The sequence below is a fragment of the Mesorhizobium sp. M0408 genome (genome assembly GCF_040321495.1).
Lineage (GTDB): Bacteria > Pseudomonadota > Alphaproteobacteria > Rhizobiales > Rhizobiaceae > Mesorhizobium.
Genome location: NZ_JAMYRO010000004.1, coordinates 225,186 through 280,523, shown reverse-complemented (window position 1 = coordinate 280,523; position 55,338 = coordinate 225,186). Strand labels below are relative to the sequence as shown.

At 63.3% G+C, this 55,338-nt stretch carries 57 protein-coding genes, 1 tRNA gene, 1 pseudogene and 1 riboswitch (2 of these 60 running past the window's edge); of the genes and pseudogenes, 30 read left to right on the top strand and 29 right to left on the bottom strand.

The window, feature by feature from the left end; translation table 11 throughout:
- From NKI67_RS06940 to NKI67_RS06925, 4 genes are all read left to right on the top strand, one after another.
- A protein-coding gene (locus NKI67_RS06940; protein WP_352644862.1) for a PcfJ domain-containing protein crosses the window boundary here: on the top strand, positions 1-33 show its final stretch. 1,128 nt of this gene lie to the left of the window's left edge; 33 of the gene's 1,161 nt are visible here — the last part of the coding sequence; the start codon falls outside the window, past its left edge; it ends in the stop codon at positions 31-33.
- Between the two features lie 292 nt (positions 34-325).
- Positions 326-2,122, top strand: coding sequence for an acetolactate synthase 3 large subunit (locus NKI67_RS06935; protein ID WP_352644860.1), 1,797 nt, complete (start codon positions 326-328; stop codon positions 2,120-2,122).
- Between the two features lie 66 nt (positions 2,123-2,188).
- Positions 2,189-2,761 carry an acetolactate synthase small subunit gene (ilvN, locus tag NKI67_RS06930; RefSeq protein ID WP_023676680.1) on the top strand — a complete coding sequence of 191 codons (573 nt, stop codon included), beginning with the start codon at positions 2,189-2,191 and terminating at the stop codon, positions 2,759-2,761.
- 5 nt (positions 2,762-2,766) lie between these two features.
- On the top strand, positions 2,767-3,450 hold the full coding sequence (locus NKI67_RS06925) for an SEL1-like repeat protein (protein WP_352589592.1): 684 nt from the start codon (positions 2,767-2,769) through the stop codon (positions 3,448-3,450).
- On the opposite strand, the gene NKI67_RS06920 is transcribed toward NKI67_RS06925, so the two are convergent.
- Entirely contained in the window at positions 3,447-3,851 is a 405-nt protein-coding gene (locus NKI67_RS06920; RefSeq protein ID WP_352589595.1) for a metalloregulator ArsR/SmtB family transcription factor, read from the bottom strand. The two genes, NKI67_RS06925 and NKI67_RS06920, sit on opposite strands and share 4 nt — an antisense overlap.
- Before the next feature lie 186 nt (positions 3,852-4,037).
- On the opposite strand from NKI67_RS06920, the gene NKI67_RS06915 reads away from it, so the two are divergent.
- From NKI67_RS06915 to NKI67_RS06880, 8 genes are all read left to right on the top strand, one after another.
- Positions 4,038-5,018, top strand: a complete 981-nt coding sequence (locus NKI67_RS06915; RefSeq protein WP_352589598.1) for an acyl-CoA desaturase — start codon at positions 4,038-4,040, stop codon at positions 5,016-5,018.
- Positions 5,019-5,124: 106 nt separating this feature from the next.
- The gene (locus NKI67_RS06910) at positions 5,125-5,721 is read left to right on the top strand and encodes a LysE family translocator (protein ID WP_352644859.1); all 597 of its coding nucleotides are present in this window, start codon (positions 5,125-5,127) and stop codon (positions 5,719-5,721) included.
- Positions 5,722-5,890: 169 nt separating this feature from the next.
- Complete coding sequence (locus NKI67_RS06905) at positions 5,891-7,141, top strand: efflux RND transporter periplasmic adaptor subunit (protein WP_023676678.1); 1,251 nt, start codon at positions 5,891-5,893, stop codon at positions 7,139-7,141.
- A complete protein-coding gene (locus NKI67_RS06900) occupies positions 7,138-10,296 on the top strand; it encodes an efflux RND transporter permease subunit (protein WP_352644856.1) in 3,159 nt (1,052 codons plus the stop codon). Before NKI67_RS06905 ends, NKI67_RS06900 begins: the two co-directional genes overlap by 4 nt.
- Positions 10,297-10,352: 56 nt before the next feature.
- On the top strand, positions 10,353-10,958 hold the full coding sequence (gene nthA / locus NKI67_RS06895; RefSeq protein WP_023676676.1) for a nitrile hydratase subunit alpha: 606 nt from the start codon (positions 10,353-10,355) through the stop codon (positions 10,956-10,958).
- Entirely contained in the window at positions 10,955-11,614 is a 660-nt protein-coding gene (gene nthB / locus NKI67_RS06890) for a nitrile hydratase subunit beta (RefSeq protein ID WP_023676675.1), read from the top strand. Before nthA ends, nthB begins: the two co-directional genes overlap by 4 nt.
- Positions 11,615-11,633: 19 nt before the next feature.
- Positions 11,634-11,966 (top strand): nitrile hydratase accessory protein, encoded by a 333-nt coding sequence (locus tag NKI67_RS06885; RefSeq protein WP_156937343.1) that lies wholly within the window; start codon positions 11,634-11,636, stop codon positions 11,964-11,966.
- 146 nt (positions 11,967-12,112) lie between these two features.
- Positions 12,113-13,240 (top strand): ATP-dependent DNA helicase, encoded by a 1,128-nt coding sequence (locus tag NKI67_RS06880; RefSeq protein ID WP_352644854.1) that lies wholly within the window; start codon positions 12,113-12,115, stop codon positions 13,238-13,240.
- A gap of 19 nt (positions 13,241-13,259) precedes the next feature.
- Here the strand turns inward: NKI67_RS06880 and NKI67_RS06875 are convergent, their stop codons facing one another.
- Positions 13,260-13,664 (bottom strand): SpoIIAA family protein, encoded by a 405-nt coding sequence (locus NKI67_RS06875; RefSeq protein WP_352450052.1) that lies wholly within the window; start codon positions 13,662-13,664, stop codon positions 13,260-13,262.
- A gap of 115 nt (positions 13,665-13,779) precedes the next feature.
- On the opposite strand from NKI67_RS06875, the gene NKI67_RS06870 reads away from it, so the two are divergent.
- The 3 genes from NKI67_RS06870 (at position 13,780) to NKI67_RS06860 (ending at position 18,608) form a co-directional block, all read left to right on the top strand.
- The gene (locus tag NKI67_RS06870; RefSeq protein WP_352471639.1) at positions 13,780-14,520 is read left to right on the top strand and encodes a pyridoxine 5'-phosphate synthase; all 741 of its coding nucleotides are present in this window, start codon (positions 13,780-13,782) and stop codon (positions 14,518-14,520) included.
- A gap of 96 nt (positions 14,521-14,616) precedes the next feature.
- Positions 14,617-16,530: a potassium transporter Kup gene (locus NKI67_RS06865; RefSeq protein ID WP_352644852.1), complete on the top strand. Its 1,914-nt coding sequence runs from the start codon at positions 14,617-14,619 to the stop codon at positions 16,528-16,530.
- 158 nt (positions 16,531-16,688) lie between these two features.
- Positions 16,689-18,608, top strand: a complete 1,920-nt coding sequence (locus tag NKI67_RS06860; RefSeq protein ID WP_352450049.1) for a potassium transporter Kup — start codon at positions 16,689-16,691, stop codon at positions 18,606-18,608.
- 41 nt (positions 18,609-18,649) lie between these two features.
- Here the strand turns inward: NKI67_RS06860 and NKI67_RS06855 are convergent, their stop codons facing one another.
- A complete protein-coding gene (locus tag NKI67_RS06855) occupies positions 18,650-19,540 on the bottom strand; it encodes an SDR family oxidoreductase (RefSeq protein WP_352644850.1) in 891 nt (296 codons plus the stop codon).
- Positions 19,541-19,676: 136 nt separating this feature from the next.
- Here NKI67_RS06855 and NKI67_RS06850 point away from each other — a divergent pair, with 136 nt between their 5' ends.
- Together NKI67_RS06850 and NKI67_RS06845 are read left to right on the top strand one after the other, a co-directional pair.
- Complete coding sequence (locus NKI67_RS06850; RefSeq protein ID WP_352456496.1) at positions 19,677-20,087, top strand: winged helix-turn-helix transcriptional regulator; 411 nt, start codon at positions 19,677-19,679, stop codon at positions 20,085-20,087.
- A 74-nt stretch (positions 20,088-20,161) separates the two neighbouring features.
- Positions 20,162-21,401, top strand: a pseudogene (locus NKI67_RS06845) (FAD-dependent oxidoreductase).
- Here NKI67_RS06845 and NKI67_RS06840 read toward each other — a convergent pair.
- A complete protein-coding gene (locus NKI67_RS06840) occupies positions 21,349-22,074 on the bottom strand; it encodes a glutathione S-transferase family protein (RefSeq protein ID WP_352644848.1) in 726 nt (241 codons plus the stop codon). The pseudogene NKI67_RS06845 and the gene NKI67_RS06840 overlap by 53 nt on opposite strands.
- A 1-nt stretch (position 22,075) precedes the next feature.
- On the bottom strand, positions 22,076-22,381 hold the full coding sequence (locus tag NKI67_RS06835) for a Rieske (2Fe-2S) protein (protein ID WP_352644846.1): 306 nt from the start codon (positions 22,379-22,381) through the stop codon (positions 22,076-22,078).
- Between the two features lie 100 nt (positions 22,382-22,481).
- Between NKI67_RS06835 and NKI67_RS06830 the strand changes: the two genes are divergently transcribed.
- Entirely contained in the window at positions 22,482-22,934 is a 453-nt protein-coding gene (locus tag NKI67_RS06830; RefSeq protein ID WP_352470199.1) for a MarR family winged helix-turn-helix transcriptional regulator, read from the top strand.
- A 38-nt stretch (positions 22,935-22,972) separates the two neighbouring features.
- Here the strand turns inward: NKI67_RS06830 and NKI67_RS06825 are convergent, their stop codons facing one another.
- Positions 22,973-23,401, bottom strand: a complete 429-nt coding sequence (locus NKI67_RS06825) for an anthrone oxygenase family protein (protein ID WP_352644844.1) — start codon at positions 23,399-23,401, stop codon at positions 22,973-22,975.
- Between the two features lie 152 nt (positions 23,402-23,553).
- Here NKI67_RS06825 and NKI67_RS06820 point away from each other — a divergent pair, with 152 nt between their 5' ends.
- From NKI67_RS06820 to NKI67_RS06800, 5 genes are all read left to right on the top strand, one after another.
- The gene (locus NKI67_RS06820; RefSeq protein WP_352456491.1) at positions 23,554-24,207 is read left to right on the top strand and encodes a TetR/AcrR family transcriptional regulator; all 654 of its coding nucleotides are present in this window, start codon (positions 23,554-23,556) and stop codon (positions 24,205-24,207) included.
- 135 nt (positions 24,208-24,342) lie between these two features.
- Positions 24,343-25,362 carry a ketol-acid reductoisomerase gene (ilvC, locus tag NKI67_RS06815; protein ID WP_023676662.1) on the top strand — a complete coding sequence of 340 codons (1,020 nt, stop codon included), beginning with the start codon at positions 24,343-24,345 and terminating at the stop codon, positions 25,360-25,362.
- Positions 25,363-25,619: 257 nt separating this feature from the next.
- Positions 25,620-26,597 (top strand): DUF3592 domain-containing protein, encoded by a 978-nt coding sequence (locus tag NKI67_RS06810; protein ID WP_352644842.1) that lies wholly within the window; start codon positions 25,620-25,622, stop codon positions 26,595-26,597.
- A gap of 499 nt (positions 26,598-27,096) precedes the next feature.
- Complete coding sequence (locus tag NKI67_RS06805) at positions 27,097-27,618, top strand: hypothetical protein (RefSeq protein WP_023676659.1); 522 nt, start codon at positions 27,097-27,099, stop codon at positions 27,616-27,618.
- Positions 27,611-28,234 (top strand): hypothetical protein, encoded by a 624-nt coding sequence (locus NKI67_RS06800; protein WP_352644840.1) that lies wholly within the window; start codon positions 27,611-27,613, stop codon positions 28,232-28,234. Before NKI67_RS06805 ends, NKI67_RS06800 begins: the two co-directional genes overlap by 8 nt.
- Positions 28,235-28,244: 10 nt before the next feature.
- Here NKI67_RS06800 and NKI67_RS06795 read toward each other — a convergent pair whose 3' ends face one another.
- From NKI67_RS06795 to NKI67_RS06785, 3 genes are all read right to left on the bottom strand, one after another.
- A complete protein-coding gene (locus tag NKI67_RS06795) occupies positions 28,245-28,529 on the bottom strand; it encodes a PilZ domain-containing protein (protein WP_352570507.1) in 285 nt (94 codons plus the stop codon).
- A gap of 176 nt (positions 28,530-28,705) precedes the next feature.
- Positions 28,706-29,290, bottom strand: a complete 585-nt coding sequence (locus NKI67_RS06790; protein WP_352570412.1) for a BA14K family protein — start codon at positions 29,288-29,290, stop codon at positions 28,706-28,708.
- A gap of 51 nt (positions 29,291-29,341) precedes the next feature.
- Positions 29,342-29,479 carry a hypothetical protein gene (locus tag NKI67_RS06785; protein WP_352570411.1) on the bottom strand — a complete coding sequence of 46 codons (138 nt, stop codon included), beginning with the start codon at positions 29,477-29,479 and terminating at the stop codon, positions 29,342-29,344.
- On the opposite strand from NKI67_RS06785, the gene NKI67_RS06780 reads away from it, so the two are divergent.
- Together NKI67_RS06780 and NKI67_RS06775 are read left to right on the top strand one after the other, a co-directional pair.
- Entirely contained in the window at positions 29,478-30,590 is a 1,113-nt protein-coding gene (locus NKI67_RS06780; RefSeq protein WP_352644838.1) for an endonuclease/exonuclease/phosphatase family protein, read from the top strand. The two genes, NKI67_RS06785 and NKI67_RS06780, sit on opposite strands and share 2 nt — an antisense overlap.
- Before the next feature lie 7 nt (positions 30,591-30,597).
- Entirely contained in the window at positions 30,598-31,326 is a 729-nt protein-coding gene (locus NKI67_RS06775; RefSeq protein ID WP_023676654.1) for a hypothetical protein, read from the top strand.
- Here the strand turns inward: NKI67_RS06775 and NKI67_RS06770 are convergent.
- The 4 genes from NKI67_RS06770 to NKI67_RS06755 all read right to left on the bottom strand — a co-directional run bounded on the left by NKI67_RS06770 (position 31,323) and on the right by NKI67_RS06755 (position 34,901).
- Entirely contained in the window at positions 31,323-31,565 is a 243-nt protein-coding gene (locus NKI67_RS06770) for a hypothetical protein (protein ID WP_023676653.1), read from the bottom strand. The genes NKI67_RS06775 and NKI67_RS06770 overlap by 4 nt on opposite strands.
- 113 nt (positions 31,566-31,678) lie before the next feature.
- Positions 31,679-32,896: an ABC transporter permease gene (locus NKI67_RS06765; RefSeq protein ID WP_023676652.1), complete on the bottom strand. Its 1,218-nt coding sequence runs from the start codon at positions 32,894-32,896 to the stop codon at positions 31,679-31,681.
- Positions 32,897-32,898: 2 nt separating this feature from the next.
- Positions 32,899-33,606: an ABC transporter ATP-binding protein gene (locus tag NKI67_RS06760; protein ID WP_352644836.1), complete on the bottom strand. Its 708-nt coding sequence runs from the start codon at positions 33,604-33,606 to the stop codon at positions 32,899-32,901.
- Between the two features lie 2 nt (positions 33,607-33,608).
- Positions 33,609-34,901 carry an efflux RND transporter periplasmic adaptor subunit gene (locus NKI67_RS06755; protein ID WP_352644834.1) on the bottom strand — a complete coding sequence of 431 codons (1,293 nt, stop codon included), beginning with the start codon at positions 34,899-34,901 and terminating at the stop codon, positions 33,609-33,611.
- Positions 34,902-35,012: 111 nt separating this feature from the next.
- On the opposite strand from NKI67_RS06755, the gene NKI67_RS06750 reads away from it, so the two are divergent.
- Together NKI67_RS06750 and NKI67_RS06745 are read left to right on the top strand one after the other, a co-directional pair.
- Positions 35,013-35,918, top strand: coding sequence for a PhzF family phenazine biosynthesis protein (locus NKI67_RS06750; RefSeq protein WP_352644832.1), 906 nt, complete (start codon positions 35,013-35,015; stop codon positions 35,916-35,918).
- A 105-nt stretch (positions 35,919-36,023) separates the two neighbouring features.
- Positions 36,024-36,099, top strand: a tRNA-Lys gene (locus NKI67_RS06745).
- Between the two features lie 102 nt (positions 36,100-36,201).
- On the opposite strand, the gene NKI67_RS06740 is transcribed toward NKI67_RS06745, so the two are convergent.
- From NKI67_RS06740 to cbiE, 8 genes are read right to left on the bottom strand one after another with little or no spacing between them, the layout of a single operon-like run.
- Positions 36,202-36,942: a hypothetical protein gene (locus NKI67_RS06740; protein WP_352589647.1), complete on the bottom strand. Its 741-nt coding sequence runs from the start codon at positions 36,940-36,942 to the stop codon at positions 36,202-36,204.
- A gap of 16 nt (positions 36,943-36,958) precedes the next feature.
- Positions 36,959-37,969 carry a nicotinate-nucleotide--dimethylbenzimidazole phosphoribosyltransferase gene (cobT, locus tag NKI67_RS06735; RefSeq protein ID WP_352644831.1) on the bottom strand — a complete coding sequence of 337 codons (1,011 nt, stop codon included), beginning with the start codon at positions 37,967-37,969 and terminating at the stop codon, positions 36,959-36,961.
- Between the two features lie 24 nt (positions 37,970-37,993).
- On the bottom strand, positions 37,994-38,767 hold the full coding sequence (cobS, locus tag NKI67_RS06730; RefSeq protein ID WP_352570400.1) for an adenosylcobinamide-GDP ribazoletransferase: 774 nt from the start codon (positions 38,765-38,767) through the stop codon (positions 37,994-37,996).
- Positions 38,768-38,770: 3 nt separating this feature from the next.
- On the bottom strand, positions 38,771-40,120 hold the full coding sequence (locus NKI67_RS06725) for a cobyrinic acid a,c-diamide synthase CobB (protein WP_352570399.1): 1,350 nt from the start codon (positions 40,118-40,120) through the stop codon (positions 38,771-38,773).
- Complete coding sequence (gene cobA / locus NKI67_RS06720; protein ID WP_352570398.1) at positions 40,117-40,923, bottom strand: uroporphyrinogen-III C-methyltransferase; 807 nt, start codon at positions 40,921-40,923, stop codon at positions 40,117-40,119. The genes NKI67_RS06725 and cobA overlap by 4 nt, the downstream gene beginning before the upstream one ends.
- The gene (gene cobM, locus NKI67_RS06715) at positions 40,920-41,684 is read right to left on the bottom strand and encodes a precorrin-4 C(11)-methyltransferase (RefSeq protein WP_352570397.1); all 765 of its coding nucleotides are present in this window, start codon (positions 41,682-41,684) and stop codon (positions 40,920-40,922) included. The genes cobA and cobM overlap by 4 nt, the downstream gene beginning before the upstream one ends.
- Positions 41,681-42,061 (bottom strand): cobalamin biosynthesis protein, encoded by a 381-nt coding sequence (locus tag NKI67_RS06710; RefSeq protein WP_352570396.1) that lies wholly within the window; start codon positions 42,059-42,061, stop codon positions 41,681-41,683. Before NKI67_RS06710 ends, cobM begins: the two co-directional genes overlap by 4 nt.
- Positions 42,058-43,296, bottom strand: a complete 1,239-nt coding sequence (gene cbiE / locus NKI67_RS06705; protein ID WP_352644828.1) for a precorrin-6y C5,15-methyltransferase (decarboxylating) subunit CbiE — start codon at positions 43,294-43,296, stop codon at positions 42,058-42,060. The genes NKI67_RS06710 and cbiE overlap by 4 nt, the downstream gene beginning before the upstream one ends.
- 1 nt (position 43,297) lies before the next feature.
- Here cbiE and NKI67_RS06700 point away from each other — a divergent pair, with 1 nt between their 5' ends.
- Positions 43,298-44,080: a cobalt-precorrin-6A reductase gene (locus NKI67_RS06700; protein ID WP_352589669.1), complete on the top strand. Its 783-nt coding sequence runs from the start codon at positions 43,298-43,300 to the stop codon at positions 44,078-44,080.
- Here NKI67_RS06700 and NKI67_RS06695 read toward each other — a convergent pair.
- From NKI67_RS06695 to NKI67_RS06660, 8 genes are all read right to left on the bottom strand, one after another.
- Positions 44,044-44,808, bottom strand: a complete 765-nt coding sequence (locus tag NKI67_RS06695) for a precorrin-3B C(17)-methyltransferase (protein WP_352589672.1) — start codon at positions 44,806-44,808, stop codon at positions 44,044-44,046. The genes NKI67_RS06700 and NKI67_RS06695 overlap by 37 nt on opposite strands.
- On the bottom strand, positions 44,805-45,563 hold the full coding sequence (locus NKI67_RS06690) for a precorrin-2 C(20)-methyltransferase (protein ID WP_352589675.1): 759 nt from the start codon (positions 45,561-45,563) through the stop codon (positions 44,805-44,807). The genes NKI67_RS06695 and NKI67_RS06690 overlap by 4 nt, the downstream gene beginning before the upstream one ends.
- Positions 45,560-46,207: a precorrin-8X methylmutase gene (locus tag NKI67_RS06685; RefSeq protein ID WP_502896971.1), complete on the bottom strand. Its 648-nt coding sequence runs from the start codon at positions 46,205-46,207 to the stop codon at positions 45,560-45,562. The genes NKI67_RS06690 and NKI67_RS06685 overlap by 4 nt, the downstream gene beginning before the upstream one ends.
- Positions 46,204-47,673, bottom strand: a complete 1,470-nt coding sequence (gene cobG / locus NKI67_RS06680; protein WP_352570390.1) for a precorrin-3B synthase — start codon at positions 47,671-47,673, stop codon at positions 46,204-46,206. The genes NKI67_RS06685 and cobG overlap by 4 nt, the downstream gene beginning before the upstream one ends.
- Positions 47,670-51,317 (bottom strand): cobaltochelatase subunit CobN, encoded by a 3,648-nt coding sequence (locus NKI67_RS06675; RefSeq protein WP_352589681.1) that lies wholly within the window; start codon positions 51,315-51,317, stop codon positions 47,670-47,672. The genes cobG and NKI67_RS06675 overlap by 4 nt, the downstream gene beginning before the upstream one ends.
- A gap of 18 nt (positions 51,318-51,335) precedes the next feature.
- A complete protein-coding gene (cobW, locus tag NKI67_RS06670) occupies positions 51,336-52,376 on the bottom strand; it encodes a cobalamin biosynthesis protein CobW (protein WP_352617406.1) in 1,041 nt (346 codons plus the stop codon).
- Positions 52,373-52,807, bottom strand: a complete 435-nt coding sequence (locus NKI67_RS06665) for a DUF1636 family protein (protein WP_352644826.1) — start codon at positions 52,805-52,807, stop codon at positions 52,373-52,375. The genes cobW and NKI67_RS06665 overlap by 4 nt, the downstream gene beginning before the upstream one ends.
- 38 nt (positions 52,808-52,845) lie before the next feature.
- A riboswitch (cobalamin riboswitch) is annotated at positions 52,846-53,049 on the bottom strand.
- A 29-nt stretch (positions 53,050-53,078) separates the two neighbouring features.
- Positions 53,079-54,278 (bottom strand): winged helix-turn-helix domain-containing protein, encoded by a 1,200-nt coding sequence (locus tag NKI67_RS06660; RefSeq protein WP_352636684.1) that lies wholly within the window; start codon positions 54,276-54,278, stop codon positions 53,079-53,081.
- 335 nt (positions 54,279-54,613) lie between these two features.
- Between NKI67_RS06660 and NKI67_RS06655 the strand changes: the two genes are divergently transcribed.
- Together NKI67_RS06655 and NKI67_RS06650 are read left to right on the top strand one after the other, a co-directional pair.
- The gene (locus NKI67_RS06655) at positions 54,614-54,979 is read left to right on the top strand and encodes an NADH-quinone oxidoreductase subunit A (protein ID WP_023676631.1); all 366 of its coding nucleotides are present in this window, start codon (positions 54,614-54,616) and stop codon (positions 54,977-54,979) included.
- Positions 54,970-55,338, top strand: partial view of a NuoB/complex I 20 kDa subunit family protein gene (locus NKI67_RS06650; RefSeq protein WP_023670824.1) — the 5' portion only. The gene runs 213 nt beyond the window's last position; 369 of the gene's 582 nt are visible here — the first part of the coding sequence; its start codon is at positions 54,970-54,972; its stop codon lies off the right edge, out of view. The genes NKI67_RS06655 and NKI67_RS06650 overlap by 10 nt, the downstream gene beginning before the upstream one ends.

Genomic DNA, 55,338 nt, shown 5'->3' with positions numbered 1-55,338 from the left:
GCCAAGGCGAGGGGTGTGGTGCTCTGCGCCTGAAACTGAAGACCCGCGCGGCGGAAAGGCGGCGCGGGTGCACAATGGGCGGATGTGCCGACGTCAGGCCAAGGGCACATTCGCCGTTGACAGCGGCGTCAAACCAATTCTATTGTCCGCCACCATGAAAAAGGCACTCATTCTCGTAGGAAAGCGCGTGGGCAAGGCGGTGTAACCGCCGGGCGATGACCTCCCATGCGCAAGACACAGGCTCCCTCGGGGGCCTTTTTTATTGCCCGAAATACGACTGAACGACCAGCAATCGCCAGATGGCGAACAGTACGGGACCAGACCGATGAGCAGTGGACAGAATGAGCGGCGCGAAATGCCAAGAACTGAAATGACTGGCGCCGAAATGGTGGTGCAGGCGCTGAAGGACAATGGCGTCAAGCATGTTTTCGGCTATCCGGGCGGCGCGGTTCTGCCAATCTACGATGAAATCTTCCAGCAGGACGAGGTCGAGCACATCCTCGTCCGCCACGAGCAGGGCGCGGGCCACGCGGCGGAAGGCTATGCGCGCTCGACCGGCAAGGCCGGCGTCATGCTGGTGACCTCGGGGCCGGGCGCCACCAATGCGGTGACGCCATTGCAGGACGCGCTGATGGACTCGATCCCGCTGGTCTGCCTGACCGGCCAGGTGCCGACTTCGCTGATCGGCTCCGATGCGTTCCAGGAGTGCGACACGGTCGGCATCACGCGGCCCTGCACCAAGCACAACTGGCTGGTGAAGGACGTCAACGAGCTCGCGGCAACAATCCACGAGGCCTTCCATGTGGCAACGACAGGGCGCCCCGGTCCGGTCGTCGTCGACATCCCGAAGGACGTTCAGTTCGCCAAGGGCATCTATGTCCCGCCGCAGACGGCGCCGCGCACTAGCTACCAGCCGAAGGTCCAGGGCGATCTGGAGAAGATCAAGGCGGCGGTCGAGCTGATGGCGGCTGCCCGGAAGCCGATCATCTATTCGGGCGGCGGCGTCATCAATTCCGGCCCGGAGGCGAGTCATCTGCTGCGCGAGCTGGTCGACCTCACCGGCTTTCCGATCACCTCGACGCTGATGGGCCTCGGCGCCTATCCGGCATCGGGCAAGAACTGGATGGGCATGCTCGGCATGCACGGCACCTATGAAGCGAACATGGCGATGCACGATTGCGACGTCATGCTCTGCATCGGCGCGCGCTTCGACGACCGTATCACCGGGCGACTGACGGCGTTTTCGCCGAATTCGAAGAAGATCCACATCGACATCGACCCGTCTTCGATCAACAAGAACGTCCACACCGACGTGCCGATCATCGGCGATGTCGGGCGCGTGCTGGAGGATCTGGTGCGGCTGTGGCGGGCAACCGCCAAGGCCGACAAGAAGGCGCTTCACCCGTGGTGGGAGCAGATTGCCAAATGGCGCGCGCGCGATTCGCTCGCCTACAAGATGAACCACGAGGTGATCATGCCGCAATATGCCGTCCAGCGGCTCTATGCGCTGACCAAGGACCTCGACACCTACATCACCACCGAGGTCGGCCAGCATCAGATGTGGGCGGCACAGCACTATCATTTCGAGAAGCCGAACCGCTGGATGACCTCTGGCGGACTGGGCACGATGGGCTACGGCCTGCCGGCCGCGCTCGGCGTGCAGATCGCGCACCCGGATGCGCTGGTCATCGATATCGCCGGCGACGCCTCGGTGCAGATGACGATGCAGGAGATGAGCGCCGCGGTGCAGCACGAGGCGCCGATCAAGATCTTCATCCTCAACAACCAATATATGGGCATGGTGCGGCAGTGGCAGCAGCTGCTGCACGGCAACCGGCTGTCGCACTCCTACACCGAGGCGATGCCGGATTTCGTCAAGCTCGCCGAAGCCTATGGCGGCCACGGCATTCGCTGCGACAAGCCGGACGAGCTCGACGACGCCATCAAGGAGATGATAGCGGTCAAGAAGCCCGTCCTGTTCGACTGCCGCGTGGCGACGCTCGCCAACTGCTTCCCGATGATCCCGTCCGGCAAGGCGCATAACGAGATGCTGTTGCCGGACGAGGCGACGGACGAAGCTGTGGCCAACGCTATCGACGCCAAGGGCAGGGAACTGGTGTAGCCTGGTTCAAGGAAGCTGTGCGAAAACAGCAGATTAGCGCAAAAGTTTGAAATCGAGATTGATGTCATGAACGCACAGTTGCAACCGACCGGCTCCGCCTATTTCATCGCCAAGGAGACGGAAAAACCAGAGAACCACACGCTTTCGGTCCTGGTCGACAACGAGCCGGGCGTGCTTGCGCGGGTCATCGGCCTGTTTTCCGGACGTGGCTACAACATCGAGAGCCTGACGGTCTCGGAAACCGAGCACGAAAAGCACCTGTCGCGCATCACCATCGTGACGCGCGGCACGCCGCACGTGCTGGAGCAGATCAAGCACCAGCTCGAGCGCATCGTGCCGGTGCACCGCGTCGTCGATCTCACCGTGCGGTCGCAGGAATTCGGACAGGAGCGGCCATTGGAGCGGGAACTCGCGCTGGTCAAGGTCGCCGGCACCGGCGAAGCCCGCGTCGAGGCGCTCCGGCTCGCCGATGCATTCCGCGCCAGCGTCATCGATGCCAACACCGAGCATTTCATCTTCGAGATCACCGGCAAGGGCTCCAAGCTCGATCAGTTCATCGCCATCATGAAACCGCTCGGGCTGGTTGAAATCTGCCGTACCGGAGTGGCGGCGATGAACCGCGGCCCGCAAGGGATGTGATCATAATGCTCGCGGCGGCAATTCTAGCAGGCGCCGGCGCAATCGTTCTTGCGGTCACGACGGCGGCGGCCAGCCAGGAGCCGGTATTCGACAAGTCAGTGCTGCCGAAATTGTTTGAAGAAATCGACCGCAGGGGCACACCGAGCTACTATTTCCAACAATGCCCGGCCGATATTTGGCGCAGGGCGTCGGGCGTCGATGACGCGCTCTTTTCCACGCCGGGAATAGATTACCAAGGTTGTGAGAAAGACGTCTTGGCCTGTGCCAAGCGGTGTTTCGACGGACGCAGGGGCGAAGCCTGTTTCGAGACGGCCAGGGTCATCCAGGAGCACTCGCCAGAAGACAAGCAATGGACCGAGGAGATGTTCGCCCAGGCCTGCGCTACTGGCAGTATCGGCGGCTGCACAAATCGCGGCGCGGGAATTCTCTTGGGTCGGCTTGGGCTAAACAAACTGCTTGCCGCCGGTAGTGCCAATGAATCTTGCCCTTATCGCACATTCAAGCTGAGCTGCAATGAGGGCGATGCCTGGGGTTGCACCATGTATGGCAGCGCCCTTCAGCATGGTGAAGGCGTCTCTGTGGACGAAGCCGAGGCGATGGCCGCTTACAAAAAGTCTTGCGAGATCGCTGTGGAATTTGACGCCTGCCGATACGCCAAGGCGCTCATGAAAACGATGCAAAGCCGCTAGGGCTTTTCAGATTTGCGCAAGTGCGATCTTTGCGCTGCCTCGCCTCGACCAAGTTCTTTGCTTTCTCTCTTGATAGGGCGCGATACCGGGCAGACATCCTGAACAAATCCATTCAGCGTGTTCACAAGATTGTTCTGGACCAGAGAATAGTGGATGAACTGTCCGTGCCGCTCCTTGGCGATGAGCCCGGCCGTCTCCAGAATGCTCAAATGCTGCGAGATCGACGGCTTCGACATCTCGAAGCGCGCCGCGATCTCGCCCGCCGTTAGGGAAGAGTGCGCAAGATAGGCGAGCATCTTGCGCCGGGGCGCTGAAGATAGCGCTTCAAACACGCGCTGTATCGCGCCATTTGCGTGAGCAGCCGTTTCGGCATCCGCTGCGTGCTCTGCATCTTCGATCACTGTCTGCCACCTTGTGATGCCGAGGCGTTGGCTGCGCCTCGGTCCGCTTTTCTTATTTTCATTTAGACTATTGCCTAAATACCTAATTCGTAGTAGTAGACGATTAGCTTACTGCCTAAGTAACGGAAGACGCGCCAGAAGGCAAGGCTGTGGTCCGGAAATGTTCATGCAGGAGGAGGGGTACCGATGAAAACCATATCCACGGGCAGAATGATTTCCCAACAGGACAGTGACGCCGAAGACGGCAAAGTCGTGTGGGTGCCGGCAAAGTCGATCTGGGTCGGGGCGATGACGATCGCCGCCATTGTGTTGGGACCGATGACATTTAGCTGGAGTGCCTTCGCCTTATTCGTTGCGACAACGGCGGCGACAATCTGCGCCGGACACTCGGTGGGGATGCACCGTCTGCTCATCCACCGTTCGTTCAAGGTTCATATCTGGGTCGAGCATGCGCTGGTCTACCTTGGCGTGCTCGTCGGCATGGCCGGTCCTTTTGGGATGATCTATGCTCACGATATTCGTGACTGGGCTCAGCGCCAGACCGCATGTCACGATCTCCATGCCCATCGTCGGCCATTTTTCACCGATGCCTTCTGGCAGATGCATTGCGCGGTCGCTTTGCGCAATCCACCCACCTTCGTCATCGAACCCTCGATCAGGAATGACCGGTTCTACAAGTTCGTCGAACGCACCTGGATGCTGCAACAACTGCCCTGGGCGATCCTCTTTTTCGCGCTTGGCGGCTGGGATTGGGTGGTATGGGGAATCGCGGTGCGCGTTTCAGTGTCGCTTACCGGGCATTGGTTGGTTGGGCATTTTGCGCACCGAGATGGGGAGCAAGGATGGCGCGTCGACGACGTTGCCGTGCAAGGATACAATTTGCCGCGTTTCGGGCTGGTAACGTTCGGCGAGAGTTTCCACGGCAACCATCACGCGTTTCCCGAGTCTGCACGGCTTGGTCTGGAACCCGGACAGATCGATCTCGGCTGGCTATTCATTCAGGTTCTGGCGATCCTGGGTCTGGCGCACAGCGTCAAGATTCCGGAGAATACGCCGAGACGCAAAGGGCTGCGACGCGTGCGCCGTCAGCGCGAAACTGCCCCGGATTCAGATCTATGGTCGGTGCAGCCTACCGCAGATAGATGTTCTCAGCGGATATTGGCCTAAGAAATGAAGGAACGCTTAGGGCGCGTGGACCAACGAATTGCATTTGCACTCAGCACCTCATCGATTTAAGTCAGTATTTCAGTATTATTGATCATTGCGATCCTCCATGACCTTCGATGCATTCCTTGCTCTGCTGGTTTATGCCTTCGTGACCTCGATCACGCCGGGTCCGAACAATTTCATGCTTTTGGCCTCGGGCGTGAATTTCGGCTTGGTCAAAACCGTGCCACACATGCTCGGCATCGGCTTCGGCTTCCTCGTGCTGTTGCTTGCCGTAGGCTTCGGGCTTGGCGCCGTGTTGACGGCCTTTCCGGTCCTGCATACCGGGTTGAAGATCGCCGGCGGCCTCTACTTGCTTTATCTCGCCTGGAAGATCGCCATGTCGCGCTCGCTCGGCGGCGAAGGCGAGGCGAAGGGCCAGCCGATGCGCTTCATCGAGGCTGCGGCTTTCCAGTGGGTCAATCCCAAAGCCTGGGTGATGGCGATTACAGCCATGGCCGTCTATACGAACCCGGAACGCCCGCTTGTGTCCGTGGTGCTGATCGCGGCCGCGTTCGCCGTCGTCATGCTGCCGAGCATTTCGACCTGGGCCGGTTTCGGCATGGCGCTGCGCGGTTTTCTGGCGGATACGGCGCGGCTCAAATGGTTCAACATCGCCATGGGTGTGATGCTGGCGGCGACATTGTGGCCGATGCTGCGCTAGCTGCCGTTTTATTGTGCACTGCACATTAAATCTTCGTAATGACGGGTTTTGGCCCTTTTTCGCCTTCGGCATCCTCTATTATCTGGCAAAATCGCGGCAAGAGGCTGCGAGTTGAGCTAGAGTGCGACCAGCGGAAATCGGCGTGTCGCGTTGAGAAGGCCTTTTGTCGATGCGCGGAAAGATCGTATTTGCGGTGATCGCTGCAGCCTGCCTTGCGGCGGCGTGGCTCTATTTTTCGCCCACCGCAATGACCGGTCTTCAGCAGATGCTGTCGGCGAAGCAGACCACGGCGGCGGCGGACAAACCCGCTGCAGCAGCAAATGCCGCTCGTTCGACTTCGGTGGTTGCCGCCACCGCTTCGACGGCCGATTTCCCGGTCCGGCGCTATGCCATCGGCTTTGTGTCCTCTCCTGCCGTGGTCAGCATCAACGCGCGGGTCTCGAGCCAGATCGTCGCAATCGCGGTCAAGGACGGACAGATGGTGAAGGCCGGCGACCTTCTTTTCTCGCTGGACGATCGCTCGTTGAAGGCGCAACTGGCACGCGATCAGGCGACGCTCGCAAAAGACCAGGCGCTGCTTGCCAGCGCCACGGCCGATCTTCAGCGCGCCAAAAATCTCGTCGCCAGGCAGGCCGGAACACAGCAGACCTACGATCAGGCCGTCGCGGCACAGAAATCCGCCGCGGCCACCGTCGACGCCGACAAGGCAACGATCGATGCGGACCAAATCCAGCTTGGCTTCGCCACGATCAGGGCGCCGATCTCCGGCAGGCTTGGCGCAGTCAGCGTCGCCGTCGGCGATCTCGTCACCACCAGCAACGGCAGCAGCACGTCGACTCCACTGGTGACGATCACGCAGGTCGACCCGCTGCAGGTGAACTTCAATCTCCCCGAAAGCGATCTTGCCTTGCTGCACAAGGCGCTGGCAGCGCCGCAGCAAGGTGCGGTGACGCTGACCAAGGACGGCGACCCGAAGCCGATCGGCAAGGGAACGCTGGATTTCGTCGATTCCAGCGTAGACACGGCGTCCGGCACGATCGCAACGCGGGCCAGTGTGCCCAACGCCGATCTTTCGCTATGGCCGGGCCAATACGTCAACGTCGTGCTCGATGCCGGCATCATGCCACAAATGACGTCCGTTCCGACGGTCGCCGTCCAGCCCAGCCAGAAGGGCCCGTTCGTCTATGTGATCAAGCCGGACAACACCGTTGAAATGCGGCCCGTGCAGGTCGCGCTGACAGAAGGCACCAACACCGCAATTAGCCAAGGATTGAAAAGCGGCGAGCGTGTCGTCGTCGAGGGTCAGACCAAACTGAAGAACGGCGCGGCGGTGCGCGAAGGCAAGGCTTCGACCGGCACCGGCGATCAGGCGGCTCCGAAGGTTGCCGAGGCTGACCGGACGGGCGGAACACAGCCATGATTTCCGAATTCTGCATCCGCAGGCCCGTCGCCACGCTGCTCATGTCGTTCGCCCTGGTTCTGGGCGGGCTATTTGCTTACAAATTCCTGCCGGTCGCGGCGCTGCCAAGCGCCGAATTTCCGGTTGTCAACGTCTCGGCCTCGCTGCCCGGGGCTTCGCCGGAAACCATGGCGACGTCGGTGGCAACGCCTCTGATCAAGCAGTTTGCCACCATCGCCGGCATCGATTCGATCTCGACGACCAACTCGCTCGGCTCGACCTCGATCGCCATTCAGTTCGTACTCAACCGCGACATCGATGCAGCCGCCGCCGACGTGCAGGCAGCGATCGCACGTACGCAACGACAATTGCCGCCGGAGATGACCAGCCCGCCGAGCTACCGCAAGGTCAATCCAGCCGACGCGCCGATCCTGCTGATGTCGCTGGTCAGCGACACAATTCCGCTGACTGATCTCGACGCGTTTGCCGAGAATGTGATTTCGCCGTCGCTGTCGACGATCGACGGCGTTGCGCAGGTTTCGATTTACGGCCAGCAAAAATACGCTGTCCGCGTCCAGATCGATCCGACGGCGCTCGCCGCTCGCGGCATCTCGATCGATCAGCTGCAGACGGCCATCGCCTCGGCCAACAGCAACACGCCGCTCGGCGTGCTCAAGAACAACAAACAGCAGCTGACAATCACCGCGAACACGCAGCTGACCGATGCGGCGGGATTCTCCAACATCATCATCGCCACCAAGAACGGCCATCCGGTGCGGCTCGGCGAGGTGACCCGCGTCATCGATTCGGTCGAGACCACGACGACGGCAAGCTGGTATGACGGCACCCGCGCCATCATCATGGCCGTGCAGCGCCAGCCGGATGCCAATACCGTCGACGTCGTCGACCGCGTCAAGGCGATGCTACCTTCCTTCGACGATCAGATGCCGGCAGCGGCGAGCATCCAGTTGCTAAACGACCGCTCGACATCGATCCGCGAGGCGGTCGATGACGTGCAGTTCACGCTCCTGCTCACCATCGCGCTGGTGGTGATGGTGATCTTCCTGTTCCTGCGCCGGGTGACGGCGACGATCATCCCGGCGGTGGCGGTACCGATTTCGCTCATCGCCACGCTGGGCGTGATGTACCTGTTCGGCTTTTCCATCGACAACGTCTCATTGATGGGGCTGACATTGGCGGTCGGCCTTGTCGTCGACGATGCCATCGTCATGCTGGAAAATATTTTCCGCCATATGGAGGAGGACGGGCTCTCGGCCCTCGAGGCGTCGCTCAAGGGCGCGCGCGAGATCGGCTTCACCATCATCTCGATCTCGATCTCGCTGGTCGCCGTGTTCATTCCGGTGCTTTTGATGGGCGGCGTGATCGGGCGCATCTTCAACGAATTCGCGGTGGTGGTGACGGTCGCCATCCTGGCGTCGATGTTCGTCTCGCTGACGCTGACGCCGATGCTGTGCTCGCGGCTGTTGTCATTATCGAAAGCCGAGCAGAAAGCAGCGCACGGCGGGGACCATAGACAAAACGTCTTCATGCGGGGCTATGACAGGCTGCTGACATTCTGTCTGCGCCACAATTTCCTTGTCTTCCTTGTCTTCCTCGTGACCGCCGGGCTGTCGGTGTGGCTGATCCAGATTTCGCCGAAAGGCTTCTTCCCGCAGGAGGATATCGGCCAGGTCTCGGTGACGACCATCGCGCGCCAGGACATTTCGTTTGACGCGATGGTGAAGCTGCAGGGGCAAGTGGCGGATGTCTTCACCCATTCGCCCTACGTCGCGCATGTCGGCTGGTCGGCGGGCAGTGGAAACAATGCGCTCAACCAGGGCCAACTGTTTGTGCAGCTGAAAGACAAGGACCACCGACCGAACATCGACAAAGTGCTTACGGACCTGCGGCGCCAGCTGGCCAATGTGCCCGGCATCGAAACCTACATGCAACCGGTGCAGAACCTGCGGCTCGGCGCGCGTTCTTCGGCGAGTGCCTACCAGCTTGCCGTGCAGGGCCTCGATACCGGCCTGACGAACGTCTGGGCGCAAAGGCTGACGGATGCGATGGCCGCCGATCATGCCGCCTTCACCGACGTCACCAATGACCTGCAGAACAACGCGCTACAGGCGACGCTGGTGATCGACCGCGACAAGGCGGCGAACCTCGGTGTCGATACCGACACGTTGCGCTCCAGCCTCTATGGCGGTTTCGGCACCCAGCAGGTGTCGACCATCTTCGGTTCGGCCGACAGCTACGACGTGATCATGGAGCTCGATCCGAAGATCGAGTGGTCGCCCGAGCGGATGCTGGCCATCAAGGTGAGAACGGCGAGCGGCAGCCTGGTGCCGCTCGGCGCGTTCGCCCGCGTCGATCGGACCGCCGGCGCTTTGACCGTCAACCAGCTCGGCCAGCTTCCGGCAGTGACGATCTCCTACAATCTGCCGCAAGGCGTGGCCCTCGGCGACAGCGTGAGCCACATCAACGCGCTGAAGGACAAGATCGGCATGCCGCCGACGATCTCGACCGCCTTCTCGGGCACGGCCAAGACGTTCCAGGATTCGCTTTCCAACCAGGGGCTGCTGATCGGCGGCGCGATCCTGACCATCTATATCGTGCTCGGCATGCTTTATGAGAGCTTCATCCATCCGCTCACCATCCTGACCGGGCTTCCATCGGCGGTGCTGGGCGCACTGGTGGCACTGCGGCTGGCGGGGATGGATCTGTCGGTGATCGCGGTGATCGGCATCCTGATGCTGATCGGCATCGTCAAGAAGAACGGCATCATGATGATCGACGTGGCGCTCGAGCTTAGGCGCGAGGGGATGTCGCCTGTCGAATCCATCCACAAGGCCTGCCTGATGCGCTTCCGGCCGATCATGATGACCACCCTTGCGGCGCTGATGGGTACCATCCCGATCGCGCTCGGCACCGGTGCCAGTGCGGAACTGCGCCAGCCTCTCGGCGTGGCGGTGGTCGGCGGTCTTGTCGCCTCGCAGGCACTGACGCTGTTCGTCACGCCCGTCATCTACGTCTACATGGAGCATTTTTCCGGCTGGCTGGTCAGGCTGTGGGCGCGGCGCCGGGGCGAGCCGAGGCCGGTCGAAGCGGTCGACCAGCCGTCACTGTTCGACGAGGAGGAAGAACCAGTGCCGCAAAAGGCGGCAGCCGAATAGCGCTGGCCCAAGCCGTGGTGCTTGCGGCCGGGGGTCCGCGATCGTAATTTGACGCCATGCCGCATAATCACCACCATGACAACGAGCTTGATCCTTTTGCGGCGCGCGTGCGCGCACTGGAGACGATTCTCACCCGCAAAGGCCTGATCGATCCGGCGGCGATTGATGCCATAGTGGACACCTACGAGACCAAGATCGGGCCGCGCAACGGCGCAAAGGTGGTGGCGAAAGCCTGGGTTGATCCCGCGTTTGCCGCATGGCTGAAGCGTGATGCGACGGCGGCAATCGAATCGCTCGGCTACACCGGCCGGCAAGGCGAGCACATGCAGGCGGTCTTCAACACGGCCGACACGCACAACCTCGTCGTCTGCACGCTATGTTCCTGCTATCCGTGGTCGGTGCTCGGCCTGCCGCCGGTCTGGTACAAGGCGCCGCCCTACCGTTCGCGCGCAGTGATCGATCCGCGCGGCGTGCTCGAGGAATTCGGGCTAATCTTGCCGGCGACGACAACAATCCGGGTGTGGGATTCGACCGCCGAGCTGCGCTATCTGGTGGTGCCTATGCAGCCAAGGGGCACCGAGGGCTGGGATGAGGCACGGCTCGCCGATCTGGTGACGCGCGATGCCATGATCGGCACGGCGTTGGTGCGGGAACCGGCATGAACGGGCCGCAGGATCTCGGCGGTCAGATGGGTTTCGGGCCGGTCGCGCCCGAACCGGACGAACCCTATTTCCATGCCGATTGGGAAAGGCGGGCGCTGGGCGTGACGTTGTGCGCCGGCGCCATGGGCGCCTGGACCATCGACGAGAGTCGGCACGCGCGGGAATCGCTGCATCCAGCGGATTATTATGCCTCCAGCTACTACCAGATATGGATCAAGGCGCTGGAGGTGCTGCTCAAACGCCATGGTTTCGTCAGCGACCGCGACCTGGCTACGGGCGACGCAGTCGACCCGGCAGCGACACCCAAACGGGTGCTGAAGGCTAAGGACGTTCCGGCGGTGCTGGCCAAGGGCGGGCACTGCGACCGGCCTGTCGCCGTGCCTGCGCGGTTCAAGGCGGGCGACCCCGTGCGAACCAGGAACTTTCATCCGACCGGCCACACCAGACTGCCGCGCTATGCACGCGGCAAGCGAGGCGTCGTCGAGGCTGTGCGCGACGGCTTTGTCTTTCCCGACACCAATGCGCACGGCCAGGGCGAAAACCCGCAATGGGTCTATACGGTGTCCTTCACCGGCGGCGAAATCTGGGGCGAGGGCGCCGATCCGACACTTGTCGTGTCGATCGATGCCTGGGAGAGCTACCTTGAGCCGGCGTGAGACGGGCTCAGTCGCCGCCATGCTGCCCGCCGGTGTCGAGGCGCCTGTGTTTGCCGAGCCGTGGCAAGCAGAGGCCTTTGCCATGACGGTAGCACTGCACGACAACGGGCTGTTTTCGTGGAGCGAATGGGCGGATGCTTTGTCGGCAGAGGTGAAGCGGCCGGGCGCCGCGCGCGACGGTCACGATTACTACGAGCACTGGCTGGCAGCGCTGGAAAAGCTGCTTTTGGCCAAGGGCGTTGCCGGAAAGCGCGACGTCGATGCGCTCGCCGCTGCCTGGGAACGCGCCGCGCACGCAACGCCGCATGGCAAGCCGATCCAGCTGGAGAACGATCCACAGCGGGCCGGGTAAGCTGCGGTCGCCTGGCCTTGTTCTCTTTACGTTCCTGTTCGTCACTGATAGCCTAACCCTGTCACAGCGGCGTGATTGCCGGCGATGAAATTGATGGTGACGGCAGTCACCTTGTCTTTCCCTCGCGAATCCGGTCTGTCGCGCTGATGGAATTCTTTCCTCAACAGGACGAGGCGCTGAAGGCGGTGGCCGGCTGGCTGAAAGCCGGCAAGCCGCAGCTGTTCCGGCTGTTCGGCTATGCCGGCACCGGCAAGACGACGCTGGCGCGCTATTTTGCCGAGCATGTCGACGGCCAGGTGCAATTCGCCGCGTTTACGGGTAAGGCGGCGCAGGTGCTGCGTTCCAAGGGCGCGGTCAATGCCCGCACCATCCATTCGCTGATCTACCGGCCGAAGGGCGAGGAATCGGTAGCGGACGAGGTGACCGGCAAGACATCGATGTCGCCGACATTTTCGCTCAACCGGCAGAGCCCGATCTCGCGCGCCAAGCTCGTCGTCATCGACGAATGCTCAATGGTCGACGAGCAACTCGGCCGTGACCTGATGAGCTTCGGCACGCCGATCCTGGTGCTCGGCGATCCCGGCCAGTTGCCGCCAATCTCCGGCGGCGGCTTCTTCACCGACCACGAGCCGGACATTCTGCTCACCGAAATCCATCGCCAGGCGCGAGACAACCCGATCATCAGGCTGGCGCTCGACGTGCGCGAGGGCCGCGAATTCATGCGTGGCGACTATGGCGCGGCGCAAGTGATCGGCAAGGAAGACGTCACCCAGGAATTGGTGCTGAAGGCGGACCAGGTGCTGGTCGGCACCAACCGCACGCGCCGCCGTTATAACCAGCGGCTGCGCGAGCTGAAGGGGTTCAACGCCGATTATCCGCAAGCCGGCGACAAGCTGGTCTGTCTGCGCAACGATCCGGCCAAGGGACTGCTCAACGGCTCGCTGTGGAAGGTGATGACCTCGTCGCGCGAGACGGTCAAGCCCGGCATCAATCTGCTGGTCTCACCGGAGGAAGATGACCCGGATCGCGGCGTCGCCAAGATCAAGCTGCTCAAGGCCGCATTCGAGGATCCCGACGCCGACATTCCCTGGCAGCAGAAGAAGCGCTTCGACGATTTCGATTACGGTTACGCGCTGACCGTGCACAAGGCGCAAGGGTCGCAATGGAATGAGATCGTGCTTTTCGACGAAAGCTGGGCATTCAAGGAAACTCGCCAGCGTTGGCTCTACACCGCGATCACGCGCGCGGCCGAACGGCTGACGATCGTCCGATAGGGCTGTCAGGTCCGTCGTATCAGCGCTGGGCGATCGGTCTGGCGTCAAGCCATTCCCAGGCGGCGGCTTCGTCCTTGGCCTCGAAATGCCGGAGTTCGATAGGCAAAGAGGCAGGCAAAAAGGCTCTTGCCTCCGGAATCCAGTTCGGCTCACCGATCGCCGCGCAGCGGCCGATATGCTCCACGGCATGAGCTATGCCCTGTTCGATCGTCTCGTCCGATACGTCGGCCCAGTCGACACCCTCATGGTCGATCAGGCGCACCAGCACGTCGATCTTCGGATGCAGCGCATAGGCCGCCTCCAGCAATCCGAACAGGTTTTCGGCGTCAGCCGCTGCGACATGGCCGACGACATCGATGGCGAAAAGATCTTCGCGATCGGTGTCGATGCGGCGAACCGCCGGCACGGCCTCGAGAAAATTCAACAGGGAACTCCTTGCGCTCGATTTTCTTCGCACACCTTGGAACACCTGAAACCCTCTGTCTGTTCCCGTTAAAGGCGGTATAGATGCGCGCCAAGATCAGCCTGGAGCCGTGCAAATGCCTGCAAAGCTTTCCGTCAACCTTAATGCCATCGCCATGCTGCGCAACCGACGCGACCTGCCGTGGCCAAGCGTGACCGGGCTTGGACGCATCGCGCTTGCTGCCGGCGCGCATGGATTGACGGTGCACCCGCGACCCGACGAGCGGCACACCAGGCATTCCGATCTGCCTGAGATCAGGGCGCTGATCGACGACGAGTTCCCGAATGCGGAATTCAACATCGAGGGCTATCCGACCGAGGAGTTCCTGGCGCTTGTGGAAAAGCATCAGCCCGAGCAGGTGACGCTGGTGCCCGACGACCCGGCGCAGGCGACTTCCGACCATGGCTGGAACTTCGCCGCCGAGGCTGCGTTCCTGACACCGGTCGTCAAGCGCCTGAAGAAGGGAGGCTTTCGCGTATCGCTGTTTTCCGATCCGGATCCCGCTGGCGTGAACGCCGCTCGCGACACCGGCGCCGATCGGATCGAACTCTATACGGGTCCATACGGCAGCTATCATTCCGATTCGGCAAAAGCGGCGAAGGAATTGGAGAAATTGGGAAAGACGGCGGATGCCGCATTGGCCGCAGGGCTCCAGGTCAATGCCGGGCACGACCTTGTGGTGAGCAATTTGCCGGCGCTGGCCAGGCGCATCCCGGCATTGGCCGAAGTGTCGATCGGACATGGGTTGACAGCCGATGCGTTGGAGTATGGCATGGCCGCAACGGTCAGGCGGTTTCTGAAGGCTTGTGGCTGGTAGAGAAAGGCGAGCCGATAGGCCATGCGTTCCCGGCACGGCAGCGCGTCCTTTCCATCCCGCAGCATAGAGCGCCGCACGTCTATGGGAGTGTCGTCCATGGCCCTTGCCCACGCTGGTAGCGAGGCAGAACCCATCGAACAATCCAGCCACTCCAAGGCCGAGCAGCACAGCACCAGAGTTTTGATGCTGGGCGCGTTGGGCGTGGTTTACGGCGATATCGGCACGAGCCCAATCTACGCGTTTCGGGAAGCGCTGCACGCATCGTCGGGACCGGTAGCGCGCAACGACGTCCTTGGCGTGCTGTCGCTTATCGTCTGGGCGCTGACGATCATCGTCACGATAAAGTACGTCGCTTTCGTGCTCAGAGCCGACAACAAGGGTGAGGGCGGCACGCTGTCGCTGATGGCGCTTGCGCGCAACGCTTATCCAAAGGGAGCCCGGTTCATTCTGGGGATCGGACTTTGCGGCGCGGCGCTGTTTTTCGGCGACGCCATCATAACGCCGGCCATCTCCGTGCTTTCGGCGGTCGAGGGCCTGGAAGTGGTGACCCCGACGCTGGAAACTTATGTTGTTCCGATCACGCTGATCATCCTGGCAATGCTTTTTGCCGTGCAACGCTTTGGCACCGGCAGGGTGGCGGCCGTGTTCGGACCGGTGACGGCAGCGTGGTTCCTGGCGATCGGCGCCGCCGGGGTCTACCATCTGCTGGACGACCCGTCGGTCCTGCTGGCGATCAATCCCTATTACGCGGTCGCTTATCTCGCCGATACGCCCACCGGTGCGTTCGTCACGGTCGGGGCGGTGTTCCTGGCGGTCACCGGGGCCGAAGCCCTTTATGTCGATCTCGGCCATTTCGGCCGCAGGCCGATCGTGCTGGCGTGGTTCTCCGTGGTGTTCCCTTGTCTGCTCCTCAACTATTTCGGACAAGGCGCGTTCGTTCTGGCCAACGGCGGCAAACCCACCAATCCATTCTTCCAGATGCTGCCGGATTGGGCGCTAATGCCCATGGTTGGGCTGGCCACGGCAGCGACGGTGATCGCCAGTCAGGCGGTGATCTCCGGCGCTTTCTCGCTGACGCGGCAGGCGGTGCAGCTCAATCTGCTGCCACGTATCGAGGTGCAGCATACTTCCGAGATGCAGTCCGGCCAGATCTACATGCCGCGGGTCAATCTGGTGGTCGCGCTGGGCGTGATGTTGCTGGTGGTCGGCTTTGGCAGCTCGAGTTCGCTGGCTTCCGCATATGGCATTTCGGTGACTGGCGAAATGCTGATGACAACCATCCTGCTGTTCGTGGTGATGCGATTCCGGTGGAAATGGCAGCTTGCACTGGCAGCCGCGCTCACACTGCTGTTCGGCACGATCGATACTGGATTTTTCCTCGCAAACGTCGTCAAGATCCTCGAAGGCGGGTGGGTGTCGATCACGGTCGCCTGCGGCATGGGGCTGATCATGTCCACATGGATACGCGGCACCCGCTATTTGTTCGACAAGACGCGCCGGAACGAGATCCCGCTCGATTTCCTTGCCGGCAATCTGCTGAAGAAGAAACCGCATCTGGTGTCGGGCACCGCGGTGTTCCTGACCAGCGACCCGCTGAGCGCGCCGACCGCGCTGATGCACAGCCTCAAGCACTACAAGGTGCTGCACGAGCAGAACGTCATCCTTTCGGTGGTGACGGCACCGCAGCCGGTTGTGCCCGACAGCGAGCGCGTCAAGATGGAAATGGTCAACGAGCTGTTCATGCGGGTGACGCTGACCTTCGGCTACATGGAGCAGCCCAACATCCCGCGTGCGCTGGCGATCTGCCGCAAACAGGGCTGGAAGTTCGACATCATGACGACGTCCTTCTTCCTGTCGCGGCGCTCACTCAAGGCGTCGCCCAATTCCGGCATGCCGGTCTGGCAGGACAAGCTGTTCATCGGGCTGGCGCGCTCGGCGGCCGATGCAACGGAATATTTCCAGATCCCGACCGGACGGGTGGTCGAGATCGGGACGCAGGTGGCTATTTAAAAACGTGTCCGTTGCGACATTCCAGGTGGTCTGCCGATGGGCCTGAGTCTGCCAAGTCGTGGAGGACTCGCAATATCGGGACGGAGCCATTACGTGACGGCACTTGATATTGCAGCGCAGCAAGCGTAGAGCACCGCCCGCTTATCGGAGTGTCGTCCATGGCCCTTACCAATGCTGGTAACGAGGCAGAACCTGTCGAACAATCCAGCCATTCTGAGGTCGAGCAGCACAGCACCAAGGTGCTGATGCTGGGCGCGCTCGGCGTGGTTTACGGCGATATCGGTACCAGCCCGATCTATGCATTTCGCGAGGCGTTGCATGCATCGGCCGGTGGCAACGTCGCCAACCGTGGCGACATCCTCGGCGTGTTATCGCTGATCATCTGGTCGCTGACGATCACCGTCACCATCAAATACATCATGTTCGTGCTCCGCGCCGACAATCGAGGCGAGGGCGGGGTGCTGTCGCTGATGGCGCTGGCGCGCAACAGTTTCCCGACGCGCTCGGCGGTGATCCTCGGCATCGGCATCGTCGGCGCGGCGCTTTTTTTCGGCGACGCAGTCATTACGCCGGCGATCTCGGTGCTATCGGCGGTCGAAGGTATGAATGTCGTCACGCCGACATTCCAGCCCTATGTGGTGCCGCTGACACTGGCCATCCTGGCGATCCTGTTTGCGGTACAGCGATTCGGCACCGGCGGCGTAGGTTTGGTGTTCGGGCCAGTCACGGCTCTGTGGTTCCTGGCCATCGGCCTTTCCGGCATTAACCACATCATCGCCGATCCGGAAATCCTGCTGGCGATCAGCCCGCATTACATCGTGTCGTTCCTGGTCAACTCGCCCGATGTCGCCTTCGTCACGGTTGGTGCGGTCTTCCTCGCCGTCACCGGCGCCGAGGCGCTCTATGCCGACCTCGGCCATTTCGGCCGCAAGCCGATCGTACTCGCCTGGCTGGCAATCGTGTTCCCTTGTCTGTTGCTCAACTATGTCGGGCAAGGCGCCTTCGTGCTGGCAAATGGCGGCGTTGTCGGCCATCCATTCTTCGAGATGAACCAGGGCTGGACGCTTATTCCGATGGTCGTGCTGGCGACGGCGGCGACCGTCATCGCCAGCCAGGCGGTGATCTCCGGCGCTTTTTCGCTGACCAGACAGGCGGTGCAGCTCAATATGCTGCCGCGTTTCGTTATCCAGCATACGTCGGAAAAACAGTCGGGCCAGATCTATCTGCCGCGCATCAACCTGATGCTGGCGCTGGTGGTGATGTTGCTGGTGGTCGGCTTCGGCGAATCCAGCCGCCTGGCCTCGGCCTACGGTATTTCGGTGACCGGCAACATGCTGGTAACGAATGTGCTGCTTTTTGTTGTGATGACGCGCATCTGGAAATGGCCGCTCGGCGTCGCGATCGCCTTGATGGCCGTGTTCGCCTTCGTCGATACCGGCTTCTTTGCCGCCAACATAGTCAAGGTGTTTGAAGGTGGCTGGGCATCGCTTGCCATCGCCGCAGTTATCGTAATGACTATGTGGACCTGGATCCGCGGCAGCCGCTATTTGTTCGACAAGACGCGCCGGAACGAAATCCCGCTGGATTTCCTCGCCGGCAATCTGCTGAAGAAGAAGCCGCATCTGGTGTCGGGCACCGCGGTGTTCCTGACCAGCGACCCGCTGAGCGCGCCGACGGCGCTGATGCACAGCCTCAAGCACTACAAGGTGCTGCACGAGCAGAACGTCATCCTTTCGGTGGTGACGGCGCCGCAGCCGGTCGTGCCCGACAGCGAGCGCGTCAAGATGGAGATGGTCAACGAGCTGTTCATGCGGGTGACGCTGACCTTCGGCTACATGGAGCAGCCCAATATCCCGCGTGCGCTGGCGATCTGCCGCAAGCAGGGCTGGAAGTTCGACATCATGACGACGTCCTTCTTCCTGTCGCGGCGCTCTCTCAAGGCCTCGCCCAATTCCGGCATGCCGGTCTGGCAGGACAAGCTGTTCATCGGGCTGGCGCGCACGGCGGCCGATGCGACGGAATATTTCCAGATCCCGACCGGACGGGTGGTCGAGATCGGGACGCAGGTGGCTATCTGAACAAATGGCCGTGCCCTTTGAGGGCACGGCCATTGTGAGGCTCAGCTCACCAGAGCCGCCTTGTTTGCTTCAAGAAATTGCTTCAGCAGCCGCGGCTTCCTGCCGGACAGCGTCTCGACCGCGTCGGTCACCATGCCGATCCGGCCGGAGCGTGTGTTGGTGTCGAAGGAAACGATGACCGGGGCGAAACCTTCGGGGACGCCGGCTGCCTTCAATCCCTCGGTCAGCGCTTCATCCGAAAGCTGGATAACTTCGATCGGCTTGCCGGTGACCTCGGTGACGAGGGCTGCAATCTCGGCCATCGTGTGGGCCTTGGGGCCGGTCAGCGTGTATGTCGTGCTTTCGGTTGCGCTCGAAGCAAGGCTGGCGGCGATCGCCGCGGCCATGTCGTCGCGCGCGCCATGGGCAATGCGGCCGTCTCCGGCGGATGTGTACCACTGCCCCGACGCGATGGCGTGCGGCAGCGCCATGAACAGGTTCTCCTGGTACCAGCCGTTGCGGAAGATGGTGTAGGGAATGCCGCTCGCCTTGATAGCCTGCTCGGTGCCGTGGTGATCGGGCGCAAACAGCACCGGCGATCCTGGTTCCGGATTGGGCATCGATGTGTAGAGCAGGTGCGAAACGCCCGCGCTTTTTGCGGCGGCGACCGCGGTCTCATGTTGCTTCAGGCGCTTGCCCGGAACGGCGAGCTCGTTTGTCGAAATGATCAGAACCCTGTCGGCGCCGGTAAATGCACTGGCCAACGACGCGGTGTCGTCGAAGTCAACTGCCCGGATGGTGACGCCTCGGGCTGCCAGATCGGCCAGATTTTCCGGATTGCGGGTGGCGGCGATGATGCGCTGAGGGGAGACCTTGAGCGTGTCAAGCAGATGATTGATGACGCCGCGGCCAAGCTGGCCGGAGGCGCCGGTGACGAGAAGGGTGTCGGTCATGAGATGTCCTGACGTTGCGCCGGAGCGGCGGGTGCATATGTTAGTCTCAAAAAGAGACCAGCACTAAAATAGGAATTGACCCATCCTCGTAAAGAAGGCAGTTTTGCGGGAGGTAGGCACATCCAGGGAACCAGCCATGGACGGCAAGATCGTCAATCTGAGATCGAAGCTCGAGATATACAAAGCAGGCAGCGGTGGCGGAAACCTTGCGGATTGCCCGGTTCGCGACGTGATCCAGGGCATAAGCAATAAATGGAGTTCACTGCTGATGGAGGCCTTGGCCGAGAAGCCGTACCGCTTCGGCGAATTGCGGCGGCTGGTGCCCGATATTTCACAGCGCATGCTCACCCAGACGCTGCACGATCTGCAGCGCGACGGCTATGTGCATCGCCAGGTGTTTCCGACCAAACCGCCGAGCGTCGAATACAGCCTCACCGATCTCGGGCGCTCGATGTTTGGACCCTTGCATCAGCTGATCCAATGGGCCGAGCTCAATCACGGCGCTGTACGCGAGGCGCGGAAGGTTTTCGATACTGCCGAAGGGTGAGCCTCCAGGCCGAGACGGCGGCTTGATTTAGCGACAGCGCTGAAGGATTGTCCGGCCTGGGTCGGGTCGGGCAGATGGGCAATTCTCTGGACATCGCGATTGCCGGCGCCGGGCCGGCTGGACTTGCCGCCGCGCTCTATCTCACGCGCGCCGAACATAGGGTCACCATCTTCGAGCGCTTCGACCAGCCAAAGCCGGTCGGGTCCGGGCTGATCCTGCAGCCGACCGGGCTGACGGTGCTTGCCGATCTCGGCCTGCTCGACGACATTCTGGCGCTGGGCAGCCGCATAGACCGCCTGCATGGTGCAGATGCCAGAACTGGCCGCACAGTGCTCGACGTCCGCTACGATGCCCAGCGCGGCGCTCGCTTCGGGCTGGCGGTGCATCGCGCGGCTCTGTTCGGCGTGCTTTTCCGCGCCGCCCGGCGCCAGGCGATCACCATCGAGACAGGTATCGAGCTCGAGGCGCTGGAAACCGGCGAGCGGGCAACATTGATCTGCGGCAACGGACGACGGATAGGGTCGTTCGACCTGGTAGTGGATGCCAGCGGTTCGCGCTCCAAACTGCGGCGGTGCGTGAACAATCCGGGCGAACCCGCGACCGCTCGCCTATGGCGCGTTCTGGGCATCGCTTGGCTGGCGCGGCGAAGGTTTCGACGAGCACGCCCTGCTGCAGCGCTACGACAAAGCGAGCGTGATGATCGGCGTGCTGCCGATCGGCCGGCCTGAGCCCGGTGCCGGGAAGATGGCGGCATTCTTCTGGAGCCTCAAGCAGGCGGATGCCGAGTGCGTATGGGCGGCAGGTCTCGATGCATGGAAGGCGAGATTGGCCGCGCTGTAGCCTGAATGCGCGGCCTTCATCGACCAGATCGGCAGTTTCGAGCAGCTCTCGCTGGCGCGCTATGGCCATCACACGATGAAGACGCCAGCCGGACGGCGATTGGCCGTTATCGGCGACGCGGCCCATTCGACAAGCCCGCAACTCGGGCAGGGCGCGAACATGGCGCTGCTCGATGCAGCCGCGCTCAACTACGCGCTCATAGGAACGGACCGTATCGATACTGCGCTGGGGGCCTATGTCCGGGCGCGGCGATGGCATGTGCGGGTCTTCCAGGCGCTGTCGCTGGTGCTGACGCCGTTTTATCAATCGGATTCGATTGTGATGCCGTTCGTCCGCGACAGGCTGGTGGCGACGCTGGCAAAAGTCCCGCCGGCGCCGGAGTTTCTTGCTTCCATGGTTACAGGAACGGTGCTCAATCCATTCAAGCCGATCGGGCTTGCGGAAGCGCTGTGGCCGGATCGTTTTGGCGGATGATTTCCGAAAGGTGCGAACCCTTAGCCTGCAAGAATGCATGGAGGCGTTGCGGATAATCGGGAGCGACCGCGTCCTTCACGGATGGGCGTTCGTGCAATGCCTTGCGCCAGGCCGAGACAAACGGCTTTCGGTCCAGGATGCCGAAATCGCCGATCCGATCGAAGATGTCGAAATAGCGGAAGATCGGCCCGTAGACCGCGTCGACCAGTGAAAAACGCTCGCGGTCGAACCATGGTCCAGCCGCGCCATTCGCCAGTTCCACTTCCAGGCGATCGAACATTGCCGATAGCGCCTCGCTTTCAGTGAGCAACGCGGCTTCCGTAGGCGCTGAATAGAAGCGGCCGATGCCGCTCAGGATTGCCGAGCCGAATTCGATCCAGGCGCGATGCCGGGCACGGGCATAGGGGTCGGTGGGATGCAGCGGATTGGGCTGGGTTTCCTCGAGGAATTCTAGGATGACGAGCGATTCGAAGATCACCGTTTCCTGGCCGTCATGCTCAACGCGGAGCAGCGGCACCTTGCCGAGCGGCGATATCGCCTTGAACCAGGCAGGCTTGTTGGCGAGATCGACCGTGATGCGCTCGAATGGCACGTCCTTTTCGCGAAGTGAAATCGCCGCGCGCTGCACATAGGGACAAAGATGGTGGCTGACGAGAGTGAGCTTGTCGGTCATCTCACTCCCCCCAGACATAGTTCAAATCACCGTCCTCGACGCGGGTGGAGAGGAACATCAGGCGGGAGCCCTTCGGGGCCGGGCCTTCGAGGCGATCACCGTTCGCCATGTCGAACGAGGCGCCGTGCCACTGGCAGACGAGCTTGCCGTCCTTGCAGTCGAGCGGGCCACCGAAATGCAGGCAGATGTTGGCGGCGGCGCGGATACGCTCGCCACTGCGGTAGACATGGACCTCGCGGCCGAAAAACGGAGCGATGAGGCTGCCTGTTTCCGGAATGTCGGCGATCCTGCAGATTTCATGCTTCATCGGAATTGCCTCTCGTGATTGATGCGATTGCATCTATATAGATGCATTTGCATTGATCGTCAAGCTTGATGCAATTGCATCTATCGCCTACGATGCAATCATGACCGGGATTCCTTCACCTCCAGCCATCAAGGCCTGGGCTCGCCTGATGCGGGTTTCGCGCCAGTTGTTGGAAAGAGCCGAGGACGCGCTGAAGGACAGTGGCCTGCCGCCGCTTGCCTGGTACGACGTCCTGCACGAGCTTGCCGAGGCGGGCGAGGGCGGATTGCGGCCGTTCCAACTAACCGAGCGCACCCTGTTTGCGCAGTACAACATCTCCCGGCTGCTGGCGCGGCTCGAAGCCGACGGGCAGGTCGAGAAGCTTCCAGTTGCCGATGACGGCCGCGGGCAAACAGTCCGCGTCACAGACAAGGGACGCGAGACGCGCCGCCGCATGTGGGCTGTCTACGGCCGGTCGATCGCGGAGTTGGTCGGCTCCCGGCTTTCCAATGTTGAGCTGGACGCGCTGTCAGCTCTGCTTGGGCGCCTGCGAGATCCGCCCGCCCTGGAGTGACACGCCTTCATGACGAAGATGGCGACCGATTGGCGCGGTCAGGCACTGCCCAAGAGGAATGCCAACGTCGCCAGAACGCCAAGCCCGACGCGGACCAGATGCAGATTGCCCCATTTGGCGATCAATGTCCGAGCTTCAGGATTGACGGAGTTCGCGTCCATCGCCTCCAGCAACCTATTTGCCGGCATCATCACCAGCAGCGTCCATGGCCAAGGCAGGATGATCAGCACGGCGCCGACCAGATAAGCGAGATTGCCGGTCAGCCACCACGCGACGAGGCCAAGAAAACAGGCGATGACGGCGATCGAGGCTTGCATGGCGGCGCCGCGCTTGTAGGAAGGCTGCCATTCCTGCAGCAATGCCTTGTCATCGAGGCGAAGCCGCGCCGGCTGCTCGGCGACGCTGACGTAGGTAGCCGCGCCAGCGAACACTGCGGCAACGGTCAAGGCAAGCAATCCGGCGAGCATGATCCGTGTCTCCCGTGATGCCCCGCATGGAGCAAACAGAAATAAGGCTTGCGTCGGGTAGGGCAATACGCCATAAAGCCGAACCGTAACGTACGGTACGCCATCGAGCTCGTATCTGAACTGCGGGTGAGTTTGCCTCGTGAGGAAAAACTGTGTTGCACGCTGTGACCGACATCGACACCAGCGAGGCGCTGACGGAGCGGCAGAAGGACGTGCTCGACGCCGCCCTTCGCCTGCTGGTCGAAGAGGGCGATCAGTTGACCATGACCGCCGTGGCGCGGCGGGCGAGCTGCTCGAAGGAGACGCTCTACAAATGGTTCGGCGATCGCGACGGGCTGTTGACGGCAACGGTACAATGGCAGGCGTCCAAGGTGCGGGTAGTGCCGGTCGACCGCAAGGGGCTCGACCTCCCTTCGCTGACGGCGAGCCTCGAACGCTTCGCTTCGGACTGGCTCAAGGTAATTTCGAGCGACACCTCGATCGCGCTGAACAGGGTGGCGGTCGGCCATGCTAGTTCGGGGAAGGACGATCTCGGCGCCATCGTGCTGGAGAACGGTCGATTTGCGCTGGCCAAGCGCCTCAAGCCGGTGCTGGAGGCCGGGAGACAGGCCGGGTTCCTTGAATTTTCGGACGCGGAGACGGCGTTCCGCACCTTTTTCGGGCTGGTCGCCCGTGACGTGCAGATCCGCTTGCTGCTTGGCGATCGGCTGGAATTGACTGATGTGGCGATCGGCGGCGATGCCGTCCGGGCGACGCAGCAGTTTCTCGCTCTTTTCGGGGCAAAAACCGGGCCGCAGGGCCCATAGAGCCGGATGATTTCAGGTCAAATCGACCTGAAATCTGAATCCGGCTCTACACTAAAAGATGGAGCATGATGTCGTCCGAAAACCGCTTCACACTTTTCGGCATCATGCTCTGGTTCAAAACGGGAAGGAAGAAAAATGCGTGTCTATTACGATCGCGACGCCGATCTCAACCTGATCAAGGGCAAGAAGGTCGCCATCATCGGCTATGGCAGCCAAGGCAGGGCGCATGCGCTCAACCTCAAGGATTCCGGCGTCAAGGACATCGCCATCGGCCTCAAGGCCGGCTCGGCGACCGCCAAGAAGGTCGAGGCCGACGGGCTCAAGGTGATGAGCGTAGCCGATGCCGCCAAATGGGCCGACCTGATGATGATGGCGACGCCGGATGAGCTGCAGGCCGACATCTACAAATCCGAGATCGCGCCAAACATCCGCGATGGCGCGGCAATCGCCTTCGCCCACGGCCTCAACGTGCATTTTGGCCTGATCGAGCCTAAAGCTTCGGTTGACGTCGTGATGATCGCGCCGAAAGGGCCTGGCCATACGGTGCGCGGCGAATACCAGAAGGGCGGTGGCGTGCCGTGCCTGGTCGCGGTCAACCAGGACGCTTCGGGCAATGCGCTCGACCTGGCGCTCTCCTACGCCTGCGGCGTTGGCGGCGGCCGCTCGGGCATTATCGAGACCAATTTCCGCGAGGAGTGCGAGACCGACCTGTTCGGCGAGCAGGTGGTGCTGTGCGGCGGCCTGGTCGAATTGATCCGCGCCGGCTTCGAGACACTGGTGGAAGCCGGCTACGCGCCGGAAATGGCCTATTTCGAGTGCCTGCACGAGGTCAAATTGATCGTCGACCTGATCTATGAAGGCGGCATCGCCAACATGAACTACTCGATCTCGAACACCGCCGAATGGGGCGAATATGTCTCGGGCCCGCGCATCATCACTGCCGAAACCAAGGCCGAGATGAAGCGCGTTCTGAAGGATATCCAGACCGGCAAGTTCACCTCGGAATGGATGCAGGAATACCGCGCCGGCATGTCGCGCTTCAAGGGCATCCGCCGCAACAACGACAGCCACCAGATCGAGGAAGTCGGCGCCAAGCTGCGCGCGATGATGCCGTGGATCTCGAAGAACAAGCTGGTTGATAAGGCCAAGAACTGAAGGAAATCCACGTTCGTTTCGTTACCCGTCCTCGGGCTTCGCCCTGCGGGCGCGTGGGAATTTCCATGAACAAGCTGGTCGACAAGGCCAAGAACTAATCGCAATTTCATTGCCGATCAAGAAAGGCCGGCGGAGCGATCCGCCGGCCTTTTCGCATCAAGATTGTGTGGTTTCCAGGCTTCTGGACAGGCGCACTATCCTCATCACCGTGATATGCCTGTGCGGGGCATGGCACAAAAGTGCCAAGGGGGTGAGAGTTGGAACTCAAATTTCTGTTGGTCGGGTTTGCCTGCGCGGTTGCCGGCATGCTGTCCCTCGTCACCTTGCTGAAGTGGTGGGAGGTGAGGGTGGTCAGCCACTGGTCTCCGACGCCGGGAAAGATCATCTCGTCGCGGGTCGAGGCTCGCGAGGTGACCAGTTCGGGATCCGGTTCGGACAGCAGAGGGTCGACCGAAATCCGCAATTTCCCGGCAATCACCTTCGAATACAAGGTGAACGGCAAGACATTTCGCAGTTCGCACTACAGCGTGCAGGAGAACCTTGGAAACTTTGGCGTGGCGGAAACCCTTGCGAAATTTCCAAACGGGGCCGGCGTAACCGTCTTCTACAATCCGGCCGATCCAGCCAAGGCCGTGATCGAACGCACCATGCCTGACGGCTCCTTCAAGTTCATGGTCCAGCTTTCGGCCGGGCTGGTGGTCGGCGCGCTTGTATTGGTCTTCTCCGTCGGCGGCGTCCTCGAAGCGGTCCGGCCGTTTTTGCCCAGGCCGCAGAACCTCGGCGCCGCGGCCCTGCTGCTTTTCATGGGATTATTTGTCCTGCGCATGGGCTTTGCCCAGAAGTCACTTGCGGAACAGGCGGCCAAATGGCCCATCACGGCAGGACGCATCGACGCCTCGGGCCTGCAGAAATTCGAGACCCGCGACAGGTCCGGAGGCGGCTATCGGCCCTGGCGAACAGTCTTCAAATCCCGCATCGTCTACAGCTATAGCGTCGCCGGCCAGCGCTACGCCGCCGATCGCATCGCTTTCGGCGCAAACGTGACGGCTTCGCTGCCGAGGCTCGTCAGCGGTCAATCGCAGCGCTACCTCCAGGGCGACAAGGTTGAGGTCCACTACGATCCCGACAACCCAGTTGCAGCGGTTCTCGAATGCAGGGTGAGCGGGCTTTGGCTCCTGTGGGTCTGCGCCGTTGGCTTGATAGGTGGAGCCGCGCTGCTTGTCGGGGTGATCTAATGCTGAAGCTGCCGCCCTAGACGCTGTAGATCCAGAGGAAGGGCACTTGTCTTCAGCATCTGACAAGAACTCCGCTGTCGAAGCCAGGCCATGTCAATCTCACCGTCGCCCCGTCGACCACAATATGGATGACACGGGAGAACGGCTCTTTGGCCGACGGGTCGGATCCGTAGCATTGGCTGGCCCGCGCCACCCAGCCCGTGGGCGTCTTGAGGAACGTTGCGTGTTCGCAGCCGAGAGCAGGGACCGACAGCGCGTCGCGGTATAATGTGTAGACAGTCTGGCGTTGAACATCCGCAACGGCGGTACAGTTCGATCTGTTCCCGGACCATATGCCCACATACTGTTCCGCGGCGAAGGCGTGGCCGCACGAAAATGCTAGGATCGAAATGAGCATCAAGAGATTTCGCATGATCGATTCTTCTTTTCGACGTGGCCTTGGGCCATGCTACAGCATCGATGCTCAGACTTCACAATGATGCTGCTCCAAGGGACTTAAATGATCATCCACAAAGCAGCAGCTATTTTTCTGAGCATGCTGAGCCTGTTGCAAGCAGCGAACGCAACAGAATGTTCGCTCAGCCATGCGACCTATCGCGAGCCGCGTTCGGGAGCGACGATACAGTTCCGGCCAACCAACAACGAGCCGGCCGCGCTGACGACCGAGGTCTTTTCGTTGATCGTGCCCAACACCGACATTCGTCTGCCGTCGGACATTACCTGGACCAATGGCAAGTACTCGTTTCCTGTGGGCACGATCCGGCACACCTGCACCGACGACGATCGTGAGGCTGGTCTCGAGGACGGCACCGGGCTGTGCAGAGTGTGGGATGGGCAGGTCTATGCGTTCAATGCAGGCGGTGCCGAGCAGTTGAGTTCCCGCGAAGCCTCGCCGGCACCGGCAGGGTTGCTGTTGCCTGACTTCGGCGCGATTTTTACCGAATGGCCCGATTTCGCCAAAGCCAATCCCGACGGTTCAGCCTGGGACGCCTTTAGCTTGACGGGTTGTAGCGATGAATAGCAAGAGACTGCCGGCCTGCATCTTCGCCCTGCCGGTCCTTATGGCCATGGCAACCGGCGCTCGTGCCGACCAAAGCAAGCCGTCGCGTCCGCCTGTCGACAAATGCGCTTGGGAACGGCTGGCGGACAAGGATGTTGGGCTGGCTGCCTGGGTGCAGCGCTGCGATTTCGGTTTTCGCCGGATTCATTTCGAGCTTGGCGGCAATGCTCTTGCCATCAAATACAGCGACGGCGGGCCGGCCGATCCCGTCGTCGAAGTCTTCGATATGCTGCCTGGCGAGGCCGCCGATGCTGCATTACAGCGCATATACTCCCAGAAGACCGAGAAGGCTGTCAGCACACGTTGCGTGTTCATGCCTTACACCGAAGGGGTCACGCCCACGCGCACCCTGCGGTATGTCTTCCGTCCCGATGCCGTTTATCTCAGTGAATTGAAAGCCGTTGCCGACCCTGACGAGGTCGGCGAACCGCCTTGCGGCGAATGGGGCGAAGCCCCGGACGGCATTCAGTATTTCGAGGTGCAATCACCCGAACTGCGAAAGCTTCTATTCGTTCGCGTCGGCCAGGATGAGCCGCTGTTTGACGAGCAGACACTGCGAGTCCTGCCACCCGGATAGCGCCGGGATCTCAGCCGTAGTGCCAGCTGGGCTTTGGTTCGGTGCCGGTGAACATCACCCCAATTCGGTCCTCGCGGCGCCAGCGAACCACCGCCTTGTAGGCAATGCCGTCGGTCGGAACATAGAGCAGGAACTCATCGGGCACGCGCGCGTCGATCGAGACCTTCAATTCGGCACCGCCCGCATGCATGTTGCGCAGTGTGCATGTGACCTCGGAGTTGGTCATGCCGGTCAGGATCGCCGCGCCCTTCAAGACGCGCTGCCGGTGTTTGTCCCTCTGTTCGTCCTCGGCCATCGCACGCAATCCAGCCATCTTCGCGTCTCGGGCGTTCTGATCGGGAGGATTATTAGACCTGCCTGATAAAAATAACGTTATCACCAGTGGAGGCTGGCGATTTTTCGCGGTTGCTGGCCGTAAGAAAAAATCGGCGCCGCAACGCGCGGCGCCAGACGATATTATTACCGGCCTGCTCAGCTATAGGGCGAGTAGCATTGCTGGCGCGGCCCGTTATAGGGCTGGAACGTGTTGTCCCAGGCGCGGTACGACCGGTAGCGATTGTAGCACCATTGGACATGCGCGCTGGAAAGCCGCTGTGTCCGGTAGTAGCGCCGCGGTGCGGGCGCATCGTAGTAGTTGTAATTGTTGTATAGGCTGCCGAGGCCAAACCCCAGGCCCAGCCCAAGAATCGCGGCGCCGGCACCATCATCGTAATAACCGCCGCGGTAATGGCGGCGGTGATGGCGCCAACGCCAGTTGTCATTCCAGCCGCCATTGTCCCAGTGTCTCGAGAAATGACGGCCGCGGAAATTGTTGGACCGCCATCTCCAACCATCGTCGCCGCGCCATTGCCGAACGCCGTGATTGCGCCAACGCCAGATCTGCCTGTCATTGCCGCCTGCCCAATCTTCACGAATTTGCACGATGTCGGCGGCATTGCCCGCCACCGGCAGCAGAGGTTTGGGCATCGGCCCGGCAAGCGACGGGGCCGAGAGGCCGGCGATCAGACCGAGGGCCATCAGCCCGGATCTGGCGGAAGATAAAAAGAGCGGTTTCATCGCACTCTCCGAAGATTCAGGCCCCACGCCCAGAATACCCCGGGGAAGGGCCTATTGATGGAACTTTCCATCTGAACGGAAGATGAACAAAAAGGTTCCGTCAACCATAACGAGCGCGCGATCAATCAGAGCCGCCTGATTTCTGCGCCCTTGTTTTCGGGCGCGCTTGCGGGCAAAGGTCAAAGCCATGTCGCTGCGCCTTGCCACCTTCAACGTCGAAAACCTGATGAACAGGTTTGATTATTCCGGATACCGCAATCAGCTCAACGAAGATCGCACGCTGGCGCTTTTCGACATCCAGAGCGAGGCCGAATACAAGATGCTCGAGCAGGCGCGGGCCATCGCGCAGTCCGACGACACGCGGCAGTTGACGGCGCTGGCGATCGCGGCCACCCGCGCCGACATCATCTGCATGCAGGAGGTCGACAATATCGAGGCGCTGAGGGCCTTCGAATATGGCTATTTGTTCAAGATGGTGGGGCAAGGCTACCGGCAGAAATACACCACCGCCGGCAATGATTCGCGCGGCATCGACGTCGCCGTGATGATGCGCAACGAGACCGCGCAGGGCCAGCCGATCGAATTCGTGCGCATGACCAGCTACGCCTATGTCACGTTCGAGCAATTCGGCCTGCACACGCCGGAATTGGCAGCGCTTGGGTATCAGGCCAATGAGCGCATCTTCCGGCGCGACTGCCTGGAAATCGATCTGACGGTGGCTGGCGCGCCGTTGACGCTCTACCTCGTTCATTTCAAGTCGATGGGCTCGCCCCGTAACGGCCTCGACGGCCGCGAGGCGACAATGCCGCTGCGCATCGCCGAGGCGCAAGCGGTGCGCCGGATCATCGAGGAGCGCTTCGGCAAGGACCATGCCGCCGACAAGCGCTGGGCAATCTGCGGCGATATGAACGACTACCGGCAGCGCGTGAAGATTACCGGCGATGCCGTCGACGGCTACCGTTTCGAGGTCATCGACGAGAGCCGGTCCTGCATCGATGTGCTCACTGCCGGCGGCTTTTGTGAAAACGCGGTCGAGCGGCGGCCGGAAATGGACCGCTGGACTTTCTATCACACACGCGGACCGGAAGAGCGGCATCTCTGCCAGCTCGACTACATCCTTTTGTCGAGGGCGCTGGCCAGGCAGAACGCCACCGCCGTTCCCGATATCATCCGCAACGGCCAGCCTTGGCGCACCATATTTCCGGCGGGCCAGGAGGTCGAGCGCTTCCCACGCGCCGGGTGGGACCGGCCGAAGGCATCCGACCATTGCCCGGTAGCAATTACCCTCGACATGGCGTGAGACAGGCGTGAGTTTCGACCTGCCGCGCAACGTCATCCTGCCGGTCGATGCCATCGACGTCAGGCTCGATTCCGGCCCGCATCCGTTCGAGCGCGATCATGCCGACGCGATCGCCGAGAACTGGCGGCGTGAGACCGCGGCCAAGCCGGCGCTTTTCGACGGCACCGTGGTGCTGCTTTCCGCTCTCAGCTATCGCGACAATCGCCTAGTCGGCCGTTGCCATGCGGTGCGGTATTCGACCTTCATGCTTTGGCGCGGCAATCGACAGGTGGCCGGGGCCGAGCACGCCTATGCCCATGCCATGCTGGTCGCCGGCGACAATGCGCTTGTGGCGATCCGCATGGCGCCGCATACGGTCAATGCGGGGCGCGTCTACTTCGCCGCCGGTTCGTTCGAGCCAAGCGATTTCCGCGATGGCCTTGTCGACGTCGACTTCAACATGATCCGCGAGGTGCGCGAAGAGACCGGTCTCGACCTGTCAGGCGCGACACGCGGCAGGCGCCATTACGCCCTGTCGACGGCAAGCGGCACGGTGATCTTTCGCCGCTACCGAGAGACGGCCTCCGCCGACGACCTGGCACAGCGGATCAGCGCTTTCGTCGCGGCCGAGTCAGAGCCTGAAATCGAAGGCCCCGTCATCATCCGCAATGCAGCCGACCTGCCGGACGGGTTGATGCCGCATATGAGACCGCTGATCGAATGGCACTTTGCGAGCGAGCAAGGTTTCCAACTCTAACGTCGTAGCCTACCTTCAATAGCCTTGCGGTCGTTGCGGGCGGCAACAAAATACAACAGCACGCCGAGACCCAGGAGCGCGCCCATCGTCGTTCCCATCGTCTGCCCAATTACCTGCTGGAAGTCAGCGGTGACGCGATCGGGATTCTCCATCCCATAAAGGATCAAATTCCACCAAAGCCCTGCCAAGGCGGCTTCGACGATCACAATCGCCAGAGCCAGTCGCGCTTTCTTGCTCATCCATTGTTCCCCCTTAGTCCCCAACAGCATTGTTATCATTGCAGAATGTGCTGCGACAAGGGCAGGTTGCATAAAAAATCGGCAGCGTCTGGAGGCGACACTTGCTGCAATGCCTATTCATGCCTCAGCGCGTCGATCGGGTTAAGCCGCGCGCCGCGCAGCGCCGGGAAGAAGCCGAACACCATGCCGATCAGCGCGGAAAAGCCGACGGCAAGCAGGATGACCGCCGGGCTCGGCGCAAACGGGATCGTCAGCGTCACCGAGGCGAGGCCGGCCAGCGCCAGGCCGATCAGGATGCCGATGATGCCGCCAAGCAGCGACAGCACGGTTGCCTCGACCAGGAACTGGATGAGGATGTGCTTTTCGTGGGCGCCGATGGCGAGCCTGATGCCGATCTCGCGCGTGCGCTCGGTTACCGACACCAGCATGATGTTCATAATGCCGATGCCGCCGACGAGCAGGCTGACGCCGGCGACGGCGCCGAGCATGCCAGTCATGGTGGTGGTGGCGCTGGCCATGGCATCGGCGATCTGGGTCATGTCGCGGATCGAGAAATCATCGTCACGGTCGGGCGTGATGCGGCGTGTGTCGCGCAAGATGTCCTCGACGCGCTGCTGCAGCACCGTGGTTGGCGTACCGTCGTCGGCGGCGACATAGATCGATTCGATGTCGCGATTGCCGGCAATGCGACGCTGATAGGCGGCGAGCGGCATCAGCACGACATTGTCCTGGTCCTGGCCGAAGCCGGTATAGCCCTTCGGTTCGAGCAGGCCGATGATCTTGCAGGAGGTGCGGTTGACGCGGATGATCTCGCCTTCGGGGTCGCCGGCGCCGAAGAACTGCTGGCGCACCGTCTCGCCGATGAGGCAGACGCCGGTGCCCGAGCGGGTTTCCGAATCACTGAACGGGCGGCCCGAAACCAGCTTCCAGTCGCGGGCATCGAGATAGGCGCTGTCGGTTCCGGTGACGCCCGAGGTCAGGCTTTCGGTGCCGAAAATGACGCGCACCTGCTTTTGCGACGCCGGCGAGATGGCGCGCGAGCCGTCCAGATGCGCGGCAAGCGCTGCAAGATCTTTGTCGCCCAGCGGCCGGACCACCTGGTCGAGCCCTCCAGGTCCGCCGGGCCCGGCCGGACGGCCGGAACGGATGACGAGCAGATTGCTGCCGAGCTTGGAAATATCGGACTTGACCTTCTCGGTGGTACCCGAGCCGATGGTCAGCATGGCGATGACGGCGGCGACGCCGATGACGATGCCGAGCAGCGTCAGGAACGAGCGCAGCACGTTGCGGCGGATGGAGCGGAGTGAGAGACGGACGGTTTCCCAGATCATGGCTAGGCCATCTCGAGATTGGCTGTGTCGGAGGCGACATGGCCATCGAGGAAACGGATCGTGCGCTGCGCATAGCCGGCAACATCGGCTTCGTGCGTGACCATGGCGATAGTCAGCCCGAGCTCGCTGTTCAGCTGCGTCAGGAGTTCCATGATCTCGTGCGTGCGGGCGGTGTCGAGATTGCCGGTCGGCTCGTCGGCGACGAGCAGCGTCGGCCTGGTGACGATGGCGCGCGCGATCGCCACGCGCTGCTGCTGGCCGCCGGAGAGCTCGGCCGGCGTATGATGCTCGCGGCCGACAAGGCCGACCTCGGCAAGCGCCTGCATGGCCAGGCCGCGGCGCTCGCGGGCACCAACGCCGCGATAGATCAGCGGCAGTTCGACATTCTCGGCGGCCGTGGTGCGCGGCAAGAGGTTGTAGCCCTGGAAAACGAAGCCGACATAAAGGTTGCGCAGCACGGCGCGGCGGTTGCGATCGAGACGGCCGGCGTCGATGCCTTCGAAGCTGTAAGTCCCAGCGGTCGGCGTGTCGAGGCAGCCAATGATGTTCATGGCCGTCGATTTGCCCGAACCGGACGGGCCCATGATGGCGACGAATTCGCCGCGCCTGATGGCAAGGTCGACGCCGGCCAGCGCATGCACCCGGGCTTCGCCCTGGCCATAGCTTTTCCAGACCTTGTCGAAGCCGATGAGGATCGCGCCCGATGCCACGATCAGCTCCGCTGCTGCGAGGCGGTAATGACTTGCGCGCCTTCCTCCAGGCCGGAGACGATCTCGGTCAGTTCGCCATCTGTCGAGCCGACCCTGACGTTGACCGGATGGGGCCGCCCATTTTCCAGCACATAGAGCGTGCGCGAGCCGTCGGTGGGCTTCGTCGCCGCCTGGCGCTGGCGGTTGCCGCCGGGGCGTCCCATGCGGCCGGTGAACACGTCGGTGAGGCTCCAGCCGCGGTCCGCCGTCTGCGCCGGCCGGTAGCGGAAGGCGATCGATGGCACGGTGAGCACGTTTTTGGCCTGCTTGGTGACGACCGAGACGGTGGCAGTCATGCCGGGCCGTAACAGAAGCTCGCTATTGTCGACATCCAGCCTTGCATCGTAAGTGACGACGCCGTCGGTGGTGACCGAGGCATAGGAAATGTCCCGGATCTCGGCGTCGAATGGCCGTTCAGGAAAAGCGTCGACGGTGAAGCGCGCATGCTGGCCAGGTTTTACTGCGCCGATATCGGCCTCGTCGACCGCAGCTTTCAGTTCCATGTTCTTCAAATCCGCGGCGATGACGAACAGCACCGGCGCCTGCAGCGAGGAGGCGACCGTCTGGCCGGGGTCGACCGAGCGCGTCAATATGATGCCATCGATCGGAGCGTAGATGGTACTCTTGGCAAGATCCGTCTGCTGCGCCTTGAGATCGGCATTGGCCATGGCGAGGTTGGCTTTGGCGATATCAAGCGCCGCCTTCGAGCGGTCGCGGGTGGCGGTTGCCGCTTCAAGCGACTGGTCCGTCGCCATGCCGCGCTTGGTGAGTTGTACCGCGCGCACCAGGCCCTTTTCGTTTTCGGCCACGGTCACGGTGGCGTCCTCGACGCTCGCCGCCGCTGCCTTGGCGGAGGCCTGGGCGCGCTCGATCTGCACCTCCAGCTTTGCGGTGTCGAGCGCGGCCAGCACATCGCCCTTCTTCACCAGATGGTTCTCGTTGACCGAGACCGAGCGGACGACGCCGGAGAGTTCGCTGGAAATATCGACCTGGGTGAGAGGCTGCAGCGTGCCGGTAGCCGAAACCGCGACGGTAAGGTCGGCCATGGCGGCCAGTGTCGTGGTATACTCGATCTTGGCGGGCGAGCCCGCATACCACTGGTAGCCGACGACACTCGCGGCGACGGCAAGCAGTGCGAACACTGCGTAAAGCCAACCGCGACGGCGTTTTGTCTTCAGGCCCTGGTGGTCGAGCCCGAGCGCCGTCTCGATGGCGGAAGCGGATTCCGTCTTTGGCAGATTGACAATCTGGTCCACGCCGGACCCCTATGTTCAGTGATATCCCATCGGTGCACAAATCAGGCCTTATGGTTCAAAATTCAAATTAAATTTCGCTCATGTTTGGAATGAGGCAGAGGACTTACTGAGATGCAGCCGCGGAATTACTTGCTTTACGACGTATTCACCACCAACCGGCTGGCCGGCAATCCGCTGGCCGTCGTGCTCGACTGTGATGGGCTGGACGTTGCGGCGATGCAGGCGGTGGCGCGCGAGTTCAACCTGTCCGAAACCGTCTTCCTGCTGCCGCCGGACAACCCGAAGCACCGGGCCCGCATCCGTATCTTCACGCCCGACTATGAAATGCCGTTCGCCGGCCACCCAACCGTCGGCTCGGCGATAGCGCTCGCCGAAATGGCGGGAGAGGCCGCCGGCATCTTCGTGCTCGAGGAGAATATCGGTCCGGTGCGCTGCGCTGTCAGCAAGCACGACGGTTCGACCTTTGCCGAGTTCGACCTGGCGAAACTGCCGGCGCAGCTGGCATTGTCGGCCGATCCCGAGGCGATCGGCGCGGCCCTTGGCCTTGGGCCGCACGAGATCGGCTTCGAGAACCACCGCGTTTCGTTCTGGTCGGCGGGCGTGCCCTACGTGACCATCCCCGTCGCCAATCTGGAGGCGGCCGCCCGGATCAGGCTGGACAACCAGGCGTGGTCGGAGCTTGCACCACGCAAGAGCGATTGGGCCTTCGCCAGCCCCTATGTCTATTGCCGCGAGACGGTGCATCACGACAGCGGCTTCCATGTCCGCATGATGGTGCCCGGCAATCCGTCCTACGAAGACCCGGCGACCGGCTCAGCGGCGGCCGCCTTCGCCGGCGCGATCATGCATTTCGACGGCCCGACCGACGGCGTTTCACAACTGTGGATCGAGCAGGGGCTGGAGATGGGCCGGCCTTCGCGCATTCGCCTCGAACTGAATGTCGAAGGCGGCAAACTGGCGGCCGCCCGCATCGGCGGCCATGCGGTGAAGGTGGCTGAAGGCAGGCTTTTTGTTTGACGACCTCGGCACTTCGGCGATTTGTCGGGAAATGAATCCCACGGGGCTGGACATGGCGGATGTCGGCGGCTATATGCCCGCCAACGCCGGTTTTGCCGGCCGAGTGGGTGCGTAGCTCAGTTGGTAGAGCAGCTGACTCTTAATCAGCGGGTCCACAGTTCAATCCTGTGCGCACCCACCAAAAATCTCCAGGATTTGGTGGAAAGACCTTAGAACGAGCCGCGGCGCGAGACAGCGTTTTGCCCGTCGCACATGTCGGCCAGCGACTAGTCGACTCGCCCGACTATTGGATGGTGGGCCTCAGATAGGTCAGGATTGCTCGCGTTATGGCTATCACGCCGTCGACGGCATCGAAGTTTGTTTTGCTCTTGCCTGCGATCCATTCGAGTTCAGGATGCCTGGGCAGTCGAAGTGCATTGAATAGCGCCTCGCCCGAGAGACCGCCCAGTCCAAAGGATGTAGGTTCATCGTCTGCGTAGTAAGGAAAGTGAAAATCCAGCCGGATAGGCCCACCATATCCAAGCTTTAGTTTCATCCCGACTAGAACCTCGTGGCCAAAAGCATCTTCCATCATGCCCCTAAAGCTGAGGTCACGAAGAAAATAATCGTGTGACGGTCGATCCAGCCCCATGGAACTCCACAGTCTCCACGTGTGTGCTTTTAACTCCTTGTAATTCGTAAATCTTCTCATCTCGGGGGTGAGGCGCGTGGGCAGATCAGCGTAGCCGGTCTCTTCTCTCCACTCCTCAGCCGCGTTGCGAAAATCCTCAAAAATCCGGACGGTTTCTGGATCCGCGGGTTCCTTGGAAAAGTAGGAAATCCGCTTTTGAGAAATCATCTCGCATAGGTCCTCGACCGAATGACCTGATCGTTCAGCCCAATCCTCTGTGGCCAACATCCATGGTGAACTGTATGTGAGCCCGGCAAAGGCCCCAGCCTTCCGATCGAAATCGCGGACAATTCGGGCATAGATTTCGCGAATGCCTTGCTTCGGGTCACGAAAAGGATATGGCGGTTCATTCATCGCAGCCGTCTGGTCCTTACTTCTCCGAGATCCCTGCCTCTGCAAAACTTGCCATGCGGGCGTGGCATTCGAGTGCCGAGCGGACGATGTTGATGGCGAGGCAGGCGCCGGAGCCTTCGCCGAGCCGCATGCCGAGGTCGAGCAAGGGCGGCAGGCCCAGCGCCTCGAGCAGGCGGCGGTGGCCGGATTCGGCCGAGACATGGGCTGCCAGAGTGTGGGCGAGGCCAGCAGGGTGCAGCGCTGCCAAGGGTGCCGCGGCGGCGGTGCAGACGAAGCCGTCGAGCAGCACCGGGACGCCTAGGTGGCGCGCAGCCAGCGTCGCACCAAGGATCGCCGCGAGCTCGCGGCCGCCGAGGGCTGCCGCTATCTTCAGGGGGTCGGCTAGCGCCGGGGCGTGGCGCTTCAGGCCGGCCTCGATGGCGACGATCTTGCGCACGAGGCCGGCGTCGTCGACGCCGGTGCCACGCCCTGTCCATCGCTCCGCGCCGCCGCCGAACAGCGCGGTCGAGATGGCCGCCGCCGGCGTGGTGTTGCCGATGCCCATTTCGCCGAAACATACAAGGTCGAGATCCCTGCTGATCGCGTCGTAGCCTGCCGAGACGGCGGCGAGGAAGGCTTCGTCGTCCATCGCCGGCTCTTGCGTGAAGTCGCCGGTCGGACGGTCGAGGTCGAGCGGGATGACGTCCAGCTCCGCGCCGGCGATGCGGGCAAGCTGGTTGATGGCGGCGCCGCCGCCGGCGAAATTCGCCACCATCTGCACGGTGACCTCCGACGGGAAGGCCGACACGCCTTGCGCGGTGACGCCGTGGTTGCCGGCAAAGACGAAAACCTTGACGCGGTCGAGCTTTGGTATGTCGCGGCCCTGCCAGCGCGCCAGCCAGGCGGCTACTGTCTCCAGCCGGCCGAGGCTGCCTTGCGGCTTGGTCAGCGTGTCCTGGCGGTGGGCGACGGCGTTGGCCGCGGCGTCGCTGCCATTGGGCAGGTCGAGGCAGGCGGTGCGCAGTTTATCGAGCGATTTGAAAGGCATGGGGGCAAAATCTCCGAAACAGAGTCAAGACAGGGAAACGGAAGCGACGAGCAGGATTGCGATCTCGCCGAGCTGCTGAAGGGCGCCTACGGTGTCGCCGGTCTGGCCGCCGATCTGGTTGAGGCAAAGCGCGCGGAAGGCGGCGAATAACAGACCGAGCAGGATGATCGCGAAAACGGCAGCGCCGAACCCAAGCGCCAGCAGCGCGACCGCACCGAGTACGGCACCGATGCCAGCTGTTTTAGCCGAGACGGTGCCTGCTTCGGCCGAAAGGCCGTCGCTGCGGGCCGGCGGCAGCAGGTGCATGAAGGCGCCGAGCAGGCCGCGCGAAGCGGCATGCGCGGCAATGAGAGCCCAGAAGACATGAGCCGGGCCGGCGAATCCAGAGAGTACGCTCCAGCGGATCAGCAGCGAGACAGCAAGTGCACAAGCGCCGTAGGCACCGATGCGGCTGTCGCGCATGATCTCCAGCTTTCTGTCGCGTGTCTTGCCGCCGCCAAAACCGTCGGCGACATCCGAAAGCCCGTCCTCATGCAGGCAGCCGGTAGCGAGCAAGATCGCGGCAAGGGCCAACGCGGCAACAGGACCTGCGGCTAGGCCGAGCCTTGTGCCGATGGCGTAAACCAGCGCACCGACCAGAGCGACGGCGAGACCGGCAACGGGTGCAGCCCAGATCGCAGCGGCAAGGCTGCGGCCACGGAAGTCGGCTCTCGGCAGCGGCAGCCGGGTAAAGAAGACGAGGCAAAGCGCGATATCATCGAGAATTTGCTGTTGCGAGGGGATCTGGAGGTTGAGCATGATCTATTCCGAAAACCGGCTACCACTTTTCGGGATCATGCTCTCGCCCCTCGCAATGGCGTGGAAGAACGTGCCGCTGACATTGCCGCGCCGGTAGCCGGAGGCGCCGAGCGGGTTGCCTTGTCCGTCGGCGAGGTCGGCCAGCGGCTCGTCAGTGCCGGTCGCAATCATCTGCGCGTAGTGGAATTCATGGCCGCGGACCAGCGTGCCTCGGCCGCCGAGCGGACAGCCGGACCGCAGCCGCGCCTCGCGGTAGCCGAGATTCATCTTGCGCTTGGCGAAGCTGGTCGAATGGCCGAGGAGGCCAAGCATCCGATGCGTCTCGCCCGACGCGTCCTCGAGCGCTTCGCCCAACACCATGAAGCCGCCGCACTCGCCATGCACCGGCCGCGTGGCGGCGAACCTCGCCATGCCCGCCCTGAAATTCGCGGCGGCGGCGAGGCGGCCGGCGTGAAGCTCGGGATAGCCGCCGGGCAGCCAGCAGACATCGCAATCGTCGCCAGGCGCCACATCAGCGAGCGGCGAGAACGGCACGATTTCGGCGCCGGCCTTGCGCCAATGCATGGCGACATGCGGATAGAGGAAGGTGAAGGCGGCGTCCTCGGCGAGCGCAATGCGCTGGCCGGGGGGAGGCAGCGCATCGCCGAAATTGCCCGGCGCGGGCGTGAATGGCGCCGCCAGCGCCATGATGGCCTCGAGGTCGAGCGAGCGCTCGACCATGTCGGCCAGCCGGTCGAGGTGCGCCATCAGATTCTCATATTCGCCGGCCTGGACGAGACCGAGATGGCGCTCGGGCAGGTTGAGCGAAGGATCGCGCAGGATAGCGCCGACGACAGGCAGGCCGAGTGCTTCGATGGCATCACCGCAAAGCCGGCGGTGGCGTTCGCTGCCCAGCCGGTTGAGCACGACCCCGGCCATGCGTACATCCGGATCGTAGGTGGCAAATCCCTTGGCGACCGCCGCTGCCGTGGTCGACTGGCCGGAGACGTCGAGCACCAGCAGCACCGGCAGGCCGTAGAGCCGGGCAAGGTCGGCGGCCGAACCAGTGCGCCCTTGAGCAGCAGGAATCCCGTCGAACAGGCCCATGGCGCTTTCGAGGAAGATAAAATCGGCATCTTCGGTCGCTTCGCCGGCCAGTGCGTTGAGCAGGGCGGGCGGCATTGCCCAGCTGTCGAGATTGATGCCGGACAAGCCTGTGGCGGCGGTGTGGAAGCCAGGATCGATATAGTCCGGGCCGGATTTGGCGCCGCGCACTTTCAGGCCGCGCCGGGCAAGTGCGCGCAAAATGCCGATGGTGACGCTGGTCTTGCCCGAGCCCGAGCGCGGCGCGCCGATGATGATGGCGCGGGTCATGGCTCACCAGCCAGTGCCGCGCGCATCCCGACGATGCCGCCGACGACGATCAGCGCCGGCGAGGTCAGACCGGCGGCCGCTGCCTCTTCCGCAATCGTGGCGAGCGTGGCGACGACGATACGCTCCTGCGGCGTCGTCGCGGCAACGATGACCGCGGCGGGCGTCGAAGACGGCAGGCCGCCCTCGAGCAGCGAGGCGGCGATCAGCGGCAGATTGGCCATGCCCATATAGATGACCACCGGCTGGCCGGTGCGGGCGATTGCCGCCCAGTCGAGATCATCATCGGTGCCGGCGGCATGGCCGGTCGCCAGGATCAGCGCCTTGTTGATGCCGCGCATGGTGCCGGGAATGCCGGTCGCGGCCAGCGCGCTGAGGCCGGACGTCAGGCCAGGCAGGATGCGGAACGGGATAGTTTCCCCGGCCAGCGCCAGCGCCTCTTCGCCGCCACGCCCGAAAATATAGGGGTCGCCGCCCTTGAGCCTGACGACGCGCCGGCCCGCGCGCGCCAGCCGGACCAGCAGAGCGGTTATGTCGTCCTGCTTCATCGACGGCTTGCCGCCGCGTTTGCCGGCATAGAACAGTTCCGCGCCCTCGGCGACGGCGACGACCGCGGGCGAGACCAGCGCGTCATAAACCAGCGCGTCGCACTGTCCGAGGGCGGCCAGCACTTCCAGCGTCAGGCAGCCGGGATCGCCAGGGCCGGCACCGGCCAGCCAGACATGACCGGGCTCCAGCTGGCGCGGCTTGAAGTTCAGCCGGGTGAGCGCCTGCTCGACCGTAGTGTTTCTGTTGCTGCCGCTCACAATCCGTCCCGTCCGCGAAAGCGTCGCTGGTAGTGCGCGTCGTACAGTGAACTTTCGCCAAAGCCCTCCGCCTCCAGCGAGCGGCCGACGAAGATGATTGCCGTGCGTTCCATCGGATCGGCGGCCAGTTGTGCCTCGATGGTGGCCAGCGTGCCGGTCAGCACGCGCTCGTCCGGCCAGGAAGCACGGAAGACGACCGCCACCGGGCAATCGGCGCCATAGAACGGCGTCAGTTCGGCGACGATCCGGTCGATAGCGTGGATGGCAAGGTGGATGGCCAGCGTGGCGCCGGTGCGGCCGAAGCCGGCCAGCGTTTCGCCGGGAGGCATTTTCGAGGCGCGGCCGGAGATGCGGGTCAGCACCAGGCTTTGCGCGACTTCTGGAATGGTCAGCTCGCGGCGCAGCGCTGCCGCCGCAGCGGCGAAGGACGGCACGCCCGGCGTCAGCGTGTAAGGAATGCCGTGCTTTTCCAGCCGGCGGATCTGTTCGGCAACGGCGCTCCACACCGAAAGATCGCCGGAATGCAGGCGGGCGACATCATTGCCGGCCGCGTGGGCTGCCAGATATTCGGCCTCGATCTCGTCGAGCGACATCGGCGCGGTGTCGATCAACCTCGTTCCGGGCGCGCAGTGCTGCAACAGCTCCGGCGCGACGATCGATCCGGCATAGAGGCAGACGGGACAACTGCCGAGCAGGCGGCTGCCGCGCAAGGTGATGAGGTCGGCAGCACCCGGGCCGGCACCGATGAAGTGAACGGTCATGCCGCATCTCCGCTGATGGCGATGGCGCAAGTGACAGCACCGAGCACGGTGCGCGGCCCGAGCAGTTTTGCGCCTTGGCCGGCGGCGGCAAGCGCCGAGGCTTCGGAAACCGACGGCGTGCCGGCATGCTCCTGCGATAGGTCGGAACGGCTGGTCGTAGATGCGGCTTTGAGTTCATCCTGCTCGACGACGATCACCGGAAGGCGGAGTTCGCGTCCGGCGGCGAAGATTGCCGCTTCATCCTGCTTGAGAGACGCGGTCGCGAGGGCTGAAAGCGCGGGCAGGGCAAGCCCGTGCGCCTCCAGCGCGGTTTCTACCGCAGCAAGCACGTCGCGTGCGCTGACGCCTTTGCGGCTGCCGATGCCCGCGACCATCATGGCTTGACCCATCTCCATTGGGTGACCGGCATAGCCGGCCGCCACGCCTGCATCGAACCGACCGGCGAAGCACGGGATATAGCAATGCGGGTGAACTGGCCGCCGTGCGCGGCGTGACGGGAAAGCAGCAGTGCCTCCATCTCCAGGGTCACCGCATTGGCGACGAGGCGGCCGCCGGCAGGCAAGGCATCCATGGCTCCCTCCAGCACGCCGGCATCGCTGCCGCCGCCGCCGATAAAGATCGCCGCGGGCGTCTCCAGCCCAAGCGCTTGCGGTGCCGAACCTTCAACGACGGCAAGACCGGGAACGCCGCAAGCCGCGGCGTTGCGTCGGATGCGCGCGGCGCGGGCCGGATCTGCCTCAACGGCGATCGCACGCATGGAGGGATGGGCCAGCATCCACTCGATGCCGATCGAGCCTGAGCCAGCGCCGATATCCCACAGCAACTCGCCGCGTCTTGGCGCGAGAGCGGACAGGGTGACGGCGCGCACTTCGCGCTTGGTGATCTGGCCGTCGTGCTCGAACAAATGATCGGCAAGGCCTGATGTCAGCGGCAGGATGCGTGCTTGCGAAGTCGATTCAACTTCGATCGCGAGCACGTTGAGCGGGTTGATCTTTTCGAGGGCGAAAGTGCCGGCGCTCGCCGAGCGCAGCCTTTCGTTCGGCCCATCCAGCGCCTCCAGAACGGTCAGCTGCGAGGCGCCGAAGCCGAGCTCTGTCAGCAGACCGGCAATCGCTTCCGGTGCATCGCTGTCCGAGGTCAGCGCGAGAATGCGGGTGCAAGGATGCAGCAACGGCCGGATCAGGTCGAGCGAGCGGCCATGCAGCGAAATGGTCTCGACGTACTGCAGCGCCCAGCCCAGGCGTGAGGCGGCCAGCGAAAAGGCCGAGGGCGCGGGGATCACCCGCATACCCTCTGCCGCGACCTTGCGGGCGAGGGTGACGCCGACACCGTGGTAGAAGGGATTGCCGGAGGCCAGCACGCAGACGCGTCTGCCGGAGAGCGCCAGCACGTCGCGCAGCTCGGCATCGAAAGGTGTCGGCCAGGCGCGCGCTTCACCTTTGGCGAGCGACGCGACGAGGGCAAGGTGGCGCTTGCCGCCGAAGACGAATTCGGCCTCCGCGATCAACCGCTTGGCCTCGTCGCCGAGACCCGCTACACCGTCCTCGCCGATGCCGATGATCGTGAGCCACTTTGAGGTGAGCTTGGCGCCGCGCGGAGCTTCAGCAGGCATGATGACCCACCGCATTCTGATCCTCGGCGGAACCACCGAAGCCCGGCAACTGGCCGGAAAGCTGGCCGCGCGCGCGGATATTTCGGTCATGCTGTCGCTGGCCGGCCGCACCGAAAACCCGGCCGCGCAGGGGGTGCCGGTGCGGGTCGGCGGCTTCGGCGGTGCCGGCGGGCTGGCGGCATATCTCCGCCAGAACAAGATCGACCTGCTGATCGACGCCACGCATCCCTATGCGGCGCGAATCTCCGGCAATGCGGCGGAAGCGGCGCGCATGACCGGCGTGCCTATCGTTGCGCTCAGGCGTCCCGGATGGGAGGCGGTCGAAGGTGATCGCTGGATGTTGGTCGACACCGTTGCCAGCGCGGTGACGGCTTTGGGATCGGTGCCGCGCCGCGTGTTCCTGGCGCTCGGGCGACAGGAGGTCGCTGCCTTCAAGGCCGCCCCCCAGCATCATTATCTCATCCGCAGTGTCGACCCGGTCGAGCCCAGGCTCGCTGTGCCTGACGCGACCTATCTCTTGGCGCGCGGGCCGTTTCATGAGGTCGATGAGCGCGCGCTGCTCGGAAGCCGTGGCATCGAAGTCGTTGTTTCCAAAAATAGCGGCGGCGAGGCGACCTACGGCAAGATCGCGGCGGCGCGAGCGCTGGGGATCGAGGCGGTGATGATCCGCAGGCCGGCGCTGCCGGACGTCACGTCGGCTGAGACCGTCGAATCTCTTGCCGAGATGGTCGATCATTTTCTGGTCGGTCATGTTCTTGGGCCCGCTGCCGAACGCGGCGTGTAGACCAGCGCGGCCTTGTCACCCCGCTTGATGATCCTGGTTTCCGGCGAGCCGATGATGATGCAGGTCGACATGTCGGCCTTCGCGGCATCGGCGTCGGCCAGCAGAAAAACCTCGATGCGCTCGTCGGGACGGCCGGCGGCACGGCCGAAGATCACCGGCGTGGTGCCGGGCAGGATCGCAGCAAGGCATTCGAAGGCGCGGCCTAGCTGCCATGGGCGCGCCTTACTGATCGGGTTGTAGAGCGCGATTACGAAGCCGGCGCCGGCTGCCGCCAGCAGGCGTAGCTCGATCAGGTCCCACGGCTTCAGATTGTCGGACAGCGAGATGGCGCAGAAATCATGGCCGAGCGGCGCGCCGATGCGGGCGGCAACGGCGAGCATGGCGGTGATGCCAGGCACGATGGCGATGTCGACCGCGCGCCATTCGGGCGGGCCCGCCTCGATCGCCTCGCAGACAGCCGCGGCCATGGCGAAGACGCCGGGATCGCCGCCCGACACGACGGCGACATCGTGGCCTTCCACAGCCTTCAGCAGCGCGTCCCTGGCGCGCGCGAGTTCCTCGCGATTGTCGGAAGCGACGCGAATCTGGTCGGGGCGCAGATCGAGCCGGTCGAGATAGGGTTTATAGCCATAGAAGAATTTTGCCTCGGCAACGGCACGGCTTGCCTCCGGCGTCACCTGGTCGGCGTTGCCGGGCCCGAGGCCGATGACAGTGAGGCGGCCGCTCATGCTTCGGCTTTCAATGCGCTTGGCCGGCCCGACCAGCCGGCCACCAGCACGATGGCGAAATAAGGCGCCTGGTCATCCTTTTTGTCGGCAAGCCGCATCGAGACACCGCCCGGCATGGTGCCGCGCTCGACATAGATGGCCCGCGCCAGCTTGTCGGTTGCCTCCAGCGCGCGCCTGATCTTGGGCAGGTTGCGGCCGACCTTCATGATCACCGCAGCGTCGGTGTCGGCGAGGCGACGCGTCAGCTCGAATTCGCTCATGGTGCCCGGCAGCACCGTCAGCACGTCATCGCCCTGGACGATCGGCAGGCCGGTCGCCGACCAGCAGCCGGACATGGCGGTGACGCCGGGAATGACTTCGGTCGGAAAACGGTGCGCCAGCCGGACATGAAGATGCATGTAGGAGCCGTAGAAAAGCGGGTCGCCTTCCGAAAGCACAGCGACCATCCTGCCGGCGCTGAGGTGCGCGGCGACCTTTTCGGCCGATTGCTCGTAGAAATCGGTGATCTGCGAGCGGTAATCGCTGTGGTCCTTGTCGATCTCGGTCGTCACCGGATAAAGCAGCGGCAGTTCAATCAAATCGGGGCGAAAATGGGTTTCGACGATGGCCCGGGCGTTGCTGTTGTTGCCGCGCTTGGCGAAATGCGCGACGACATCGGCCTCAGCCAGCGCGCGCACTGCCTTCAGCGTCAAGAGTTCCGGGTCGCCGGGTCCGGTGCCGACGCCGACAAGCCTGCCTTTTGCAATCGCATTCATAGGCCCGGCCTCGCCAATGCATTGAGGGCGGCGGCGGTCATGGCGCTGCCGCCCAGCCGGCCGCGCACGATGGCGTAAGGCACGCCATAGGAATTTTCGGCCAGCGCATCTTTCGATTCAGCGGCGCCGACAAACCCGACCGGCATGCCGATGATCGCCGCCGGCTTCGGCGCGCCGTCGCGCAGTTTTTCCAGCAGATAGAAAAGGGCTGTCGGCGCATTGCCGATGGCGACGACCGAACCGGCCATGCGCTCGCCCCACAGGTCGATCGCGGCGGCCGAGCGGGTGTTGCCGATCTTTTTCGCGATGTCGGCGGTCCGCGGATCGCGCAGCGTGCAGATCACATCGTTGCCGGCCGGCAGCCGGGCGCGCGTGACGCCGTGCGAGACCATCTGCGCGTCGCAGAAGATCGGCGCGCCGGCGCCCAGGGCCGTGCGCGCGGCGGCGACGAAATCGCTCGAGAAAACGAAGTGCCTGCAAGCATCGACCTGGCCGCAGGCGTGGATCATGCGGATAGCGATTTCGGCCTCGGCTTCGGAAAAGCGCGACAGGTCGGCCTCGGCGCGGATAATGGCGAAGGAGCGCTCGTAGATCGCCGTGCCGTCATGGATGTAGTCGTAGGCGTTCTGGGCGGGCATGCTCATTCCTGTCGGTAGATTTCGGTGATGCCGGCCGCGCCGAGCCTTGCCAGGCAGGCGGCAGCGGTTTCGCCGGAATGTCGTGCGCTGCGGATCATCGCTGCAACGCGGCCGATGCCGTGCGCGGCGTCGTAGCCCGGCCTGTATCCGGCGGGCAATGCCTTTGCCGTCCCGTCCACGACAAGTCCGGCTCCGTTTTCGCCACCGACCAGGGTCAGCGCCGCCGGACCGGGATGGGCGCAACCCTTGGCGCAGCCGGAGATGTGCAGCGTCAGCGAGGAATCGAGGATATCGCGGTCTTCCACGGCGATGGTCTCGGCGATGTTGCGTGTCGCGATGCGGCCCGAGGCACAGGCGGAAGCACCCGGGCAGGCGGCGATCCTGGTGCGCGGATCGGCTGCGTCGGTGACGAAGCCGAGGGTTGCGGCGGTTTTCTGGAGTGAAAGACATGCGGCTGGGGAGAGGCCAAGCAAAAGCAGCGTGCGACCCGGCGCCAGACGGATTTCGGTGGTGCCGAGGATGAGGGCGTATTGGGTGAGATCGATAAGTTTTTGCGCTGGTATGCTGCCGAACGGCAGGCCGATGCCGAGGGAGGTACTGCCGGCTGCCAGATCGAAAACTCCGATGGGCCGGCGATCCTTCGCGCCCCCCTCTGTCCTGCCGGACATCTCCCCCTCTAGGGGGGAGATTGCGCCTTCGTCTCCGATTTCGCCAATCGCCGAAGGTGCTGGGGGGAAGCCGCCGGCGAAGCTGCCGATCTCCCCCCTTGTGGGGGAGATGTCCGGCAGGACAGAGGGGGGCGCGACGGATCGCCAACTTGCGAGAGATCTCAGCTGCCTCGCCGTCAAATCCCGCGCATGGGCATCGCGGCCCTTTTCGGCAACCATCCTGAGAATGGCGACGGCGATGTCACAAGCCGCATCTTCCTCGGACATCGCCAGCGGCGTGGCACCCTGCGCATCTCCGGCGAGCGATACCCGCCACTTAATTCCGTCGGCGGCCCGCACCCCGACCAGCCTGACATCGGCCGTAACCGCATCCATTGTCAGCTGCCCGCCGCCGTCAACAATCACCGACACCTTCGGGCCAAGCCGTTGCGTAACACCGGCGTCCTCAATTGCCGCCCGAATCCGCTGCGCCATTGGGCGCGGGTCGGCTATCTCCTCCTGGTCGAGCCCGGCCAGCGGGCCGGTCTCGACCGGCACGCCGGTGCGCACCGCGATGCCGAGCGCATCGACCTCCATCGCCAGCAGCCGCGCGCTTGCCGACGTCAGGCCGCGGATCTGCAGGCTGCCGCGGGCGGTCACTTCCATGATACCGTTGCCATGGCGCAAGGCAGATTCGCAGAGTCCGATCAACGATTTCGGCAACAGTCCTCCAGCGACCGGATTGAGCCGCACCAGCAGCCCGTCGCCGGTCTGCATCGGCGCGGACAAGGCAGGGCAGGCGCCACGGCGCGAGAAAGCGTTCATGCCGCCACTCCCAGAGCTTGCGCTTCGGCAATCAGTGCGGCGAGATCGTCATCGATCGAATTGCGCAGCGGATGCCAGAGCCCGCGCCGCCGTGCCGACAGCAAACGCTCGGCAATCACCTTCGCCGCCGCCGGGTTCTCGCGCAGTATGAAGGCGCGCACCACGGGGTCGCCAAGATAGGCGTCGTGCATCGCCTCGATCAGCGTGCCCGATATGGCATGGGTAGTCTCAGCAAAGCCGACAAGCCGGTCGACCGTCTCGGCGAATTCCGAGGCGCCGCGCGGGCCATGACGCATCTGGCCGGCGATGAAGCGCGGGTTGACCGCGCGGGCGCGAACTACCCGGGATACGGCCTCACCAACCGAGCGCGGCTTCGGTCTTTGCGGGTCCGTGGTGTCGAGCACGATCACGTCGGCGTTTTTGCCGAGCGCGGCAAGTGCTGCCGAAAAGCCGCCGATGAAGGCGACGTCGGCCGAGCCTTCGAGGATGTCGCGGCCGGGGTCGTCGCCGCTATGAACCAGAAGGTCGGCCTCGGCGAGGCGATCCTCGAACGCGCCGGGCGCCGAAATGCCTTTGCCCTCGGAGCCGCCATAGGCGTGCGAGGTGGCGGCGAGATAGGTGCGGCCGATCTCTTCGCGCGCGGCCCAGTCGCCGCTCGACAACAAGTCCTCGACGCCCGCGCCGTAAGTGCCCGGCGAGGTGCCGAAAATGCGCGGGCCGATCTTGCCGTCGATGCGGGTCCTAGCGGCGAGCGGGTTTTCCGAATCGTCCTCGTCGCGGGTCGCCACCGCGTTGGCCGCGGCGTCGATCAGCGCGATCTGGGTCGGGAACATGTCGCGGAACAGGCCCGATATGCGCCAGGTGACATCGATGCGCGGACGGCCGAGTGTTGCCGGCGGCAGCACATCTATGCCGGTGATGCGGCCGGTGGCGGAATCCCATTGCGGCCGGCAGCCCATTAGCGCCAGGCCTTGCGCGATCTCCTCACCGCCGGTGCGCAGCGAGGCCGAGCCCCACAGGTCGATGACCAGCGAGCGCGGCCAGTCGCCATGCGATTGCATGTAGCTGCGGACCACTTCTTCCGCTGCCATCTTGCCCAGATCATAGGCGGTCGGCGTCGGCATGGTGCGCGGGTCGGCGGTAAACAAATTGCGGCCGGTGGGCAGCACATCGCTCCGGCCACGCGCCGGCGCACCGGCCGGACCGGCAGCGACGTGGCGGCCATCGAGGGCGGCAAGCAGCGCGGTTTTTTCAGCTGCCGCACTTTGCCGCCGCAACGGATCAGCCTCGCCTTCCGGCGCGCGGCCGTAAATGTGCAGGCCGTCCTTGATGGCGAAATCCTTGAGATCGCAGAGCCAGGCGTCGATGCGGCGCAAAGCCTCGTCGGCTGCGTCGGTCCTGGCGACGCCTGCCTCTGAGGCGAGGCCGGTCTTTTCCGCCGTCTCGACGATCAGCTTCGCCAGGCGGTCGCGGCGGCGGCGGTCGAGCCCGTCGGCCTGGGCATATTCGTCAACCAGTCGTTCAAGCCTGTGCTGGTTTTCGTCCAGCCCGGCGCCGGTCAGCGGCGGCGGCAGATGGCCGAGCGTGACGGCGGCAATGCGCCGCTTGGCCTGCGCTGCCTCTCCCGGGTTGGAGACGATGAAGGGATAGATGACGGGCAGGGGACCGGTGACTATCTCGGGAAAGCAGTTTTCGCTGAGCGCCACGGTCTTGCCGGGCAGCCACTCCAGCGTGCCGTGGGCGCCGACATGGACAATTGCATGGATGCCGAGCGACTTGCGCAGCCAGAGGCCAAAGGCGACCAGCGCATGGCGCGGCGGCAGCGTCGGGTCGTGATAGTCGGCGCGGCGGTCGGCTGAGCGCCCGCGGTCAGGTGCGAGTGCCACGGTGACGTTGCCGAAGGTGGCTGCGCGGAAGGCGAATTTTGCGGCGCTAGGCGCCTGAACACCCCCCTCTGTCCTGCCGGACATCTCCCCCTCAAGGGGGGAGATTGCGCTGTTGTCTCTGCTTTCGCCAATCACCAAGGATGTTGAGAGAGAGCCGTCGGCGAAACTGCCAATCTCCCCCCTTGAGGGGGAGATGTCCGGCAGGACAGAGGGGGGTGCCTCGCACAAACTTGTCTCATCTGCCGCATTCCCCCAAGCCGCCTCTACCGCAGCGATTGCCGCTGCAGGCAATTCCTTCGAAAAGGTCTGATAGTCGTGTAGGGCCAACCCTTGGCTGTCCTTTTCCAGCACCTCTAGCAACTCGCGCGGCGTTTGCGGAATCCTTTCAACGGCGTAGCCCTGTTCGCTCAGGTCGTGCAGCATTGCCAGCACGCTGGACGGCACGTCGAGACCAACCGCGTAGCCGGTGCGACCGGGGGCGCTCGGATAGTCGGGGATCAGGATGGCGAGCTTGCGCTCCGCACGCGGCGTCCGCTGCAGGCGCACGAAGGCCTCGACACGGTTCGCCACTTGCGCCACGCGGTCGGGCTCAGGCCGGTTGGCGAAGGCGCGGAAGGCCAGCGCCGGGTCGGTTTCGCTTTCGCTCTTGAATGAAATGGCGCCGGCCAGGATGCGGCCGTCGAGCTCGGGCAGGACGACATGCATGGCAAGGTCGGCGGGCGCCAGGCCGCGCTGATTGGTTTGCCAGATGTCGCGGCGGGTGGTCGCGACGATGACCTGGAACACCGGCACGCCGGCGCGGTCGAACAGGGTTTCGACACCGGGCTCGGCACCCGAGGCGAAAGCTGTGGCGGTGATGATGGCGGCAGGCTTCAGGGTTGCGAGCGCGGTTTCGACAAAGGCGAGCGACGCCGGGTCCTTGAGGCTGGAGACGAACAGAGGCACGGGAGCCATGCCGCGGTGGCGCAGGGCTTCGAAAAGCGCGTCGATGGGCGCGACATCGGCGGCGAGCAGCATCGAACGGTAGAAGAGAATTGGCACGACGTCCCCCTTCCCCTCGAGGGTAGGGTGGCCCGCAGGGCCGGGTGCGGTCGTCACGGCAGTGCGCGACGTTTTGTGTAGGCGCGCTTCGGAGAGGACCCCACCCCCGGCCTGCGGCCGGACCCTCCCCTCGAGGGGGAGGGGGACGCCGCGTTCTACTACCCCCAGTCCCGGCTCGTAAAATCCCGCCTTTGGCACGCTAACAGGTTCGGCTACCGCCGCACCCGATCCAGCGAGACTTGCCAGCCTCTGCACCAGCGCCGTCATATTTGCCGGCCCGCCCTCGCGGAAATAGCCAAGCAGGGCGTCCAACTCCTCGCGCGGCAGCGTCGAGCCTTCGATCAGTCGCAAATCCTCGTCGTGGCTCTCGCCCGGTAGGAGCGCCAGCTTGATACCGCGATTTCGCGCGATAACGGCGAGCTGGTCGCAGCCATAGCGCCACCAGTCATAGCCGCCGAGGATGCGGACCAGAATGACCTTGGCGTGGCGGGCGACGCTGTCGATCCACAGGTCGACGGACATCGGATGGCGCAGGTCGCGCAAGGCGGCGAGCCGCATCGACGGCAGGCGGTGCGCATCTGCCTTCCACGCCGCCGCCAGCCCGGCCAGGTCGCTGTCGGTGAAGGACAGCGCCACGACATCCGCAGGCGTTTGCCTGAGATCGACGGGCTCGGCGAGATCGTCGAGCGAGGCGGATGTGGTGGTGAGGATGTGCATCGCGGCTCGTACCTGGGGTCAGCCGGCGAGGATACGCTCGATGGCGGGGCGGTTCAGCCCTTTCAGGCCGATGACGACCAGGCGCGAGCGGCGGTCGTCTTCAGCGGTCCAGGCGCGGTCGTAATAGTGGTTGACGCGCGGACCGACGGCCTGCAGCAGGAGCCGCATCGGCTTGCCGCCGACTTCGACGAAACCCTTGACGCGCAACACGTTTTCTTCCTCCGCCGCCGTGGCGACCCGTTGTGCGAGCTCGTCCGGGTTGGACACAGACGCGATGTCGATGACGAACGAGTCAAAATCGTCATGTTCGTGGTCGAGCTCGTCGTCGTGGTGGGTCTTGCGGTTCTCGATGTCGTCCTCGACGGCGAGGCCGAGGCCGAGCAGCACCGACGGGTCGACCTTGCCTTGCGAAGTCGGTACGATCTTCACCGCCCGCGCAACGTGCTTGCCGATGACGGCATTGGCACGGGCCGAGCCGGCTGCGTCCATCAGGTCGCTCTTCGACAGGATGATCAGGTCGGCGCAGGCGAGCTGGTCTTCGAACACTTCCTCGACCGGATCGTCATGGTCGAGCGTCTCGTCCTGCGCGCGCTGGGCCTGCAGGGCGTCCATGTCGTTGGCTACGCGGCCATCAGCCAGCGCCGGTCCGTCGACCACGGCAATGACGCCGTCCACCGTCACGCGGCTTTTCACCGACGGCCACTGGAAGGCCTGGACCAGCGGCTTGGGTAAAGCGAGGCCGGATGTCTCGATCAGGATGTGGTCGACCCTCGGCGTCAGCGACAGGATCTGGTCCAGCGCCGGGACGAAATCATCGGCGACGGTGCAGCAGATGCAACCATTGGCCAGCTCGACGATGTTTTCCTCGGGGCAGGTGTCGATGGCGCAGCCCTTCAGGATCTCGCCGTCAATGCCGATGTCGCCGAACTCGTTGACGATGATGGCTAGGCGCTTGCCTTTGGCGTTTTCGAGCAAATGGCGGATCAGCGTCGTCTTGCCGGCGCCGAGAAAGCCGGTGACCACGGTGCAGGGAACGCGCGAAAGGGAGGCAGCGGTCATGTCAGGTCCTTCAAAAGGTCAAGGGGAGGGATGCGGGCAACCAGGCCGCGCTTCAGGCAATCGGGACGGCCGCGCCATGGAATGAGCCCATCCGTCGAGGTGGCGAACAGCTTTGCCCCGGTGACGAGATCGGCGCCGCTGGTCGTGGTCAGATCACCGAAGACGTAACTCCAGCAGCCGTCGCGCAGCATGGCCGCGCTGAGCCGGCGCTTGCAATTGCCGAGGCATTCGACGGTGCGGATTTTGATGTTTTCGCTGGAAGCGGCGCGGCGCGTGTCCTCTGCGAGCAGTTCGCCGGCGCGCGGATGAGCGTCCGAACCGGTCTCGTCACGGCAGGACGAGCAGACGATGACGGTAACGCCGGCCGGGGAATCACCATGGCCGGACAATAAATCCGCTGTCTCAGCCGGAAAACTGCTGTCGTGTTCCAAATCAGGCTCCTTGCCCGGAAAACCCGCCAGGCGATCGGATTCTTATGTCCTAGACGGCAGGTCTCCTGGCTCGCGGGTCATCGCCTGGGTGCCGCCTTCCCGGGAATATCCCAGTGGTTTTCGGCCGAGGCTCGTCGCTTACAGTTGCGGGGACAGCCGCGGATTTGAAATCGAGATTTCGCACCGCATTCCCTCTTGGCCCCTGCCGTTGCGGGCAGGGGACCGTCTGGAACGGATTTAGGCTTGTGGAGGCAGTCGTGTCAACGCACGTCTATGACGCGGCGATATCCGCGAGCGGCCGGCCGAGGTCGCCGGCAGCGGTCACCTCGATGCGTTCCAGGCCGAGCCAGCCCTGCATCTGCTTCAATTCTTCGAAAAGCTCGGCTGCGGTTTGCAGCGAGGCGCCGGGCTCCGCATAGGCGGCATGGACGCGCAAGACGCCGGCCGGGCGGTCGGCCCTGAGGTCGACGCGCCCGACGATGCTGTCGCCGAACAGGAACGGCAGCACGTAATAGCCATACTGGCGCTTTTCGGCCGGCGTGTAGATCTCGATGCGGTAGTGGAAGTCGAACAACCGCTCGGTGCGCGATCGTTCGAAGACGACAGGATCGAACGGCGCGAGCAAGGCGCGCGCCTCGATCTTGCGCGGCAAACGGGCGTCCTTGTGGAGATAGGCTGTTTTGTTCCAGCCTTCGACGCTCACCGGCAACAGGTCGCCGGCCTCGACCAACTCCTCGATGCGGCCCTTGATGTCGGCGGGCGAGAGGCGGAAATAGTCGCGCAGGTCTCCTGCCGTGGCGATGCCGTGGGCGCGGGCCGAGATGCGCAGCAATTCGCGGTGAGCATCCTCGGGACGGGGAACCGGTAGCGCGAGTACCGCCGGCGGCAATACGCGCTCCGGCAGATCGTAGAACCGTTCGAAGCCGCGGCGATGCGCCGTGGTGATGCGGCCGGCCCAGAACAGCCATTCGAAGGCGTGCTTGGCATGGCTCCAGCCCCACCAGCCGCCCGAACCCTTCTGGCCTTCGAAAGCCGACGCCGCGATCGGGCCTCGTTCGGCGACCTCGCGATAGATGTCTTCGATATAGGCGGCGTGCTCGCGGCCCCATTTGGCCAGTCCGCTGTACATTTCGTCGCCGCACTCGGCCCGCTGCATGCGCCAGCGCATCAGCGGATAGGTCTCGACCGGCAAGAAGGAGGCTTCGTGCGCCCAATATTCGAAGACCATGCGCTTGCGCGTTACGGCGGCGTCGTCGAGCAGCGCCAGCTTGTAGGGGCCAAGCCGCGAATAGAGCGGCATATAGTGGGCGCGCACCACGGCGCTGACGGAATCGATCTGCAGCAGGCCGGTACGGGCAAGCACGCGGGCCAGATGCCGGCGGTCAGGCGTGCCGGTGGGGCGCGGGTCATTGAATCCCTGTGCCGCGAGCGCAATGCGGCGGGCCATGGCAAGCGAGATTTTTTCCTTCATGAAGGCGGCATCCGGACGATTTTAGACAGAGAAAATGACCTGCGATTCCGTGCCATGCTAACAGGGTTTTGGCGGCATTGATGTCAGGAGAGAAAAGTGGAGTAAAAAGTGAAGGAAATCAAACAGGAGCGGATCGGACCAGTTTTCCCGGATATGCCGTCCAGCACCGCGATTTGAACAAGGTTTGACTTGCTTCGCCGAAAGCGCTGCGCTAACCCTCGCCGCGTTGCAGCATAGAGCCTCCTTAAAACGGTTCAGTGGTTAAACTGTCACGCTTCCGCAAGTGGGTCCGGTGCTGTAATCAGAGTGGATTGGCCGCCAACGGAAACTGCAGCATGAACGCACTTTTAGGTTCGTACCTGCCCATCGTCCTGTTCATCGGCGTGGCGCTGATCGTCGGGCTGGCGCTGCTCGCCGCACCCTTCCTGGTGGCCTATCGCAACCCCGATCCGGAAAAGCTTTCGGCCTATGAGTGCGGCTTCAACTCGTTCGATGACGCCCGCATGAAATTCGACATCCGCTTCTACCTGGTGTCGATCCTGTTCATCATCTTCGATCTGGAGGTGGCCTTCCTGTTTCCGTGGGCGGTGTCGTTCAGCCAGATCGGCATGCTCGGTTTCTGGTCGATGATGGTGTTTTTGGCGGTGCTGACCATCGGCTTTGCCTATGAATGGAAAAAAGGAGCGCTGGAATGGGATTGAACGACAGTTCCGGCACGCTCGTCGCGCCGAAGCCCAAGGGCCTCATCGATCCCAACACCGGCAGGCCGGTCGGGTCCGACGATCCATTCTTCCTGGAGATCAACAACGAGCTCGCCGACAAGGGCTTTCTCGTCACCTCGACCGAGGCGCTGATCACCTGGGCGCGCAGCGGCTCGTTGATGTTCATGACCTTCGGTCTCGCTTGCTGCGCCGTCGAGATGATCCATACGTCGATGCCGCGCTATGACTCGGAGAGGTTCGGTGTCGCGCCGCGCGCGTCTCCGCGTCAGTCCGACATCATGATCGTTGCCGGCACGCTGACCAACAAGATGGCGCCCGCGCTGCGCAAGGTCTACGAT

Coding starts and splice junctions, on each gene's coding strand:
- NKI67_RS06935 (WP_352644860.1), top strand. CDS start 326: ATGAGCAGTGGACAGAATGAGCGGCGCGAAATGCCAAGAACTGAAATG.
- ilvN (WP_023676680.1), top strand. CDS start 2,189: ATGAACGCACAGTTGCAACCGACCGGCTCCGCCTATTTCATCGCCAAG.
- NKI67_RS06925 (WP_352589592.1), top strand. CDS start 2,767: ATGCTCGCGGCGGCAATTCTAGCAGGCGCCGGCGCAATCGTTCTTGCG.
- NKI67_RS06915 (WP_352589598.1), top strand. CDS start 4,038: ATGAAAACCATATCCACGGGCAGAATGATTTCCCAACAGGACAGTGAC.
- NKI67_RS06910 (WP_352644859.1), top strand. CDS start 5,125: ATGACCTTCGATGCATTCCTTGCTCTGCTGGTTTATGCCTTCGTGACC.
- NKI67_RS06905 (WP_023676678.1), top strand. CDS start 5,891: ATGCGCGGAAAGATCGTATTTGCGGTGATCGCTGCAGCCTGCCTTGCG.
- NKI67_RS06900 (WP_352644856.1), top strand. CDS start 7,138: ATGATTTCCGAATTCTGCATCCGCAGGCCCGTCGCCACGCTGCTCATG.
- nthA (WP_023676676.1), top strand. CDS start 10,353: ATGCCGCATAATCACCACCATGACAACGAGCTTGATCCTTTTGCGGCG.
- nthB (WP_023676675.1), top strand. CDS start 10,955: ATGAACGGGCCGCAGGATCTCGGCGGTCAGATGGGTTTCGGGCCGGTC.
- NKI67_RS06885 (WP_156937343.1), top strand. CDS start 11,634: ATGCTGCCCGCCGGTGTCGAGGCGCCTGTGTTTGCCGAGCCGTGGCAA.
- NKI67_RS06880 (WP_352644854.1), top strand. CDS start 12,113: ATGGAATTCTTTCCTCAACAGGACGAGGCGCTGAAGGCGGTGGCCGGC.
- NKI67_RS06870 (WP_352471639.1), top strand. CDS start 13,780: ATGCCTGCAAAGCTTTCCGTCAACCTTAATGCCATCGCCATGCTGCGC.
- NKI67_RS06865 (WP_352644852.1), top strand. CDS start 14,617: ATGGCCCTTGCCCACGCTGGTAGCGAGGCAGAACCCATCGAACAATCC.
- NKI67_RS06860 (WP_352450049.1), top strand. CDS start 16,689: ATGGCCCTTACCAATGCTGGTAACGAGGCAGAACCTGTCGAACAATCC.
- NKI67_RS06855 (WP_352644850.1), bottom strand. CDS start 19,540: ATGACCGACACCCTTCTCGTCACCGGCGCCTCCGGCCAGCTTGGCCGC.
- NKI67_RS06850 (WP_352456496.1), top strand. CDS start 19,677: ATGGACGGCAAGATCGTCAATCTGAGATCGAAGCTCGAGATATACAAA.
- NKI67_RS06840 (WP_352644848.1), bottom strand. CDS start 22,074: ATGACCGACAAGCTCACTCTCGTCAGCCACCATCTTTGTCCCTATGTG.
- NKI67_RS06835 (WP_352644846.1), bottom strand. CDS start 22,381: ATGAAGCATGAAATCTGCAGGATCGCCGACATTCCGGAAACAGGCAGC.
- NKI67_RS06830 (WP_352470199.1), top strand. CDS start 22,482: ATGACCGGGATTCCTTCACCTCCAGCCATCAAGGCCTGGGCTCGCCTG.
- NKI67_RS06825 (WP_352644844.1), bottom strand. CDS start 23,401: ATGCTCGCCGGATTGCTTGCCTTGACCGTTGCCGCAGTGTTCGCTGGC.
- ilvC (WP_023676662.1), top strand. CDS start 24,343: ATGCGTGTCTATTACGATCGCGACGCCGATCTCAACCTGATCAAGGGC.
- NKI67_RS06805 (WP_023676659.1), top strand. CDS start 27,097: ATGATCATCCACAAAGCAGCAGCTATTTTTCTGAGCATGCTGAGCCTG.
- NKI67_RS06800 (WP_352644840.1), top strand. CDS start 27,611: ATGAATAGCAAGAGACTGCCGGCCTGCATCTTCGCCCTGCCGGTCCTT.
- NKI67_RS06795 (WP_352570507.1), bottom strand. CDS start 28,529: ATGGCCGAGGACGAACAGAGGGACAAACACCGGCAGCGCGTCTTGAAG.
- NKI67_RS06790 (WP_352570412.1), bottom strand. CDS start 29,290: ATGAAACCGCTCTTTTTATCTTCCGCCAGATCCGGGCTGATGGCCCTC.
- NKI67_RS06780 (WP_352644838.1), top strand. CDS start 29,478: ATGTCGCTGCGCCTTGCCACCTTCAACGTCGAAAACCTGATGAACAGG.
- NKI67_RS06785 (WP_352570411.1), bottom strand. CDS start 29,479: ATGGCTTTGACCTTTGCCCGCAAGCGCGCCCGAAAACAAGGGCGCAGA.
- NKI67_RS06770 (WP_023676653.1), bottom strand. CDS start 31,565: ATGAGCAAGAAAGCGCGACTGGCTCTGGCGATTGTGATCGTCGAAGCC.
- NKI67_RS06765 (WP_023676652.1), bottom strand. CDS start 32,896: ATGATCTGGGAAACCGTCCGTCTCTCACTCCGCTCCATCCGCCGCAAC.
- NKI67_RS06750 (WP_352644832.1), top strand. CDS start 35,013: ATGCAGCCGCGGAATTACTTGCTTTACGACGTATTCACCACCAACCGG.
- NKI67_RS06740 (WP_352589647.1), bottom strand. CDS start 36,942: ATGAATGAACCGCCATATCCTTTTCGTGACCCGAAGCAAGGCATTCGC.
- cobT (WP_352644831.1), bottom strand. CDS start 37,969: ATGCCTTTCAAATCGCTCGATAAACTGCGCACCGCCTGCCTCGACCTG.
- cobS (WP_352570400.1), bottom strand. CDS start 38,767: ATGCTCAACCTCCAGATCCCCTCGCAACAGCAAATTCTCGATGATATC.
- NKI67_RS06725 (WP_352570399.1), bottom strand. CDS start 40,120: ATGACCCGCGCCATCATCATCGGCGCGCCGCGCTCGGGCTCGGGCAAG.
- cobM (WP_352570397.1), bottom strand. CDS start 41,684: ATGACCGTTCACTTCATCGGTGCCGGCCCGGGTGCTGCCGACCTCATC.
- NKI67_RS06710 (WP_352570396.1), bottom strand. CDS start 42,061: ATGATGGTCGCGGGCATCGGCAGCCGCAAAGGCGTCAGCGCACGCGAC.
- cbiE (WP_352644828.1), bottom strand. CDS start 43,296: ATGCCTGCTGAAGCTCCGCGCGGCGCCAAGCTCACCTCAAAGTGGCTC.
- NKI67_RS06700 (WP_352589669.1), top strand. CDS start 43,298: ATGACCCACCGCATTCTGATCCTCGGCGGAACCACCGAAGCCCGGCAA.
- NKI67_RS06695 (WP_352589672.1), bottom strand. CDS start 44,808: ATGAGCGGCCGCCTCACTGTCATCGGCCTCGGGCCCGGCAACGCCGAC.
- NKI67_RS06690 (WP_352589675.1), bottom strand. CDS start 45,563: ATGAATGCGATTGCAAAAGGCAGGCTTGTCGGCGTCGGCACCGGACCC.
- NKI67_RS06685 (WP_502896971.1), bottom strand. CDS start 46,207: ATGAGCATGCCCGCCCAGAACGCCTACGACTACATCCATGACGGCACG.
- cobG (WP_352570390.1), bottom strand. CDS start 47,673: ATGAACGCTTTCTCGCGCCGTGGCGCCTGCCCTGCCTTGTCCGCGCCG.
- NKI67_RS06675 (WP_352589681.1), bottom strand. CDS start 51,317: ATGCACATCCTCACCACCACATCCGCCTCGCTCGACGATCTCGCCGAG.
- cobW (WP_352617406.1), bottom strand. CDS start 52,376: ATGACCGCTGCCTCCCTTTCGCGCGTTCCCTGCACCGTGGTCACCGGC.
- NKI67_RS06660 (WP_352636684.1), bottom strand. CDS start 54,278: ATGAAGGAAAAAATCTCGCTTGCCATGGCCCGCCGCATTGCGCTCGCG.
- NKI67_RS06655 (WP_023676631.1), top strand. CDS start 54,614: ATGAACGCACTTTTAGGTTCGTACCTGCCCATCGTCCTGTTCATCGGC.